This window comes from Pseudomonas sp. 06C 126 (assembly GCF_001855215.1).
GTDB classification, from domain to species: Bacteria; Pseudomonadota; Gammaproteobacteria; order Pseudomonadales; family Pseudomonadaceae; genus Aquipseudomonas; species Aquipseudomonas proteolytica.
Genome location: NZ_MIFU01000085.1, coordinates 1 through 55,737 on the forward strand (window position 1 = coordinate 1; position 55,737 = coordinate 55,737).

55 protein-coding genes and 1 pseudogene (1 of these 56 only partly in view) are annotated in these 55,737 nt (G+C 60.6%); 26 read left to right on the forward strand and 30 right to left on the reverse strand.

All coding sequences use genetic code 11. The features are described from left to right. Nucleotides 1–290: 290 nt before the first annotated feature. From BHC62_RS13830 to arcD (BHC62_RS13850), 5 genes are all read right to left on the reverse strand, one after another. Entirely contained in the window at nucleotides 291–653 is a 363-nt protein-coding gene (locus BHC62_RS13830) for a DUF5064 family protein (protein WP_070995313.1), read from the reverse strand. A 61-nt stretch (nucleotides 654–714) separates the two neighbouring features. Beyond that, on the reverse strand, nucleotides 715–1,644 hold the full coding sequence (arcC, locus tag BHC62_RS13835) for a carbamate kinase (protein ID WP_029296314.1): 930 nt from the start codon (nucleotides 1,642–1,644) through the stop codon (nucleotides 715–717). A 200-nt stretch (nucleotides 1,645–1,844) separates the two neighbouring features. Then, nucleotides 1,845–2,855, reverse strand: a complete 1,011-nt coding sequence (locus tag BHC62_RS13840; RefSeq protein WP_029296316.1) for an ornithine carbamoyltransferase — start codon at nucleotides 2,853–2,855, stop codon at nucleotides 1,845–1,847. Nucleotides 2,856–2,924: 69 nt separating this feature from the next. After that, complete coding sequence (gene arcA / locus BHC62_RS13845) at nucleotides 2,925–4,181, reverse strand: arginine deiminase (protein WP_070995314.1); 1,257 nt, start codon at nucleotides 4,179–4,181, stop codon at nucleotides 2,925–2,927. A 33-nt stretch (nucleotides 4,182–4,214) separates the two neighbouring features. Continuing rightward, entirely contained in the window at nucleotides 4,215–5,642 is a 1,428-nt protein-coding gene (gene arcD / locus BHC62_RS13850) for an arginine-ornithine antiporter (RefSeq protein ID WP_029296320.1), read from the reverse strand. Between the two features lie 448 nt (nucleotides 5,643–6,090). Between arcD (BHC62_RS13850) and arcD (BHC62_RS13855) the strand changes: the two genes are divergently transcribed. Next, the gene (gene arcD, locus BHC62_RS13855) at nucleotides 6,091–7,518 is read left to right on the forward strand and encodes an arginine-ornithine antiporter (RefSeq protein WP_029296323.1); all 1,428 of its coding nucleotides are present in this window, start codon (nucleotides 6,091–6,093) and stop codon (nucleotides 7,516–7,518) included. A gap of 96 nt (nucleotides 7,519–7,614) precedes the next feature. On the opposite strand, the gene BHC62_RS13860 is transcribed toward arcD (BHC62_RS13855), so the two are convergent. The 7 genes from BHC62_RS13860 to BHC62_RS13890 form a co-directional block, all read right to left on the reverse strand. Further along, a complete protein-coding gene (locus tag BHC62_RS13860) occupies nucleotides 7,615–8,961 on the reverse strand; it encodes a CoA transferase (protein ID WP_070995315.1) in 1,347 nt (448 codons plus the stop codon). A 40-nt stretch (nucleotides 8,962–9,001) separates the two neighbouring features. Next, nucleotides 9,002–10,345 (reverse strand): HAMP domain-containing sensor histidine kinase, encoded by a 1,344-nt coding sequence (locus BHC62_RS13865; protein WP_070995316.1) that lies wholly within the window; start codon nucleotides 10,343–10,345, stop codon nucleotides 9,002–9,004. Nucleotides 10,346–10,409: 64 nt separating this feature from the next. Beyond that, nucleotides 10,410–10,871: an LTXXQ domain protein gene (locus tag BHC62_RS13870; RefSeq protein ID WP_070995317.1), complete on the reverse strand. Its 462-nt coding sequence runs from the start codon at nucleotides 10,869–10,871 to the stop codon at nucleotides 10,410–10,412. A 160-nt stretch (nucleotides 10,872–11,031) separates the two neighbouring features. Further along, on the reverse strand, nucleotides 11,032–11,709 hold the full coding sequence (locus BHC62_RS13875) for a response regulator transcription factor (RefSeq protein WP_029296332.1): 678 nt from the start codon (nucleotides 11,707–11,709) through the stop codon (nucleotides 11,032–11,034). 7 nt (nucleotides 11,710–11,716) lie between these two features. Further along, complete coding sequence (locus tag BHC62_RS13880) at nucleotides 11,717–12,124, reverse strand: translation initiation factor 2 (RefSeq protein ID WP_070995318.1); 408 nt, start codon at nucleotides 12,122–12,124, stop codon at nucleotides 11,717–11,719. A 106-nt stretch (nucleotides 12,125–12,230) separates the two neighbouring features. Continuing rightward, nucleotides 12,231–12,530 (reverse strand): YciI family protein, encoded by a 300-nt coding sequence (locus tag BHC62_RS13885; RefSeq protein WP_070995319.1) that lies wholly within the window; start codon nucleotides 12,528–12,530, stop codon nucleotides 12,231–12,233. Nucleotide 12,531: 1 nt separating this feature from the next. Then, nucleotides 12,532–13,128, reverse strand: coding sequence for a septation protein A (locus BHC62_RS13890; protein WP_029296338.1), 597 nt, complete (start codon nucleotides 13,126–13,128; stop codon nucleotides 12,532–12,534). Between the two features lie 87 nt (nucleotides 13,129–13,215). On the opposite strand from BHC62_RS13890, the gene BHC62_RS13895 reads away from it, so the two are divergent. The 8 genes from BHC62_RS13895 to arfB all read left to right on the forward strand — a co-directional run bounded on the left by BHC62_RS13895 (nucleotide 13,216) and on the right by arfB (nucleotide 20,594). Beyond that, entirely contained in the window at nucleotides 13,216–14,079 is an 864-nt protein-coding gene (locus BHC62_RS13895) for a PHP domain-containing protein (protein WP_070995320.1), read from the forward strand. A gap of 13 nt (nucleotides 14,080–14,092) precedes the next feature. Further along, on the forward strand, nucleotides 14,093–14,722 hold the full coding sequence (locus BHC62_RS13900) for an L-threonylcarbamoyladenylate synthase (protein WP_070995321.1): 630 nt from the start codon (nucleotides 14,093–14,095) through the stop codon (nucleotides 14,720–14,722). A gap of 120 nt (nucleotides 14,723–14,842) precedes the next feature. Beyond that, on the forward strand, nucleotides 14,843–15,541 hold the full coding sequence (locus BHC62_RS13905) for a ScpA family protein (protein WP_169851199.1): 699 nt from the start codon (nucleotides 14,843–14,845) through the stop codon (nucleotides 15,539–15,541). Between the two features lie 12 nt (nucleotides 15,542–15,553). Beyond that, on the forward strand, nucleotides 15,554–16,480 hold the full coding sequence (gene scpB, locus BHC62_RS13910) for an SMC-Scp complex subunit ScpB (protein ID WP_029296346.1): 927 nt from the start codon (nucleotides 15,554–15,556) through the stop codon (nucleotides 16,478–16,480). Nucleotides 16,481–16,517: 37 nt separating this feature from the next. Then, the gene (locus BHC62_RS13915; RefSeq protein ID WP_029296349.1) at nucleotides 16,518–16,709 is read left to right on the forward strand and encodes a DUF1289 domain-containing protein; all 192 of its coding nucleotides are present in this window, start codon (nucleotides 16,518–16,520) and stop codon (nucleotides 16,707–16,709) included. Between the two features lie 143 nt (nucleotides 16,710–16,852). After that, entirely contained in the window at nucleotides 16,853–18,091 is a 1,239-nt protein-coding gene (rluB, locus tag BHC62_RS13920; RefSeq protein WP_029296351.1) for a 23S rRNA pseudouridine(2605) synthase RluB, read from the forward strand. A 610-nt stretch (nucleotides 18,092–18,701) separates the two neighbouring features. Continuing rightward, nucleotides 18,702–20,123 carry an amino acid permease gene (locus BHC62_RS13925; RefSeq protein WP_029296353.1) on the forward strand — a complete coding sequence of 474 codons (1,422 nt, stop codon included), beginning with the start codon at nucleotides 18,702–18,704 and terminating at the stop codon, nucleotides 20,121–20,123. A 57-nt stretch (nucleotides 20,124–20,180) separates the two neighbouring features. Next, on the forward strand, nucleotides 20,181–20,594 hold the full coding sequence (gene arfB / locus BHC62_RS13930) for an alternative ribosome rescue aminoacyl-tRNA hydrolase ArfB (protein WP_029296355.1): 414 nt from the start codon (nucleotides 20,181–20,183) through the stop codon (nucleotides 20,592–20,594). Here arfB and BHC62_RS13935 read toward each other — a convergent pair. The 5 genes from BHC62_RS13935 to BHC62_RS13950 all read right to left on the reverse strand — a co-directional run bounded on the left by BHC62_RS13935 (nucleotide 20,591) and on the right by BHC62_RS13950 (nucleotide 23,377). Further along, nucleotides 20,591–21,790: an MFS transporter gene (locus BHC62_RS13935; protein ID WP_029296357.1), complete on the reverse strand. Its 1,200-nt coding sequence runs from the start codon at nucleotides 21,788–21,790 to the stop codon at nucleotides 20,591–20,593. The genes arfB and BHC62_RS13935 overlap by 4 nt on opposite strands. A 119-nt stretch (nucleotides 21,791–21,909) precedes the next feature. Next, nucleotides 21,910–22,092 carry a hypothetical protein gene (locus BHC62_RS13940; RefSeq protein WP_070995323.1) on the reverse strand — a complete coding sequence of 61 codons (183 nt, stop codon included), beginning with the start codon at nucleotides 22,090–22,092 and terminating at the stop codon, nucleotides 21,910–21,912. 74 nt (nucleotides 22,093–22,166) lie between these two features. After that, on the reverse strand, nucleotides 22,167–22,295 hold the full coding sequence (locus BHC62_RS28965; protein ID WP_256324357.1) for a hypothetical protein: 129 nt from the start codon (nucleotides 22,293–22,295) through the stop codon (nucleotides 22,167–22,169). Between the two features lie 151 nt (nucleotides 22,296–22,446). Continuing rightward, complete coding sequence (locus tag BHC62_RS13945; protein WP_029296361.1) at nucleotides 22,447–23,037, reverse strand: HD domain-containing protein; 591 nt, start codon at nucleotides 23,035–23,037, stop codon at nucleotides 22,447–22,449. Between the two features lie 28 nt (nucleotides 23,038–23,065). Further along, nucleotides 23,066–23,377, reverse strand: a complete 312-nt coding sequence (locus BHC62_RS13950; RefSeq protein ID WP_029296363.1) for a DUF962 domain-containing protein — start codon at nucleotides 23,375–23,377, stop codon at nucleotides 23,066–23,068. A gap of 172 nt (nucleotides 23,378–23,549) precedes the next feature. Between BHC62_RS13950 and BHC62_RS13955 the strand changes: the two genes are divergently transcribed. Next, on the forward strand, nucleotides 23,550–24,611 hold the full coding sequence (locus tag BHC62_RS13955) for an AraC family transcriptional regulator (protein WP_029296365.1): 1,062 nt from the start codon (nucleotides 23,550–23,552) through the stop codon (nucleotides 24,609–24,611). On the opposite strand, the gene BHC62_RS13960 is transcribed toward BHC62_RS13955, so the two are convergent. The 6 genes from BHC62_RS13960 to BHC62_RS13985 all read right to left on the reverse strand — a co-directional run bounded on the left by BHC62_RS13960 (nucleotide 24,568) and on the right by BHC62_RS13985 (nucleotide 31,766). After that, a complete protein-coding gene (locus BHC62_RS13960) occupies nucleotides 24,568–26,022 on the reverse strand; it encodes a TrkH family potassium uptake protein (protein ID WP_029296368.1) in 1,455 nt (484 codons plus the stop codon). The genes BHC62_RS13955 and BHC62_RS13960 overlap by 44 nt on opposite strands. A gap of 229 nt (nucleotides 26,023–26,251) precedes the next feature. Beyond that, on the reverse strand, nucleotides 26,252–27,595 hold the full coding sequence (locus BHC62_RS13965) for an imelysin family protein (protein WP_029296370.1): 1,344 nt from the start codon (nucleotides 27,593–27,595) through the stop codon (nucleotides 26,252–26,254). Nucleotides 27,596–27,756: 161 nt separating this feature from the next. Next, on the reverse strand, nucleotides 27,757–29,808 hold the full coding sequence (locus tag BHC62_RS13970) for a bifunctional diguanylate cyclase/phosphodiesterase (RefSeq protein ID WP_029296372.1): 2,052 nt from the start codon (nucleotides 29,806–29,808) through the stop codon (nucleotides 27,757–27,759). A gap of 234 nt (nucleotides 29,809–30,042) precedes the next feature. Next, nucleotides 30,043–30,261 carry a hypothetical protein gene (locus BHC62_RS13975; RefSeq protein WP_029296374.1) on the reverse strand — a complete coding sequence of 73 codons (219 nt, stop codon included), beginning with the start codon at nucleotides 30,259–30,261 and terminating at the stop codon, nucleotides 30,043–30,045. A gap of 130 nt (nucleotides 30,262–30,391) precedes the next feature. Continuing rightward, nucleotides 30,392–30,988, reverse strand: coding sequence for a superoxide dismutase (locus tag BHC62_RS13980; RefSeq protein WP_003212997.1), 597 nt, complete (start codon nucleotides 30,986–30,988; stop codon nucleotides 30,392–30,394). 178 nt (nucleotides 30,989–31,166) lie between these two features. Beyond that, the gene (locus BHC62_RS13985; protein WP_029296379.1) at nucleotides 31,167–31,766 is read right to left on the reverse strand and encodes a LysE/ArgO family amino acid transporter; all 600 of its coding nucleotides are present in this window, start codon (nucleotides 31,764–31,766) and stop codon (nucleotides 31,167–31,169) included. 95 nt (nucleotides 31,767–31,861) lie between these two features. On the opposite strand from BHC62_RS13985, the gene BHC62_RS13990 reads away from it, so the two are divergent. From BHC62_RS13990 to BHC62_RS14030, 9 genes are all read left to right on the forward strand, one after another. Further along, nucleotides 31,862–32,755, forward strand: coding sequence for a LysR family transcriptional regulator ArgP (locus BHC62_RS13990; protein ID WP_029296381.1), 894 nt, complete (start codon nucleotides 31,862–31,864; stop codon nucleotides 32,753–32,755). A gap of 52 nt (nucleotides 32,756–32,807) precedes the next feature. Further along, on the forward strand, nucleotides 32,808–33,806 hold the full coding sequence (locus BHC62_RS13995; protein WP_029296383.1) for an NAD(P)-dependent oxidoreductase: 999 nt from the start codon (nucleotides 32,808–32,810) through the stop codon (nucleotides 33,804–33,806). A 112-nt stretch (nucleotides 33,807–33,918) separates the two neighbouring features. Then, nucleotides 33,919–34,761 (forward strand): ATPase, encoded by an 843-nt coding sequence (locus BHC62_RS14000; RefSeq protein WP_070995324.1) that lies wholly within the window; start codon nucleotides 33,919–33,921, stop codon nucleotides 34,759–34,761. 401 nt (nucleotides 34,762–35,162) lie between these two features. Next, nucleotides 35,163–36,422, forward strand: a complete 1,260-nt coding sequence (locus BHC62_RS14005) for an AGE family epimerase/isomerase (protein ID WP_070995325.1) — start codon at nucleotides 35,163–35,165, stop codon at nucleotides 36,420–36,422. Between the two features lie 106 nt (nucleotides 36,423–36,528). Continuing rightward, nucleotides 36,529–37,815, forward strand: coding sequence for an ABC transporter substrate-binding protein (locus tag BHC62_RS14010; protein ID WP_070995326.1), 1,287 nt, complete (start codon nucleotides 36,529–36,531; stop codon nucleotides 37,813–37,815). Nucleotides 37,816–37,983: 168 nt separating this feature from the next. Continuing rightward, nucleotides 37,984–38,892 (forward strand): carbohydrate ABC transporter permease, encoded by a 909-nt coding sequence (locus BHC62_RS14015; protein ID WP_029296391.1) that lies wholly within the window; start codon nucleotides 37,984–37,986, stop codon nucleotides 38,890–38,892. Continuing rightward, nucleotides 38,885–39,727, forward strand: a complete 843-nt coding sequence (locus BHC62_RS14020; protein WP_029296393.1) for a carbohydrate ABC transporter permease — start codon at nucleotides 38,885–38,887, stop codon at nucleotides 39,725–39,727. Before BHC62_RS14015 ends, BHC62_RS14020 begins: the two co-directional genes overlap by 8 nt. Nucleotides 39,728–39,729: 2 nt before the next feature. Continuing rightward, on the forward strand, nucleotides 39,730–40,890 hold the full coding sequence (locus tag BHC62_RS14025) for an ABC transporter ATP-binding protein (protein ID WP_070995327.1): 1,161 nt from the start codon (nucleotides 39,730–39,732) through the stop codon (nucleotides 40,888–40,890). A gap of 180 nt (nucleotides 40,891–41,070) precedes the next feature. Further along, complete coding sequence (locus tag BHC62_RS14030) at nucleotides 41,071–42,417, forward strand: carbohydrate porin (protein ID WP_029296397.1); 1,347 nt, start codon at nucleotides 41,071–41,073, stop codon at nucleotides 42,415–42,417. A gap of 88 nt (nucleotides 42,418–42,505) precedes the next feature. Here BHC62_RS14030 and BHC62_RS28975 read toward each other — a convergent pair. Continuing rightward, nucleotides 42,506–42,607 (reverse strand): annotated as a pseudogene (locus BHC62_RS28975) (outer membrane lipoprotein carrier protein LolA); the annotation flags it as partial. 39 nt (nucleotides 42,608–42,646) lie between these two features. Here BHC62_RS28975 and BHC62_RS14035 point away from each other — a divergent pair. Then, complete coding sequence (locus BHC62_RS14035) at nucleotides 42,647–43,492, forward strand: D-hexose-6-phosphate mutarotase (RefSeq protein WP_029296399.1); 846 nt, start codon at nucleotides 42,647–42,649, stop codon at nucleotides 43,490–43,492. 123 nt (nucleotides 43,493–43,615) lie between these two features. Here BHC62_RS14035 and BHC62_RS14040 read toward each other — a convergent pair whose 3' ends face one another. Then, nucleotides 43,616–44,476 carry a MurR/RpiR family transcriptional regulator gene (locus BHC62_RS14040; RefSeq protein ID WP_169851198.1) on the reverse strand — a complete coding sequence of 287 codons (861 nt, stop codon included), beginning with the start codon at nucleotides 44,474–44,476 and terminating at the stop codon, nucleotides 43,616–43,618. A 219-nt stretch (nucleotides 44,477–44,695) separates the two neighbouring features. Between BHC62_RS14040 and zwf the strand changes: the two genes are divergently transcribed. Genes zwf through BHC62_RS14055 form a run of 3 tightly spaced genes read left to right on the forward strand, consistent with a single transcriptional unit; the run spans nucleotide 44,696 to nucleotide 47,545 of the window. Then, a complete protein-coding gene (zwf, locus tag BHC62_RS14045) occupies nucleotides 44,696–46,162 on the forward strand; it encodes a glucose-6-phosphate dehydrogenase (RefSeq protein WP_029296404.1) in 1,467 nt (488 codons plus the stop codon). Then, nucleotides 46,149–46,862 carry a 6-phosphogluconolactonase gene (pgl, locus tag BHC62_RS14050; RefSeq protein WP_070995328.1) on the forward strand — a complete coding sequence of 238 codons (714 nt, stop codon included), beginning with the start codon at nucleotides 46,149–46,151 and terminating at the stop codon, nucleotides 46,860–46,862. Before zwf ends, pgl begins: the two co-directional genes overlap by 14 nt. A 17-nt stretch (nucleotides 46,863–46,879) precedes the next feature. Further along, on the forward strand, nucleotides 46,880–47,545 hold the full coding sequence (locus BHC62_RS14055; protein ID WP_029296409.1) for a bifunctional 4-hydroxy-2-oxoglutarate aldolase/2-dehydro-3-deoxy-phosphogluconate aldolase: 666 nt from the start codon (nucleotides 46,880–46,882) through the stop codon (nucleotides 47,543–47,545). A 203-nt stretch (nucleotides 47,546–47,748) separates the two neighbouring features. On the opposite strand, the gene BHC62_RS14060 is transcribed toward BHC62_RS14055, so the two are convergent. Further along, nucleotides 47,749–48,921 (reverse strand): aminotransferase class V-fold PLP-dependent enzyme, encoded by a 1,173-nt coding sequence (locus BHC62_RS14060; protein WP_070995329.1) that lies wholly within the window; start codon nucleotides 48,919–48,921, stop codon nucleotides 47,749–47,751. A 12-nt stretch (nucleotides 48,922–48,933) separates the two neighbouring features. After that, nucleotides 48,934–49,170, reverse strand: a complete 237-nt coding sequence (locus BHC62_RS14065; RefSeq protein WP_008056784.1) for a DUF3820 family protein — start codon at nucleotides 49,168–49,170, stop codon at nucleotides 48,934–48,936. A 206-nt stretch (nucleotides 49,171–49,376) separates the two neighbouring features. Between BHC62_RS14065 and BHC62_RS14070 the strand changes: the two genes are divergently transcribed. Next, nucleotides 49,377–49,844 (forward strand): PA2169 family four-helix-bundle protein, encoded by a 468-nt coding sequence (locus BHC62_RS14070; protein WP_070995330.1) that lies wholly within the window; start codon nucleotides 49,377–49,379, stop codon nucleotides 49,842–49,844. A gap of 273 nt (nucleotides 49,845–50,117) precedes the next feature. Here BHC62_RS14070 and BHC62_RS14075 read toward each other — a convergent pair whose 3' ends face one another. Both BHC62_RS14075 and BHC62_RS14080 read right to left on the reverse strand, forming a co-directional pair. Continuing rightward, nucleotides 50,118–50,588: a MaoC family dehydratase gene (locus BHC62_RS14075; RefSeq protein ID WP_029296435.1), complete on the reverse strand. Its 471-nt coding sequence runs from the start codon at nucleotides 50,586–50,588 to the stop codon at nucleotides 50,118–50,120. A gap of 68 nt (nucleotides 50,589–50,656) precedes the next feature. Beyond that, nucleotides 50,657–51,601 (reverse strand): alpha/beta hydrolase, encoded by a 945-nt coding sequence (locus tag BHC62_RS14080; protein WP_070995331.1) that lies wholly within the window; start codon nucleotides 51,599–51,601, stop codon nucleotides 50,657–50,659. A gap of 210 nt (nucleotides 51,602–51,811) precedes the next feature. Between BHC62_RS14080 and fadD2 the strand changes: the two genes are divergently transcribed. Both fadD2 and fadD1 read left to right on the forward strand, forming a co-directional pair. Further along, nucleotides 51,812–53,500, forward strand: a complete 1,689-nt coding sequence (gene fadD2, locus BHC62_RS14085) for a long-chain-fatty-acid--CoA ligase FadD2 (protein WP_029296437.1) — start codon at nucleotides 51,812–51,814, stop codon at nucleotides 53,498–53,500. A 318-nt stretch (nucleotides 53,501–53,818) separates the two neighbouring features. After that, entirely contained in the window at nucleotides 53,819–55,510 is a 1,692-nt protein-coding gene (fadD1, locus tag BHC62_RS14090; protein ID WP_070995332.1) for a long-chain-fatty-acid--CoA ligase FadD1, read from the forward strand. 102 nt (nucleotides 55,511–55,612) lie between these two features. On the opposite strand, the gene BHC62_RS14095 is transcribed toward fadD1, so the two are convergent. After that, nucleotides 55,613–55,737, reverse strand: the end of a protein-coding gene (locus BHC62_RS14095) for a hypothetical protein (protein ID WP_029296441.1). The gene runs 253 nt beyond the window's last position; the window shows 125 of its 378 coding nt (coding positions 254–378); its start codon lies beyond the right edge, outside the window; the stop codon is at nucleotides 55,613–55,615.

Here is a 55,737-nt window from a genome sequence, read left to right on the forward strand (position 1 = left end):
TAGCCGCGACACGGCCATGGATGGCCGATCGCGGCGGGCCCACGGAGCAATGCCTGACTGCGGGCATGCCGAGCCTAGGCGAGGCACCGAGTGGTGGGGGCAAGAGCGCTTTGGTTACTTTCGCGCTTTTCGAAAGTGACCCGCCGTCAGGGCGGAACCCATAGCCGCCGTGACCGCAGCAACGGATATGTACACATCCCCAAGAACCATCAAAGAGTTGCGTAGATACTCATGCCTATCGCAGGCAAGCCAGCTCCCACATTTGACTGGTTATGGCAGTGGAACCGAGGTTATTCCAGATGCTCTGGCCTGATCGGGTCGCCCGGTTTTACATCCAGTTGGTGGCGCACATCCTCGAACATCAGGTCGTACTGTTTATGCATGCCACCGTTGAGCACCGCAGTTTTCGGCATGCCGTACTTCTGCGCGATGTTCATGGCGTGGCGGGCAAAGTCGAAGGCCTGGTCCTTGGGCAGGAAGAATTCTTCCTTGAGGTCTTTGCCCTGCACCGAACCGTGCATCTTGAAGAGCATTCCCTTGCCTTCCTTTGGGTCCTGGCTGACTTCGTAGTCGATGCACAGGTCGTAGCTGTGATCCTGGGCATTCAATGCATGGCGTTCAACATGCAAGTGACCGGGTTCAAAAATGGCCATAGGCGTCTCTCCCTAACAAGGCATTGGAGAAGGGCGGCTGCAACAACCGCCCGGGGTGTATTTATAAGTAGGTGATGCCAGGTTTTGCCGTGCTGATACGGGTGCCGGCGGTGCCCTGGACAATGGCTTCGATGTCCGAGAGTGAACCGATCACTGCGGTTTTGCCAGTGTTGCGGGCGAACTCGCAGGCGGCCTGGACCTTGGGCCCCATGGAGCCGGCGGCGAAGCCGAGTTTTTCCATGTCGTCAGGGTGCGCCTGGCCGATGGCTTTTTGCGTCGGTTTACCGAAGTCGATAAAGGCCGCATTGACGTCGGTGGCGATCACCAGCAGGTCGGCTTCCAGTTGCTGGGCCAGCAGCGAGGAACACAGGTCTTTATCGATCACAGCTTCGATGCCCTTGAGCTTGCCGTTCTCGTCGTACATGGTCGGGATACCGCCGCCGCCGGCGCAGATCACGATGCTGCTCTTTTCCAGGAGCCACTTGATCGGGCGGATTTCAAAGATGCGTTTGGGCCGTGGGCTGGCCACTACCCGACGGTATTTATCGCCGTCGGGGGCAATTGCCCAGCCTTTTTCGGCGGCCAGTTTTTCGGCTTCGGCCTTGGAGTAGACAGGGCCGATCGGCTTGGTCGGGTTCTGGAAGGCCGGGTCCTTGGCGTCCACTTCGACCTGGGTCAACAGGGTGGCGAAAGGCACTTCAAAGTCCAGCAGGTTGCCCAGTTCCTGTTCGATGATGTAGCCGATCATGCCTTCGGTTTCGGCGCCCAGCACGTCCAGCGGGTAGGGGGAAACCTGGGTGTAGGCGGCCGCTTGCAGCGACAGCAGGCCGACTTGCGGCCCATTGCCGTGGGCGATCACCAGCTCATTGCCGGGATGAATCTTGGCAATCTGTTCGGTGGCGACCCGGATATTGGCGCGTTGGTTGTCCGCAGTCATGGGTTCACCACGGCGGAGCAGGGCGTTACCGCCCAGTGCAACGACGATACGCATAATGCAATCCTTCTAGAATTCTGCCTTGTGAACACTGGGCCAAGTGTGGGAACAGGCTTTATGTAGGAGCCGGGCTTGCCCGCGATGCAGTCACCTCGGTCTGCCAGACATATTGAGGTGATGCCATCGCAGGCAAGCCAGCTCCCACATAAAGCTCGCTCCCACATTGACCGTGTTGCATCAGTGGAAGCGGTGCCGGGTTACAGGTCCGCTAGGGTCGAAACCAGGATCGCCTTGATGGTATGCATGCGGTTTTCCGCTTGCTCGAAGGCGATGCAGGCCGGGGACTCGAACACGTCGTCGGTCACTTCGATGCCGTTGGCCAGGTGCGGATACTGCTCGGCAATCTGCTTGCCGATCTTGGTATCGCTGTTATGGAACGCCGGCAGGCAGTGCATGAACTTGGTGCGTGGGTTGCCGGTGGCTTTCATCAGTTGGGCATTGACCTGGTACGGCAGCAGTTGCTCGATACGTTCGGCCCAAGCCTCTACTGGCTCGCCCATGGACACCCAGACGTCGGTGTGGATGAAGTCCACACCCTTGACCGCCGCTTTCGGGTCTTCGGTGAGGGTGATGCGTGCACCGCTTTCTTCTGCGTATTTTTTGCAGCGACCGACCAGATCGTCATGGGGCCACAGGGCTTTTGGCGCGCAGATGCGCACGTCCATGCCCAGCTTGGCGCCGACCAGCAGCAGCGAGTTGCCCATGTTGTTGCGGGCGTCGCCCAGGTAGGCGTAGCTGATGTCGTGGATCGGCTTGTCGGCGTGTTCACGCATGGTCAGCACGTCGGCGATCATCTGGGTTGGGTGGTACTCGTCGGTCAGGCCGTTGAATACCGGCACGCCGGCGAATTTCGCCAGTTCTTCGACGATTTCCTGCTTGAAGCCACGGTATTCGATGGCGTCGTACATGCGCCCAAGTACGCGGGCGGTGTCTTTCATGCTTTCTTTGTGGCCGATCTGCGACGAGTTCGGGTCGATGTAGGTGACGTTGGCGCCCTGGTCATAGGCCGCCACTTCGAAGGCACATCGGGTGCGGGTCGAGGTTTTCTCGAAGATCAGCGCGATGTTGTTGCCTTTGAGGTGCTGCTGCTCGGTGCCGGTGTACTTGGCGCGCTTGAGGTCGCGGGACAGGTCCAGCAGGTAGCGCAGTTCGCGCGGGGTGTGGTGTTCCAGGCTCAGCAGGTTACGGTTGTGGATGTTGAACGCCATGATGATTCTCCTTGGATTCGGTAATCGGCCCGTGCGGCATCGGGTGGACGCCGCCGGGGAGATGGTCGTTTAGTAGTCGATAGGGTCGCGGATGATCGGGCAGGTCATGCAGTGGCCGCCGCCACGGCCGCGCCCCAGTTCGCCGGCGCTGATGGTGATGACTTCCACACCGGCTTTGCGCAGCAGAGTGTTGGTGTAGGTGTTGCGGTCGTAGCCGATCACCACGCCAGGCTCCACGGCCACCACGTTGTTGCCGTCGTCCCACTGTTCGCGTTCGGCGGCGAAGCTGTTGCCGCCGGTCTCCACTACGCGCAGGGCCTTGAGGCCGAGGGCGGCGGCCACGGTATCGAGGAAGTTGGTTTTCTCCCGTTGGATATCAATGCCGTGGGGCTTGCTTTCATCTGGACGCAGGGTGAAGGGCACGATCTGGTTCACCACTTCCGGGAAGATGGTCACCAGGTCGCGGTCGCAGAAGCTGAACACGGTGTCCAGGTGCATCGCCGCGCGGGATTTCGGCAGGCCGGCAACGATGACCTTTTCCACGGCCTTGTTCTTGAACAGGTTGCGCGCCAGTTGGCCGATAGCCTGGTGGGACGAACGCTCGCCCATGCCGATCAACACCACGCCGTTGCCAATCGGCATCACGTCGCCGCCTTCCAGGGTGGCAGCGCCATGCTCCTGGTCAGGGTCGCCGTACCAGATCTGGAAGTCGGCGTTGGTGAACTCGGGGTGGAACTTGTAGATGGCGGTGGTCAGCAGGGTTTCCTGACGTCGCGCCGGCCAGTACATGGGGTTGAGTGTCACGCCACCGTAGATCCAGCACGTGGTGTCACGGGTGAACTGAGTGTTGGGCAGCGGCGGCAGGATGAAGCTGGCGTGGCCGAGGAAGTCGCGGAACATCTCGATGGTCTTGCCACCGAAGCTGCTGGGCAGGTCATCGGCCGACACGCCACCGATCAGGAACTCGGCGATCTTGCGTGGCTCCAGGCTGCGCAGCCACGAGCCGACTTCATCGACCAGGCCCAGGCCCACGGTGTTGGCGGTGATCTTGCGCTCCAGGATCCAGTCCAGCGCTTCGGGGATGGCGACAATCTCGGTCAGCAGGTTGTGCATTTCCAGCACATCGATATCGCGCTCGCGCATCTTGGTGACGAAGTCGAAATGGTCGCGCTTGGCCTGGGCCACCCAGAGCACGTCATCGAAGAGCAGTTCGTCGCAATTGTTGGGGGTCAGCCGCTGATGGGCCAGACCTGGGGAACACACCATGACTTTGCGCAGTTTGCCGGCTTCGGAATGTACGCCGTACTTAACTTTTTCCGTGGTCATTACAGATCCTCCAGTGAACAAAAGATTCAGGTGTTACAGGGTCAGGAAGCCGTCGTAGAGCCCATAGGCCGCCACCAGGGCGCCAATGACCACTGCGGCGAAAATCAGCTTCTCGACGTTGGTGAAAATCGGTTTGCCCAGCTCACGCTTGGCCTTGGCGAACAGGATCGCGCCAGGGGCATAGAGCAGGGCGGACAACAGCAGGTATTTGGTGCCGCCGGCATACAACAGCCAGACCGCGTAGATCAGGGCGATGGCGCCGATGAACAGGTCTTTCTTGCGCTCGGCCAGGGCCGCCTCGTAGGTCTCGCCGCGTACCGCCAGCAACAGTGCGTAGGCCGCCGACCACAGGTAAGGCACCAGGATCATCGAGGTGGCGAGGTAGATCAGCGACAGGTAGGTACTGGCGGAGAACAGGGTGATTACCAGGAATATCTGCACCATGGCGTTGGTCAGCCACAGGGCGTTGACCGGCACATGGTTGGCGTTTTCCTTACGCAGGAACTCCGGCATGGTGTGGTCTTTGGCAGCGGCGAACATGATCTCTGCGCACAGCAGCACCCACGACAGCAACGCGCCGAGCAGGGAGATGATCAAGCCGACGCTGATCAGCACCGCGCCCCAGTGGCCGACCACATGCTCGAGCACGGCCGCCATCGACGGGTTCTGCAGCTTGGCCAGTTCCGGTTGAGTCATGATCCCCAGGGACAGCACGTTCACCAGCATCAGGAACAGCAGCACGGTGATAAAGCCGATGACGGTGGCCTTGCCCACATCCGAGCGCTTTTCGGCACGGGACGAGAAGATGCTCGCGCCTTCGATACCGATAAATACCCAGACGGTAACCAGCATCATGTTGCGCACCTGGTTCATCACACTGCCCAGGTCGGGGTTTTTCACGCCCCAGATATCCGCGGTGAAGATGTCCAGCTTGAACGCGAACAGTGCGATCAATACGAACAGCACCAGCGGCACGACCTTGGCGACCGTAGTGACCAGGTTGATGAACGCTGCTTCCTTGATGCCGCGCAGCACCAGGAAATGCACGGCCCACAACAACACCGAGGCGCCAATCACTGCCGCCGGGGTATTGCCTTCGCCGAAAATGGGGAAGAAGTAACCGAGGGTGCTGAACAGCAGCACGAAGTAACCGACGTTGCCCAGCCAGGCACTGATCCAGTAGCCCCAGGCCGACGAGAAACCCATGTAGTCGCCAAAACCGGCCTTGGCGTAGGCGTATACACCGCCGTCCAGGTCGGGTTTGCGGTTGGCCAGGGTCTGGAACACAAAGGCCAGGGTCAACATACCTACGGCGGTGATAACCCAACCAATCAATACCGCACCAACATCGGCGCTGGCGGCCATGTTTTGCGGCAACGAGAAGATCCCACCGCCAATCATTGAGCCCACAACTAGAGCAACAAGGGCGCCTAATCGAAGTTTTCCGGGAGATTCAGACATTGCGTGACTCCAATGCAGGAGAAGAGAGACCACAGAATAAAACTGTGCGCTATTCAAACAGCTGACTCAGATCACTTCATTGGCACATTCCATTGTGAATTAAAGACTTATGAATAAATGCTGCGGGCGTATAATTACTCGGATAAGCGCGTCCCAGAGCTTTTATCCGTTTGGATTAATGCGATATGCGTAAGGCGTGGATGTTTGAAGCTAGCCCGTTTTCGCAGATGTGCAAACTTTTTCAAAAGGCTTTGCCAAATACCTCTCAAGGATAAAAGACAAGGGGTATTTAAATTCTAAATTTGCCTAAACTCGACTAACTGAAATGTCATTAAGTTATGAGGCGAGCAGTGTTATTCGCTATAGATAATAAACGTTGCATGTTTTCGATAAATTAGCCGAGTGCACAGTTGTTAGCTCAATGACGGTTTTATCTGCAGGAGTTTCTATGTCGCAACCGGCACAAAAGCTGCGCCTCAGCGCCCTGGTGGCGTTGGTGGTGGGCTCGATGATTGGCGGCGGGATCTTCTCGTTGCCGCAGAACATGGCGGCGCGGGCAGAGGTGGGGGCGATCCTGATCGGCTGGGGCATCACCGCCATTGGCATGTTGACCCTGGCCTTTGTGTTCCAGACCCTGGCCAACCGCAAGCCCAACCTGGACTCGGGTGTGTATGCCTACGCGAAGGCCGGTTTTGGTGACTACATGGGCTTCTCGTCGGCCTGGGGCTACTGGATCAGCGCCTGGATGGGCAATGTCGGCTACTTCGTGTTGCTGTTCAGCACCCTGGGCTATTTTTTCCCGGTGTTCGGCCAGGGCAACACGCCCGTGGCGATCGGTTGCGCGTCGTTGCTGCTGTGGGCCGTGCATTTTCTGGTGATGCGCGGCATCAAGGAGGCGGCGTTTATCAATCAGGTCACGACTGTGGCCAAGATCGTGCCGTTGCTGATGTTCATCGTGATCGCCGCCGTGGCCTTCAAGGCAGACATTTTTACCCGGGATATCTGGGGCCTGGGCAACCCGCAATTCGGTGGGGTGATGGACCAGGTGCGCAACATGATGCTGGTCACCGTGTTTGTGTTTATCGGCATCGAAGGCGCCAGTGTGTACTCGGCGCGCGCCGAAAAACGCTCCGACGTGGGGCGCGCCACGGTGATCGGGTTTGTCGGGGTGCTGGCCCTGCTGGTACTGGTGAACGTGCTGTCCCTGGGGATCATGAGCCAGCCCGAGTTAGCCAACTTGCAGAACCCGTCACTGGCGGGCGTGCTGGAACATATCGTGGGCCCCTGGGGCGCGATGTTGATCAGCATCGGCCTGGCGGTGTCTTTGCTGGGGGCGTTGCTGTCATGGGCCTTGCTGTGCGCCGAGATTCTCTACGCCACCGCCCATGACAAGACCATGCCGGCCTTCCTGAAAAAGGAAAATGCCAACCGTGTGCCGGTCAATGCGTTGTGGCTGACCAATGTGATGATCCAGCTGTTCCTGGTGATCACGCTGTTTTCCGCCAGCACTTACACCACGCTGATCTACCTGGCCTCGTCGATGATTCTGGTGCCGTATTTATGGTCGGCGGCCTATGCCGTGCTGCTGTGCGGGCGCGGGGAAACCTATGAGGGCGCCCAGGGCGAGCGGCTCAAGGACCTGCTGGTGGGCGTGATTGCCCTGGGCTATGCGGTCTGGCTGCTGTATGCCGGTGGCTTGAAATACCTGCTGCTGTCAGCGCTGCTGTATGCGCCGGGCGTCATCCTGTTTGCCCAGGCCAAGCGCGAGCAGGGCCAGCCGCTGTTTACCTTGTTGGAAAAAGGCATTTTCAGCTGTGTGATCGCTGGGGCGAGCCTGGCGGCGTATGGGTTGTACAGTGGTGTGTTGAGCCTATGAGCGATTGTGCGGGCTTCATCGCGGGCAAGCCCACATTGACTGAGTTGTACACAATCAACTGTGGGAGTGGGCTTGCCCGCGATGACAATCCCAAGGTCACCACTGTGCCCGATGCGCGCCCAATTCCCCGGCCGGCAAGACCCATTGCAGCGGTGTCCCGGTAATAGTGACCGGGGCCAGCAAACGATGTGCCGGCCCCCAGGCCGTCTGTTCCACCAGCAGCCCCTGATCAGCGGGTTGTTCTTCACGCAATGCGGGCTGCTTGCCGTGTGCCGCTTCGACCAACAATTTTGCCGTACGCGCCAGCGACAGCCGTGCCGAACCTGCGTGCCCGCTGTTCAAGCGCTGGGCCAAGGCCTGTATCGCACTGGCGGCCATCAGGTAGCCGGTAGCATGGTCCAGAGCCTGCACTGGCAGCGGCACGGGTTGATCCAACTGTTTGCTCTGCATACCGGCGTGGGCGATGCCGCTGCTCATCTGCACCAGGCTGTCGAAGCCCCGGCGATTGCGCCACGGGCCGCTCCAGCCGTAGGCGTTAAGGCTGACGTCGATCAGGCCCGGGGCAATCTGCTGCAGTGCGGTTGCGTTGTAACCCAGGTGTTCCAGCGCATCTGCCCGATAACCGTGAAGCAGAATGTCGGCATCCCTGAGCAGGTTTTCGAATAGTTGCCGGTCGTTGGCGTGTTTAAGATCAAGGCGCGCGCAGCGCTTACCCAGGGTCATTTCCGGGACAACCCCGGGTTCGTTCCAGTCGGGTGCGTCGATGCGCAATACGTCGGCACCCAGGCCTGCAAGAAAACGACTGGCCACGGGGCCGGCCAGGACGCGGGTCAGGTCCAGGACCTTGACCCCCGCCAGCGGGCGCGCAACGCTGCCGAGCCAGCGGCTTTTGCCGCGCGCGTCGAAGCGCTCCCATGCGATCAGGGGTTCCTGATTGACCGCCAACCCTTGTGGATGGGCCTGCCACTCCTGCCAGGTGCGCATCTGCGCCGCACAGCCGGCTTCGTCGACTATCGCTTGTTCAAGCTCGCCAGCGTTCCACCGGGCGACCTTGAGGGCCATTGCCGTCCGCTGCGCCGCCTGTCCGAGTACTCGCTCGGCGGCGGCACGATGGTGTGGGGCGTTGGTGTGCAGGCGAATCCAGCCATCGGCGCAGGCATAGTCGCCGGCAATCGGGTCCCATAATGGCGGAACGCTCCAGCCCAGCGGGCGCAGGGAGCTGGAGAACCAGAACGAGGCCAGGCGCCGGTCGACGCTGACGGCGGGCAAGCGCGCGGTCTGTTGTTCAAGCAGGCGGGCCACTGCCTGACCCGCCGCACCCATGCTGGCGCAGGCCAACTCGGTGACGGCGAAGGCCGACGGCAGGGCACCGGCCTCTGTGGTCGCCAGCGGTGCGGCCGGCAGATCGAGTGCAAGTTGGATCGATGTGAGCAGATCAGTCATCAGGGGCCCTCCTTAACAGAAGGGCCATCATAGAAGATCTTCAGGGGTGTCCTGCAATCCCCGGTTGCAAGGGCAAATCCAGGGTGGCGATAAAACCGCCCTCGGGGTGGTTGGCCAGGCTCAGGCTGCCGCCGTGACGCTCGGCGGCGCGCCGGGCGATGGCCAGGCCCAGGCCATGACCTTGGGCGGTTTGCCCGGGGGCACGGTAAAACGGCTCGCCCAGTTTTTGCAGGCACTCGGCATCTACGCCCGGGCCGTGATCGCGCACGCTGATCACAATGCGTTCGCCCTCACGCTGGGCGCGCATTTCAATCGGCTGGGTGGGCGGGTTGAAGCGCTGGGCATTGCGCAACAGGTTGTCCAGCGCCCGTTCGATCATATGGGGCCAGCCCTTGAGGTTTAACGCCGGGTCGGCCTGAAGCCGGACTTCCTGGTCCGGGGCGCCGAGCTGGGCGTCCTTTTGCAGGGTCTCGAGCAGCCTATTGAGGTCGATGTCTTCGGCGCTGGCGTTGTCGGCGTCGACTCGCGCCAGTACCAGGATCTCGCTGATCAGGGCTTCGAGGCGGTCACATTCCAGGGTCAGGCGCGGCCAGAGCTTTTCCCGTGCCTCGGGGGTGGCCCGTTCCGCCAGGGCCAGTGCGATCCGCAGGCGGGCCAGGGGCGAGCGCAGCTCATGGGAGACGTCGCGCAGCAGTTGCCGCTGGCTGCCGATCAGGCTTTGCAGGCGCGCGCCCATGCGGTTGAAGTCGGTGGCCAGCACGCCAAACTCATCGCGCCGGTCGGCCAGGCGAGCCAGGCTGTTTTGCTGGTACGTGGTCTGCCCCAGATCATGCACCGCGCCGCGCAAGCGGCTCAAAGGCCGCGTGATCGACAGGGTCACCAGCAGGCTGAACAGGGTCAGCACCACCAGCGCAATCGCCAGGGCGCTCAATGGCCAGAGCAGGCTGCTGCGGTGCCAGGCATCCAGCTCCGGCAGGGCGATGCGGTAGATCAGCAGGTAGGTATCGCCGGTCTTCTCGCTGGTGTATTCGGCCGTCAGGCGACGCCAGGGCAGCCGGCCCTCGTGGCTCTCATGCTGTCGCGCTTCGAAGGCGGCGGCACGGCGCGGGAAGGTGCCACGTACCACCGGGTCGCCGCTTTCGTTGAGCACTTGCACATCGACGTGGTATTGGCGCTTGCGCTGTTGCAACAAGTCCTGGGCCGCATCCTCGCCTTGGGTTTCGTAGCGCTGGGTCCATTCCTCGGCCAGGTTACTGAGGCCAGGGTGGCGGCTGAGAATCCAGGCATCCTGGTTGAGCATATGCCCAAGCAGGATCGACAGCCCGGCAACCAGGGCGATGGCCAGCCAAAAACTGGCAAGGATGCGCCAGAAGAGTGAACGCACAGGAAACCCTCAAACAGGAAAAGCCCAGTGGCGCGGGCCACTGGGCTGGGAGATTGCTAACGCATTATTGCGCTTTTTGCGGTTGTTGCGCTTTCCAGGCCTGGAACTGCTGCCACTCGGCCTGACGCTCGGCGCGTTTCTTCGCCATTTCGTCGAACTTCTTCTGCTGGTCAGGCTTGAGCAGGGCGCGGATATCGGCTTGGGTTTTCTGCTTGGCGGCGGCCATCTCGTCGTTCATGGCTTTCTGCTCAGCGGCCGGGAGTTTGTCCAGGTACTTTTTGACCAGTTGCTGACGACCTTCGCGTTGCTCGCCCATCAACTTGCCGATCTGCTGGCGCTGTTCGCGGGTCAGGTCCAGTTGGCTGAAAGGGCCGCCTTTGCCGCGCATGCCGTGTTCACCGCCGTGGCCCGGGCCGCCCATCATATGGCCTTCTGGACCGCCCACCGGGCCTGGGCCTTCTGGCATGGCCATGGCAACGGTAGGCAGGGCAGCAGCGAACATCAGAGCGATAAGGGTCTTGCGCATGGTGTTTCTCCTTGTCTCGGTTCCGGTGAGTCCGGATGTGAGTAGATTACGAGGATCAAGGTCAGCGGCGGTCAGGGGAGGGTAAAGCTTGGGTAAAGACGGGTTGGGTGGGGGCTTACAAAACAGGTAAGAGCCGGCAAGCCGGCTCCTACAGGGGATTTCAGGGGGTGTAGTAGTAGCCACGGCTGCGCAGGGCGACGATCCGCGGACGGCCGTCGGCATGCGGGCCGATTTTCTTGCGCAGGTTGCTGACGTGCATGTCCAGGCTGCGGTCATACAGGGTCAGCTTGCGGCCCAGGGCAATCTGCGCCAGTTCCTGCTTGTCCAGCGGCTCGCCCGGCTGGCGCAGCAAGGCTTCCAGCAGGCGGCTTTCGGACAGGGTGAGGGTCAGTTCCTGATGGTCGATGATCACCACGCCGCGCACCGGGCTGAAGCACAGGTCGCCCAGTTCCAGTTGGGTCGACACAGCCGTCGGATGGCTGCGGCGCAACACCGCCCGTAGGCGGGCGGTCAGTTCGCGGGGGTCGCAGGGCTTGGCCAGGTAGTCATCGGCGCCCAGCTCCAGGCCGAGGATCCGGTCCAGGGGCTCGCCCCGTGCCGAGAGCATCAGCACCGGCAGTTCCGGGTGGTCGGCGCGCAATTGCTTGAGCAGCTCCAGGCCGCTGCCGTCGGGCAGCATCACGTCCAGCACCACGGCCGCCGGCGCGGCGTCGGCCAAGGCCTTGCGGGCGCTCACGCCGTCATGGCAAGCGCGCACCTGGAAACCTTCCTGGCTCAACCAACTGGTCAGCAGCTCACAGAGCTCCTGGTCATCATCTATCAGTAACAGCTCGCTCATGACTCACTCAATTTAGCCATTGTCGACGGCGCCGATGCCCGCCACTGGCGAAGATACCGCACAGCAGGGCAACCAGCGCAACTCCTGCGCCAATCACGAACCATTGCTGCTGGTCGGTGAGCCAGCGGGGCAGGGTGCTGCCTTGTGCGTCCTTGAGTTGCTGGGCCAGGCGCTGGTTCTCCTGGCGCAAGCGGCTCAATTGCGCACTCTCGCGGGCGGCATCGGCAGTTTGCAATTGTTTGCTCAGTTCTTCGCGCAGGCGTTCGCTTTCTTTCAAGCGTTGCTGCAACTCGGTGATCTGGCTGCCGGCACTCAAGGACAGGGGCGTAGAACTGCCGGTGTTCGAGGTTTCTTCAGCCTGGGCCGTGGCCCCGATCGTTAACACTGCCAACAGACACAACTGACTTAAGCGCATCGGAACTCCTGATTCCACACGAATATTCAGAACGTTGTCGGCAGGTTACCGAGAATAATGAGCGATCAGGCGTTTGCCGAACCCAATAGGTTCAGCGCCACCCGGATCAAGGCAGGACTTGCTTGAAGGGTTTGATCACGACATCGGCATACACACCGGCCGCTACGTACGGGTCGGCCTTGGCCCAGGCTTGGGCATCGGCCAGGGACGCGAACTCGGCAACGATCAGGCTGCCGGTGAAGCCGGCTTCACCCGGGTCATTGCTGTCGACTGCCGGGTGTGGGCCGGCGAGCACGATGCGTCCTTCGGCTTGCAGCGCCTTGAGGCGTTCCACGTGGGCCGGGCGCACAGCCAGGCGCTTTTCCAGGGAGTTGGCGACGTCGGTGGCAATGATTGCGTAGAGCATGTCAGTCCTCGGTTTTTGGCGTGGTGGAGTCGGTATCGTGCAAGTGGCGCGACAGGTAGATGCCCTGGGCAACCAGGAATACTACGGTCATGCCCAGGCTGCCGAACACCTTGAAGTCGACCCAGTAGCTCTGGAAGGTAAAGGCCACGAACAGGTTGGCCGCGCCGCAGAACAGGAAAAACAGGATCCAGGCGATGTTCAGGCGGGTCCAGATCGGCTCCGGCAGGCTCAGGGCATGGCCCATGATCCGCTTGATCAACAGGCGATCGCCGATGAAGTGGCTGCCGATAAAGGCCAGGGCGAACAGCCAGTTGACCACCGGGGCTTTCCATTTAAGGAAGGTTTCGCTGTGGAAGGCCAGGGTCAGGCCGCCAAAGACCAGGCAGGCGATCAGGGTCAGCCATTGGCTTTTTTCCAGCTTGCGCTGGGAGATGAAGATCGCGCCGTAGACCACCAGGGAACTGATGATCAGCACCGCGGTGGCGCTGTAGATGCCGCCGAACGACAGCTCATGGCCGCCGATATCCAAGACCCGTGGGTCGGTTTTGAAGACGATGAAAAACAGCAACAGCGGGATGAAGTCGATGAATTGTTTCACAGTAAGAGCCAGAAGCTGGATGTGGCGGCATAATAACAAACATCCTTGGTTGCGATAGCGCCAGCTGACTTGAGGTTACACACTCCCGTGAATGTTGATTTGCACTGCCACAGCACGGCCTCCGACGGCGCCCTGGCGCCCGCGGTACTGGTTGCGCGTGCGTTTGAAAAAGGCGTGCGAGTCCTGTCGCTGACCGATCACGACACCCTCGAAGGCCTGGACGAGGCGCGCAGCGCCGCCACGGCACTGGGGATGTATCTGGTCAATGGCGTCGAACTGTCCTGCACCTGGGGCGGGGCGACCATTCATGTACTGGGCTACGGTTTCGACGTCAACGCCCCGCCATTGGTGGCGGCCATTGCCAGTTTGCACGATGGCCGCTGGCTGCGGTCCGAAGAAATAAGCCGCAAACTGGCGCTCAAAGGCATGCCCAACGCCCTGGAGGGCGCCCGTGCCATCCAGCAGGAGCTGGGCGACAGTGGCAACGCGCCGGCCCGTCCGCATTTTGCCGACTGGATGGTGCGCGCAGGTTACGTCAAGGATCGCGCCGAAGCGTTCCGCAAATGGCTGGGCGCCGGCAAGCTGGGGGACGTGAAGTTGCACTGGCCGACCCTCGAAGACACCGTGGCCACCCTGCGCGCTTCGGGGGCCTGGGTCAGCCTGGCGCATCCCTGGCACTATGATTTCACCCGCAGTAAACGCCGCAAGCTGATAGGCGACTATATTCAAGCAGGTGGCCACGCCATCGAAGTGGTCAATGGGCATCAACCCGCCGAACAGGTTGGCAGCCTGGCGATTCTTGCCCGTGAATTTGGGCTGCTGGTCAGCGCCGGCAGTGATTTCCATGGCCCAGGCGGCTGGTCGGAGATCGGCGAATACCGCCCGGTCCCGGAAGACTTGCCGCTCCTGTGGGGGCGATTCAAGCATGACCCCATTACCGCCACCGTCTGAACAGGTAGAAAACGTGAGTCAATTTTTCCAGATTCATCCGGAAAACCCGCAAGCGCGGCTGATCAAGCAGGCCGTGGAGATCATCCGTGCCGGTGGCGTGGTGATCTACCCCACGGACTCCTCCTACGCCATTGGTTGTCAGATCGGCGACAAGAATGCGGTGGAGCGCGTAAGACGCCTGCGCGACCTGGATAAGAACCACAACTTCGCGTTGATCTGTAGCGACTTGTCGCAACTGGGTCTGTTCGCCAAGGTTGATACGGGCACTTTCCGCCTGCTCAAGGCCCATACGCCAGGGCCCTACACGTTCATCCTCAATGCCACCCGCGAGGTGCCGCGCCTGTTGCTGCACCCGAAGAAGCGCACCATCGGCCTGCGGGTGCCGGAGCATCCCATCGCCCTGGCGTTACTGGCCGAGCTGGGTGAGCCACTGATGAGCGTGTCGCTGATCATGCCCGGAGAGTCCGAGCCGCTGTACGACCCTTACGAAATGCGCCAACTCCTGGAAAAACACGTAGACCTGATCATCGACGGCGGCTACGGCGGCAACAAGGCGTCTACTGTGATCAACCTGGCCGACGGCGAGCCTGAAGTGGTGCGCGTCGGTTGCGGCGATCCCACGCCGTTCATGGTCGAGGCCTGAATGTCGGCCGTGGAACCCGTCGACAGCCAGGCCGGCGCCCAGCAGGAGCTGCCATTTGCCATGGTCTACGGCCAGGCGGTCATGGAAATGCCCCTGGACTTGTACATCCCGCCGGATGCCCTGGAAGTCTTCCTTGAGGCCTTCGAGGGGCCGCTGGACTTGCTGCTGTACCTGATCCGCAAACAGAACATCAATATCCTTGATATCCCGGTGGCAGAAATCACCCGCCAGTACATGGGCTATGTCGAGTTGATGCAGTCGGTGCGCCTGGAACTGGCCGCCGAATACCTGGTGATGGCCGCGATGCTGGCCGAGATCAAGTCGCGCATGCTGCTGCCGCGCTCGGAGACGATCGAGGCCGAAGAGGACGACCCGCGCGCCGAACTGATCCGCCGCCTGCAGGAGTACGAGCGCTTCAAGGCAGCCGCCGAGGGCATTGACGGCTTGAGCCGCGTGGGCCGTGACGTGGTGGTGCCCAAGCTGGATGCGCCGGAAGCCCGGGCGCGCAAATTGTTGCCAGATGTGAGCCTGGAAGAATTGCTGATGTCCATGGCCGAGGTGCTGCGCCGTGGCGATATGTTTGAAAGCCACCAGGTCAGCCGTGAAGCCTTGTCCACTCGCGAACGCATGAGTGATGTGCTGGAGCGCCTCAAGGGCGGTGGTTTTGTGCCGTTTGTCGAGCTGTTCACCGCTGAAGAAGGGCGCCTGGGGGTGGTGGTGACTTTTATGGCGATCCTCGAATTGGTCAAGGAGTCCTTGGTCGAGCTGGTACAGAATGAGCCTTTTGCGGCTATCCACGTGCGGGCGCGAGCCGAATAACGAGCTGAATCGATGAATCTGACTGAACCCCGCGAACTGGCCCCGCTGTTGGAAGCCTTCCTCTTGGCCTCGGGCAAGCCGCAATCACTGGAGCGCCTGTTCGAACTGTTTGAAGAGGCTGAGCGCCCGGAGCCGCCGGTATTCAAGAAGGCCTTGGAGATCCTGCGCAAATCCTGTGAAGGCCGGGCCTTTGAGCTGCGGGAAGTGGCCTCGGGCTACCGCCTGCAAATTCGCGAAAAGTTTTCGCCGTGGGTCGGGCGCCTGTGGGAAGAGCGCCCGCAGCGTTACTCCCGGGCGATGCTGGAAACCATGGCGCTGATCGCCTATCGCCAGCCCATCACCCGTGGCGAGATCGAAGACGTACGCGGCGTGGCGGTCAACAGTCATATCGTCAAGACGCTGCTGGAGCGCGAGTGGATCCGTATCGTCGGTTACCGCGACGTGCCGGGCAAACCGGCGATGTTTGCCACCACCAAGGTGTTTCTCGATCACTTCAACCTGAAGAACCTCGACGACCTGCCGCCATTGGCCGAATTGCGGGAGATCGAGGCCGAACCGGTGCTCGATTTCGACGATGCGCCAGTGCCGGCTGGCTTGCAGGAGCTGGCTGATGCCAGCGCCGAGCCGGAAGAGCCCAAGGACGAGACCAGTTTCCATACGCTGCTGTTGGAGCTGGACGATATGGAGCAGGGGATCAAGACCGATTTTGATGACTTGCTGCGCGATGGGGCGGCCGAGCCCGAAACGCCGGTGAACGTCGAAACGACGCCAGCGGTCGAACCTGAACCTCTGGAAGACATCTTGGGTGTGGCAGCCGCTCGCGAAAAATTGCTGGCCGCCGTCGCCGCCCTTGAACAGCCCGAGTTGAGCGAAGAAGAAGCCGAAGCCCGAGCACTGGCCGAAGCCATCGAAAACGAACGCCGCGAATTCGAAGACTGACAGCTCCCACAGATAAGCCCTGTGCAGTGAGGTAGTGATGAGCTCCACCAAAGACCCCTGCATCAGCATCTGCAAATTCAGCGACGATATCTGCCTCGGCTGCGGGCGCAGCAAGCGTGAGATCCGGGCCTGGAAGAAACTCGACAAGGTCGACAAGCGCGCGGTGCTGGCCGAAGCCGAGTTACGGCTGCTCGCCCTGGGTGCCACCGGTCGGCGGAAAAGTAAATGAGCCGGCCCATATCGACTAGTCTCTGATGCGCAATGCGCGCCATGAGCGTATGATTCGCGACCCTTCGGCGATGCGTTCGCCCAAGAACCCAGTTTCAATACCTTCAGGCCACGCCTGAATCGACACACCGGGAGGTGCTTAAGATGAAAGACCAAGACCAGAACGACAGCCAGGAAATCGGCCCAGCAGGCGAGAAACTGCAAAAAGTTCTCGCCCGTATCGGCGTCGGCTCGCGTCGCGACGTGGAAGCCTGGATCACCCAGAAGCGCATCAAGGTCAACGGCGTCGAGGCCACCCTTGGCCAGCGCGTCGACCTGCATGACGCGATCACCATTGATGGCAAGGTCATCAAGCGTGAAGAGGCCGCCGAATCGGTGCGCCGCGTGATCATGTACAACAAGCCCGACGGCGAGATCTGCACCCGCGACGACCCGGAAGGCCGTCCCACCGTGTTCGACAAGATGCCCAAGCCCAAAGAAGGCCGTTGGATCAACATCGGTCGCCTGGACATCAACACCACCGGCTTGCTGATGTTCACCACCGACGGTGAACTGGCCAACCGCCTGATGCACCCGTCCTACGAGATGGACCGTGAATATGCGGTGCGTGTACGTGGTGAAGTCGATGACGAGATGATCGAGCGCCTCAAGGCTGGCGTCGTGCTGGAAGACGGCCCGGCCAAGTTCACCGACATCAAGCAGGCTCCAGGTGGCGAAGGTTTCAACCACTGGTACCACTGCGTGGTGATGGAAGGGCGTAACCGTGAAGTACGTCGCCTGTGGGAATCCCAGGGCCTGGTGGTCAGCCGCCTGAAGCGCGTGCGTTTTGGCCCGGTGTTCCTCAACTCTGACCTGCCGATGGGTCGCTGGCGCGAAATGAGCCAGTACGAAGTCGACATCCTCAGTGCTGAAGTGGGCCTGACCCCGGTGGCCATGCCGCAGATGAACGCCAAGAGCAAAGACAAGCTGGAGCGTATGCAGCGTAAATCGTCGCGCCCAGTGGCTCGTACCGAGCGCGTTGCCCGCACTTTGCGCCCGGCCCTGGATGCACCGGCCACTGGCGGTCGTATTTCCCGTCAGCCGCAGATCGAGGGTGATCGTCGCCCATCGGCTCCAGCCCGTCAGGATGGCGAGCGTGCGCCGCGTACTCCACGTCCGGCCGGTCGTGGCGAAGCGCCAACAGGTGGCCGCAGCAACCGAGGCGATGCAGGCCGCGGTGCGCCGCAGACCGATCGTCCAGCCGAAGGCGCCAAGCGCCCAGCCAAGCCAGCGCCGAAAAAGCGCCCTGGGCTCAAACTGGTGGCTGACGAGCCATCGGGCAAGCGCCGTGGTGCACCGGCAGGTTCCGGGCAGCGTCCGGGCTTTGGTCGCAAGAAGCCTTAAGGGCTGCGGCAAGTTTTAAGCTGCGAGCGGTAAGAGAAAACGCCAACCCTGAGGGTTGGCGTTTTTTTTGCGTCGGATTTTGTGCAGGAGCGAGCTTGCTCGCGAAAAAACCAGAGCTGTCACGCTTATCCAGGATGAACGCGGTGCTCGGGCGTTTGCCGCGAGTAGGCTCGTTCCTACAGATGATGGCAAGCCCGGTCGTCATGAATGTCTTCCGCGCTGTAACAATTATTTTACGCATGGCCTGAGCCTACGCCTGTCTTGGTCTCGTGTTTTTTTATCTGTAAAGAAAACTTGCCGATCGGTCAACAATCTCCCCGGCAAGGCTCCCTAACCAATCGAGCGGTGTACAATGCGCCGCGTTTTACTGTGACCCCCCTTGCATACCCATGCAAAAGGCCTTCAAGGCTGGCTGCCTTGTTAACTCCGCCTGGCCATAAGCCGGACGGGTTCGATTTCGTCACAGATAAAAACAAACAGGTGACGCATGACCGTAAGAAAGACGCTGAACTCCTGGTGCCTGCGCTGGGGTTTGATCGGCGCTGCTTGAGTCGGTTTCAAAGCAGCATCGTGTAATCAACATCATCAAACCTTGCGTGAGACCCTTTTCATGAGTGCAAACAACTCGCCTTCAGGTGAACTGAAGCGCGGCCTGAAAAATCGTCATATCCAATTGATCGCCCTCGGTGGCGCGATCGGTACCGGCCTGTTCCTGGGCTCGGCGGGGGTGCTGAAGTCAGCCGGCCCGTCGATGATCCTCGGCTATGCCATCTGCGGCTTTATCGCCTTCATGATCATGCGCCAACTGGGCGAAATGATTGTCGAAGAGCCAGTAGCCGGCTCCTTCAGCCATTTTGCCCACAAGTACTGGGGCGGTTTCGCGGGCTTTTTGTCGGGCTGGAACTGCTGGATCCTTTATATCCTGGTGGGCATGTCGGAGCTGACAGCCGTCGGCAAGTACGTGCACTACTGGTGGCCGGAGATTCCGACCTGGGTCTCGGCGGCGGCATTTTTCGTGCTGATCAACGTGATCAACCTGGCCAACGTCAAAGTGTTTGGCGAGGCCGAGTTCTGGTTTGCGATTATCAAGGTGGTGGCGATTGTCGGCATGATCGCCCTGGGCAGCTATCTGCTGGTCAGCGGCACCGGCGGGCCACAGGCTTCGGTGAGCAACCTGTGGGAACACGGCGGGTTCTTCCCCCATGGCGTCGGTGGGTTGGTGATGGCCATGGCGATCATCATGTTCTCGTTTGGCGGCCTGGAAATGCTCGGCTTTACCGCCGCTGAAGCGGACCAGCCACGGACCGTGATCCCCAAGGCGATCAATCAGGTGATCTACCGCATCCTGATTTTCTACATCGGCGCCCTGGTGGTGCTGTTGTCGCTGACGCCATGGGACAGCCTGCTGGTGACCTTGAACGCGTCCGGCGATGCCTATAGCGGCAGCCCGTTCGTGCAGGTGTTCTCGATGCTGGGCAGCAACACTGCCGCGCATATCCTCAACTTTGTGGTGTTGACGGCGGCGCTGTCGGTGTACAACAGCGGCACCTACTGCAACAGCCGCATGCTGCTGGGCATGGCCGAACAAGGCGACGCCCCGGCGGCGTTGGCGAAGATCGACAAGCGCGGCGTGCCCGTGCGTTCGATCCTGGCCTCGGCGGCAGTCACTCTGGTGGCGGTGTTGATGAACTACTGGATCCCGCAGCACGCCCTGGAACTGCTGATGTCCCTGGTGGTGGCCACGCTGGTGATCAACTGGGCGATGATCAGCTTCTCGCACTTCAAGTTCCGCCAGCACATGAACCGCACCGGCCAGGTGCCGCTGTTCAAGGCGCTGTGGTACCCCTATGGCAACTTTGTGTGCCTGGCGTTCGTGGTGTTTATCCTGGCGATCATGCTGATGACACCGGGCATTCAGAAGTCGGTGTATGCGATTCCGATCTGGCTGGCGTTCATGTGGGTCTGCTATTTCTTCAAGAGCAAGCGCGAGGCTCGGGAAAACCTGAGTGCGGTATCCTCGCTGAACAACTAGCCTACCCTGCAGGAGCCGGTAAACCGGCTCCTGCAGGTGTCAACGGACCCGCTTTCCATGTTGGTAATCTCCAGTAACGTGCACCTGCCCGATGCTGAAATCGAGTTGACGGCCATCCGCGCCCAGGGCGCAGGGGGGCAGAACGTCAATAAGGTTTCCAGCGCGGTGCACTTGCGCTTCGATATCGGCGCTTCATCGTTGCCGCCGTTCTACAAGGAGCGCCTGCTGGCACTGCGTGACAGCCGCATCACCAGCGAAGGCGTATTGATCCTCAAGGCCCAGCAATACCGGACCCAGGAACAGAACCGCGCCGATGCCCTGGAGCGCCTGGTGGAGTTGATCCTCAGCGCGACCAAGGTCGAGAAAAAACGCCGTCCGACCAAACCCACCCTGGGCTCGAAAAAGCGTCGCCTGGAATCCAAGACCAAGCGCGGCAGCATCAAGGCCGGGCGCGGCAAGGTGGATTTCTAGCCGGCGTTGCGTTCGTCGCGGTATTTGGGGGCCTGGCGATACAGGTACAGGCTCAACAGCAGCCCGGCGAAGGCCGCCAGTGCGGCAAACAGAAAGATCGAAGCAAAGCCGAAACCCGCCGCAATAGCGCCGGCCAATGGCCCGGTGATGCCCAAAGACAAGTCGATAAACAGCGAATAGGCCCCCACCGCCGCGCCACGGCTGGAGGCAGGCACCAGGTTGACCGCCTCGACGCCCAGCGCCGGAAACACCAGGGAAAAGCCAAAGCCACTCAGGGCCGCGCCCGCCAACGCCAGTTCGGCATTCGGCGCCAGCCACAACAGCAGCAGGCCAAGGGTTTCCACCGACAGGCAGGCGATCGCCACGCGAAACCCGCCGATCCGGTTGATCAGGTTACCGAACAGCAACCGCGCGCCGATAAAGCTGGCCCCGAACAGGCTCAGGCACAGCACCGCGTTATCCCAGTTCTGGGTCGCGTAATACAGGGTGATAAACGTGGCGATGGTGCCAAAGCCGATGGAGCCCAGGGCCAGCCCGCAGCCGTGGGGCAGTACGCGGCCCAGCACATGCATGAAGGGCAGGCGTTCGCCGACTACGATGGGCGCCGCGACTTTCGGCCAGGCCAGCAGCAGGCCCAGCACCGCCAGCACCATGATGCTGGCGCCCATGCTCCACAGCCCGAACCGGCTGACCAGCAGCACCCCCAGCGGTGCGCCAATCGCCAGGGCACCGTAGCTGGCAATACCGTTCCAGGAGATGACCTTGGCGGTATTCAGCGCACCGACCCGGCCAATCCCCCAGCCAATGGAGCCCGATCCCACCAGGCTTTCGGCACTGCCCAGGACCAGCCGGCCAATCAGCAGGCTGGTCAGGCTCAAGGCCGGCAGATGGGTCAATGCCGCGGACACCAGCATGAACACCCCACTCAAGCCACAACCGGCCAGGCCGTACATCACCGCGCGCTTGCTGCCGCGGTTATCGATGATGCGCCCGGCATAGGGCCGGCTCAGCAGGGTGGCCAGGTACTGCACGCTGATCACCAGGCCCGCGATCACCGCGCCAAAACCCAGGTCGCTGTGGACATAGCCCGGCAATACGGCCAGGGGTATGCCTATATTCAGATAGCCGATAAAGGTGAACAGCACGATGGAAACGACTTGCAGCGTGACCGCCATGGGGCGCTGGGTATCTGGCATGGGAGGGGTCCACTGTCGCGGCAGTAAAAGATAGGCTGCTTATGATACCGGTGCTTTGCGCCGCACAGGGCATAAAACCTTTGGCGGCTGAACGCCCGCCATCGCTGGCGAGCCGGCGCCTACAGTGGCGCGGGGCTGAGCATGCGCGTGGTCACGAGCGCGGCCAGGGCGTTTTCCTGGGTGCCAAAGCGCTTGAGCAGCAGCGCTTGTTTTTCCGGGCTGAGGCGGCTCCACACATCGACCATTTGCAGGGCGGCGCCGAGTATCGCGTCATCGGGGGAATGCTTGGGAGTGTCAGGCATGTTGCGTGTCTCTTGATTCAGGCGGTGTGGAAAGCGCGCAATGTCACGCTTTCCACACGGTCTGGGTACTGCGGTCAGTCGTCGCTATCGCTGTCGACCGGTGCTGCTTGTGCTGGCGCTTGTTTATCGCTGCCGGCCTGTTGTGGGGTTGGCTGCTCGGTCTCGTGCAGGCTTGGGAAGGGGAGATTGGGAATCTCGTGCATCGTCGTCGCTCCTCGCAAGGTCTGTTGTGGGATTGCAGATGTGCCACGCTTTTTACAAAGCCTGGGCAGGATACAGCACTGCAAATGACAAAAAGACTTTTATCTCGCCAAATGCACGAACCTTTCGCCCCAAGACGCAAGTGACAAGAGGTCACACGCTGGCCTGGCGCTCCATGGCGGCCTTGTAGATGGAGTTTTTTGGCTGGGCGAAGACCCGTGCCAGCATGGGTTCGAAAAAGCTCAGGGGCAGGGTGGCATAGGCCGGATCGAAGGCGGCCGCGTCGTACAGCGCGCAGAATTCAATGGTTTGCTCATACTGCGGGTGTTCACCAAATTGCTCGCGCAGGTGGCGATCCATGCCCAGGTGATGAAAGAAATAGTAGCCCTGGAAAATCCCGTGCTTTTCCACCATCCACAGGTTTTGCGGGCTGACGAACGGTTTGAGGATGGCGGCGGCAATGTCCGGGTGGTTGTAGGAACCCAGGGTGTCGCCGATGTCATGGAGCAGCGCACAGACCACATATTCTTCGTCGCGGCCATCGTGCCAGGCGCGGCTGGCGGTCTGCAGGGAGTGGGTCAGGCGGTCCACCGGGAAGCCACCGAAGTCACCCTCCAGCAGCCGCAGGTGCGCGAGGATTCGCCCGGGCAACTGGCGGGCATAGGCACTGAAGTCGGCGGCGATGATGGACCAGTCTTCCTGGGTGCCGTCTTGCATATGGGTGAAGCGGGCCTGCTGGCTCATCGGCGTGTCTCTTATTGTTTTGGATGGTTTAGAACGGCACCTTGCCCAGGATCATGTCGCGGTACATCACGAAATCTCCCAGCAGGCTGTAGAACGGATGCTGGAATGTCGCCGGGCGGTTCTTTTCAAAGAAAAAGTGCCCGACCCAGGCAAAGCTGTAGCCGGCCACTGGCAGTACCCACAGTAGCCACCAGGCACCCTTGCCGATGGCGAACGCGAGAATAAAAATCACCAGGCTGGTACCGATAAAGTGCAGGCGCCGACAGGTGCTGTTGCCGTGTTCACTCAGGTAATACGGATAGAACTCGGCGAAGCTATTGAATTGTCTGACATTTTCCACGTTGGCCGGCCCTCTGGTTATTGTTGTGCCCGACGGATGTTCGGCGGGGAGCTTATTTGAGTCTAGAGTCATCACTGGCAAGGGCCAGTGACAATAGACGCCACTTTAGTATCCTTGGGTTCCTGGCTGCGATTTCAGCCGTCCCGTCATAGAACGCGTGCAAGATAACGCCATGAACGAACGAACGACTTCTGCAAGCTGGGCGATGGGGATAGTCAAGGCGCTGGAGCTCGAGGGCCTGGATTGCCGCGCGCTGTTCAAACAGCTGGGCCTGGATTACAGCGCCCTGGATGACCCCGACGCGCGCTTTCCCCAGGACTCCATGACCCGGCTCTGGCAGCGTGCGGTGGAGGTTTCGGGCAACCCGGCCATTGGCCTGAATATGGGCAAGGTAGTGCGCCCGGCGTCATTCCATGTGGCCGGCTATGCCTTGATGTCCAGCAGTACCCTGGCCGAGGGCTTTACCCGGCTGGTGCGCTACCAGCGGATCATCGCCGAAAGCGCTGACTTGAGCTTCCGCCTGTTGCCCGAAGGCTATGCGTTGATCCTTACGGTACACGGCGATCATCTGCCGCCCACCCGGCAAAGCGCCGAGGCATCGCTTGCCTGCGCGTTGGCGTTGTGTGGCTGGCTGACCGGGCGCACGTTGCAACCGCGCAAAGTGTTGGTGCAAGGCGCCCAGCCAGCCGACCTGGAACCCTATAGGCAGGCCTTTCATGCGCCGCTGGTGTTCAACGCGCCGTATGACGCGCTGATCTTCGAGCGGGCGGATATGGAAGCACCGTTGCCTACCGCCAATGAAGCGATGGCGCTGCTGCACGACCGGTTTGCCGGGGAATACCTGGCGCGGTTTTCCGAGAGCCGCGTGACCCACAAGGCCCGCCAGGTGCTCTGCCGGTTGCTGCCCCAGGGCGAGCCCAAGCGTGAGATGGTCGCGCAGACGTTGCACCTGTCCCAGCGTACGCTGCAGCGGCGCTTGCAGGAGGAGGGCACCAGCTTCCAGACCTTGCTCGACGACACCCGCCGCGAATTGGCCGAGCAGTACCTGGCGCAGCCGAGCATGACCTTGCTGGAAATCGCCTACCTGCTGGGGTTTGCCGACCCGAGCAACTTCTTCCGCGCGTTTCGCCGCTGGTTCGATGCCACGCCCGGCGAATACCGGGCGCGGTTATTGGAGACTTCGGCGAGTGTCAGTGTCGCCAGAACGCCGGCATACACAGTACAAACACCGTAATGATCTCCAGCCGGCCGAGCAGCATGCCCAGGGACAGGATCCACTTGGCGGCATCTGGCAGGGTGGCGAAGTTGCCGGCCGGGCCGATGGTTTCGCCCAGCCCCGGGCCCACGCCGGAAACGGTGCTGGCGGCGCCGGTCAGGGCGGTCATCCAGTCCACGCCCAGCAACGACAGGGCCAGGGCGATCATGCAGATGGTGATGGCGAAGAAGAACGAGAACGTCAGGATCGACCGGACGATTTCTTCGTCGAGGCGATGGCCGTTGTATTTCTGCTTGATCACCGCCCTGGGGTGAATCAGCTGGTTCAAGTTGGCCTTGAGCAGGATATAGGCAACCTGGAAGCGGAAAATCTTGATTCCGCCAGCGGTGGAGCCCGAGCAACCGCCAACAAAACCCAGGTAAAAGAACAGCATCAGCGAGAAATTGCCCCACAGGCTGTAGTCACCCAGGGCAAAACCGGTGGTGGTCACTACGGACGTGACGTTCAGCGCCACATGGCGCAGCGCATCCAGCCAGTGCAGGTTGGTGGTCCACCAGTACCAGGTGCCGAGCACGATCCAGGTCACCAACAGCATGCCCAGCAAGCCCTGTACCTGCTGGTCCTTGATCAGCGCCTTGCGGTTGCCACGCAAGGTGGCGACATACAAGGCAAACGGTAGGCTGCCCATGATCATCACGACTATCGCGACCCAATGCACGGCGGGCTGTTTCCAGTGCGCCAATGACTCGTCGGAGGTGGAGAAACCGCCGGTGGAAATGGCCGACATCGCGTGGTTGATCGCGTCGAACAGGCCCATGCCGGCCCACCAGAAGCCCAGGCTGCCGAGGATGGTAATGCCGACATAGGCCGCCACGATCAGGCGCGCCACCATATGCGAGCGGGGCATGACCTTCTCGGAGCGGTCCGAGGATTCGGTCTGGAACAGGCGCATGCCACCGATGCGCAGCAGCGGCAGGATCGCCACCGCCATGCCGATAAAACCGATGCCGCCGAGCCAGTGCAGCATCGAGCGCCACATCAGGATGCCCGGTGACATGGTGTCCAGCCCACTGAGCACGGTGGCGCCGGTGGCGGTGATGCCGGACATGCTTTCAAAGAACGAGTCGGTATAGCTGATGTGCTGGGTCAGCAAGAACGGCAGCGCGGCAAAGATACACACCACCACCCAACTGCTCACGGTCAGCAGGTACATGTCCCTGGGGCGCAGTTGGACTTGTTCCGGGCGACCGGGAATCACCAGGGCCAGGCCTGCGATAAAGGTGATCATGCTTGCCCAGAGAAAGGACGGCAGGTCGCTGGTGCGGTCGAAAAACATCAGGGTGGCCATGGGCACTACCATGGCGACCGCGAGGGTAATCAGGAAGATGCCGATGATGAAACCAATGATTCGCAGGGTCGGCATTGCCATGAATTGCGCTCGGGTGACAGTTTGAGGCGCCATTCTACCTAGGGTGCAGGGCTTGTAAACCGGGGGGTACGGATCTGATGTGGGAGCTGGCTTGCCTGCGATGGCGGTGCGTCAGGTTCGACTGCTTGACTGACCCGCCGCTATCGCAGGCAAGCCAGCTCCCACATGGGTTTTGTGGGGGTAATACAAAAAAGGCGACCCGAAGGCCGCCTCATTCAAACCGCGCGGATCAGAACTCGTGATCAGCGGTATCCGGGTTCAGGTCACCGATGCCCAGCTTGCCAGCCGCTTGCTCGATGGAGCCGGTCTGCTTGACCAGGGATGCGATAGCATCGCGCACGATCTGGTTGCCTGCGGTGTTGCCGGCAGCGATCAGTTGGTCGTAGTGCTCACCCTTGTTGGCGTGGTCGACAATGACCTGGATCTTGGCTTCGGTGGCAGCGAGGTCAGCCTTGAGGGCTTCATCGGCAGCCGGATCAACCTTGGCCACCAGGGACGACAGGCTGGCGCCGGTCAGTTTGGTGCCGTCGGTGCGGGTGTACTCGCCCAGGTAGACGTTGCGGATGCCCTTGGCGTCGTAGAAGTGCGAGTAGTGTGTGTTGTCGCTGAAGCAGTCGTGCTCGTCTTCCGGCGAGTTGGCTTCCAGGGACACTTTCATCCGCTCGCCCGCCAGTTCACCCAGGGACAGGCTGCCCATGCCGAACAGCATCTTGCGCAGGCCGTCGGTGCCAGGTTCGGCTTCCAGGGTGGCGCGGTAGTTGTCTTCGACGTTGGGTTTCCAGTTGCCGACCATTTCTTCGAGGTCGCTGACCAGCAGTTGGGTTACGGCGCGCAGGTAAGTGCGGCGACGCTCGTTATGACCGCCGGTGGCGCCTTCGCCTTGCAGGTAGTCCGACGCTGGACGGTTGCCGGCGCCAGGGCCGGTGCCGTTCAGGTCCTGGCCCCACAGCAGGAATTCGATGGCGTGGTAGCCGGTGGCGACGTTGGCTTCGGAGCCGCCCAGCTCGTTGAGGCTGGCGAGTTTCTCCGGGGTGATTTCCTTGACGTCGATCTTGTCTTCGCCGACCTGGATCTCGGTGTTGGCGATGATATTGGCGGTGGCGCCCGGGTTGCCGAGGGCGTGTTCGTAGGACTTGTCGACATAGTCGATCAGGCCTTCGTCCAGCGGCCAGGCGTTCACCTGACCTTCCCAGTCATCAATGATGGTGTTGCCAAAGCGGAACACTTCGCTCTGCAGATACGGTACGCGTGCAGCGATCCAGGCGGTGCGAGCGGCCTTCAGGGTCTCGTCGTTGGGGTTGGCGAGGAAGGTATCGATGGCGGTCTGCAGGGTTTTTGCAGTGGCCTCGGAGTCGCTGTACACCGCGAACACGATGTCTGCGTAATGCGCGACGACCGCCTTGGCGGCAGCCTCGTCAACCTGGCCGGCGGTAGCGGCAGCCGCTGGAGCGGTAGTGCTGGCAGCTGGCGTTGGCGCCTGAGGAGCGGCGGCCTTGTCTTTACCCTCGCCGCAGCCGGCGAGAGAAATAGCGATGGCCAGCAGACTGGCGGTGGCCAGGGGCATACGAATCATGGCGAACATCCTGCTTCGGTAGTTGATCGGGGCGCAATGCAGCGCGCAAAACTGCGACATAATGCGAAAGATTTGCATTTTCTGTAAAGAGTTAACGCAGTAAAAGTTTCACATTCGCGCCCTGGCCGCCCAAGGCTTTGCCCTGGGTGGCCAGCATTGCGCTATAAGATCGCCGCGTTGTTGCGCTCGGCCTGTTTGAGATAGGCCGCCAGTTCACGGGCCGGCAGGGGTTTGCTGTAGTGATAGCCCTGACCCTCGTGGCAGCCTTCGCTGATGATGTAGGCCTCTTGCTCGGGCGTCTCCACGCCTTCTGCAATGACCTGCATGCCCAGGCTTTTGCCCAGTTGGATGATCGCCCGCACGATGGTGGCATCGTCATCGTCGTCCAGCAGGTCCTGGACAAAGCTCTTGTCGATCTTGATTTTGTCCAGGGGCAGGCTTTTGAGGTAGCTCAGCGACGAGTACCCGGTACCGAAGTCGTCGATGGCAATCAGCGCGCCGGAGCGGCGCAGGCTCAGCAAGTGCTGGGCGGCGGTGCTGATGTCTTCCATCAGGCCGGTCTCGGTCACTTCCAGCTCCAGGCTGCGCGGCGGCAGGCGATAGATCTGCAACAGGTTGTTGACCACCCGTGGCAGTTCGGCGTGGTGCAGTTGCACCGTGGACAGGTTGACCGCCATGCGCAGCTCGGTAAAACCCTGGTCGTGCCATTCGCGCAATTGCCGGCAGGCCTGGTCCAGTACCCACTCGCCAATGGGGATGATGGTGCCGTTCTGTTCCGCCAACGGGATAAACAGGTCGGGAGGTACCAGGCCGTGTTCCGGATGTTGCCAGCGAATCAGCGCCTCGACGCCGACCACGCGATGATCCACATAGCTGATCTGCGGTTGGTACACCAAATGAAACTGGTCGCGGCCCAGGGCTTCGCGCAGGTCTTTCTCCAGCTCGCGGCGCCGGCGCATTTCGCTGTCGACGCTGGCGATATAGAACTGGTAGCGATTGCGCGAGCGGGTCTTGGCCAGGGTCATGGTCTGCTCGGCTTTTTGCAGCAGCTTCTCGGTGCTATCGCCGTCTTCGGGAAACAAGGTGATACCGATGGTGGCGCGCAGGCGGATCTGTTCGTGGTCGAGGGCGAACTCGGCTTCCAGGTCATCGAGGATGCTTTGCGCCAGCTCGGCGGCTTCGTAGGGCTGCTCGATATCGGCCTGGACCAGGGCGAATTGGTCGCCACCCAGGCGGGCGAGGGCGCCGAGCCGGCCACTGTGGGCGCGCAGGCGGTCGGCCAGGGCTAGCAGCAGTTGGTCGCCGGCCTGGTAGGTGTACTGCTCGTTGATGCTCTTGAAGTCATCCAGCCCCACGCACAACACCGCGACCCGGCGTTGACGGCGGCCGGCATCGATGAGGATCTTGTCCAGTTGCTCTTGCAGCTTCTGGCGGTTGGGCAGCCCGGTGAGGAAGTCGTACTGGGCCATGCGCAGCAGGCTGTTTTCGGCTTCATGACGCAGGTGAGTGTTGCGTTCGATAGAGGCCAGCAATTGATTGGCGGTGTTGATCCACAGCCCCAGTTCATTTTTCTCGTGGCCTTTGAGCTGGGGGATCTTGTGCTCGCTGGGCCGGTCGGGGTTGATCGAACTGAGGTGGCTGATGATCCGCGACAGGGGCTTGGTCAGCAGCCAGTGATAGACCAGGTACAACACCAGGCCCATGGCCAGGGCGCGCAGCACCCCGGAGATAAAAATGATCACCGAATTGACGATAAAGCCCTGGCCATAGGTGGCCGTGTCGAGGGTGATGCTCAGGTCGCCGTAATATTCGCTGTAGGGCCCGCGCCCCACCAGGGGCGTCGTGAAGGTGCGTTCCTGGCCGAGAATCACGTCCGTCAGCCAGCGGCTTGGGGAGTGCTGCAGTTCCCGGCTCTTTTCGGCAAGCATGGGCTCGTTGGGGTGGCCAATGGAGGCCATGCGCACTGCATCATCCTGGAACAGGCCCTCGATGACTTGCATGCCCATCTCACGGTCCAGGCTGTAGACGGCCTGGGTGGAAGGGTCGCGAAACATGTCGAGGATGCGCTGGGCATCGCCTGCCACGGCCTGGCGCGTCTTATAGGCATCGAAGACGATCTGCGCCACGCTCAGTGCCACGCCCACAATCAGTGCCGACAACAGCACCACCCGGAGCAACTTCACCGACAAGCTGTTTTTGAGTTCCAGCTTCAAAGGGTCATTCCTTGTTCCATTCGGGTAGCCTCAATATGCCATGAGTATTGGCAATCCCGGGGTGGCAGTCAAAGGGACATTGAAGCAGTTGCAGCTTTGAAGCGGCGCGGGGTCGTTTCCTGGTGAGGCGGGCATCGATGGCGCAAGGCGGATTTGCATCCGCCTTGCGGTAGCGGGGTGGGCGCTGTTCAACGAAGAGGCGGGTTTGGACGGTCAGATGGGCAGGTTGATCTCTCAACTGAACGTGATTGTTGCGCTCTGTTCTTTTTTCGCTACGTCGAAATCTATGGACGTGTTTTGCCCATCGCTGGTGTTTTTCAGAGTGTCGCCCAAGGTATTTGCGGCGACGTCGGCGAAGGGTTGGATCAGGGGAGCGATCGATTTGGTGATATCGGCAGCTGCTGTGGCCAGTTCACCAACCACTGGAAGCGCTGCGAGTGCTGACATAGACATTGTGAAATCTCCGACAGGGATGAGAGGGATATTCCTCATCCACTAGGTGGCAGAAGCGACACATCGGGTTCCAGATCGAGCGCATGAAAAAGCCCGGCAATTGCCGGGCTCTTTGTACTGCAAGGGTCACTTACGCAGTGAAGGTCTTGCCTTCGAACTGCTCGGCAACGAACTTCCAGTTGACCAGGTTCCAGAACGCTTCCACATACTTTGGACGCACGTTGCGGTAGTCGATGTAGTAGGCGTGTTCCCAGACGTCGCAGGTCAGCAGCGGGGTGTCGCCGCTGGTCAGCGGGTTGCCGGCGCCGATGGTGCTGGCCAGGGCCAGGGAACCGTCAGCCTTTTTCACCAGCCAGCCCCAACCGGAACCGAAGGTGCCGACGGAAGTCTTGGTGAACTCTTCCTTGAACTTGTCGAACGAACCGAACGCAGCGTTGATGGCTTCAGCCAATGCGCCAGTTGGTTGACCGCCAGCGTTTGGTGCCAGGCAGTTCCAGTAGAAAGTGTGGTTCCAGACCTGCGCGGCGTTGTTGAAGATGCCACCCGAAGAGGATTTGACGATCTCTTCCAGGGTCTTGCCTTCGAACTCGGTGCCTGGCACCAGGTTGTTCAGGTTCACGACGTAGGTGTTGTGGTGCTTGTCGTGGTGGTACTCCAGGGTTTCCTTGGAGATGTGCGGCTGCAGGGCATCGTGTGCGTACGGCAGCGGCGGCAATTCGAAAGCCATGATAATTCTCCTAATCAGGTCAGTTGCGGTGAGCGCAAGGCCGATCACGGGCGGCCAAACAAGCGCCGGGGAGTTTGTACTCTTTGCGGCGCAGGGGCTGGATCATAGCACCGGGGGTGCGGCAAAACCACGCAACAACTGTGTGGAATAGAGGTTCCAGAGCGTTTTGGAATATTCCTCAGTTGCTGATCAATTGATAGGCCACGCTGAACATCATCACCGCCACCAGCAGGTCCAGCAGGCGCCAGGTCGCCGGGCGTGCCAGCCACGGGGCCAGCCACGCCGCGCCGAGGGCCAGGGCGGAAAACCACAACAAGGACGCACTGGCAGCACCTGCGACATAAGCGCCGGGTTCGGTCTGCTGGGCGCCGAGGGAGCCGATCAGCAACACCGTGTCCAGATAGACGTGGGGGTTGAGCAGGGTCACGGCCAATGCACTGAGCATTACCGCGCGCAGCGAGCGCACTTTTTGCCCTTCACCCTGCTCCAGGCTTTGACGTGAACAGGCGCGGCGCAAGGCCAGGGCGCCATACCATAGCAGGAACGCCGCGCCGCCCCAGCGCGCAATCGCCAGCAACAGCGGGTTATGCGCCAGCACTGTCGCCAGGCCGAATACGCCGGCAGCCACCAGCAACGCATCGCACACCACGCACAAGGCCGCCACGGGCAAGTGATGTTCGCGACGCAGGCTCTGGGCCAGAACAAACGCGTTTTGCGTGCCGATGGCCATGATCAGCCCCAAGGCGACCAGCAGGCCGTTCACATAACTCTGCCACATAATATTTACTCTGCTTGCTAATCAATGCTGGCGATTGTCGGCGTTGAGGTTGTATAAGAAAAACAAATATTGCTGATCGCTCATTAGGAAAACTGATGTTCGACTATAAATTGCTCTCCGCCCTGGCGGCAGTGGTGGAACAGGCCGGTTTCGAGCGCGGGGCCCAGGTGCTTGGTGTGTCGCAATCGGCCATTTCCCAGCGCATCAAATTGCTCGAAGCCCGCATCGGCCAGCCGGTGCTGGTACGCGCGACCCCGCCGACCCCCACGGAAATCGGCCGCCGCCTGCTCAACCATGTGCAGCAGGTGCGCTTGCTGGAGCGCGACCTGCAAAGCCAGGTGCCGGCGTTGGACGAAGAGGGCATGCCCGAGCGGCTGCGCATCGCCATCAACGCCGACAGCCTGGCGACGTGGTGGGCGCAGGCCGTCGGGGATTTTTGCGCCGAGCAGCACTTGCTGCTCGACCTGGTGGTGGAAGACCAGACCGTCGGCCTCAAGCGTATGCGCGCCGGCGAGGTGGCGGCTTGCGTCTGCGCCAGCGAACGCCCGGTGGCCGGTGCCCGCAGCCTGTTGCTGGGGGCCATGCGTTATCGGGCATTGGCGAGCCCGGCGTTTATTGCCCGGCACTTCCCCGGCGGAGTACGGGCCGATCAACTGGCGCGTACGCCAGCGCTGGTATTTGGTCCGGATGACTTCCTGCAACATCGCTACCTGGCGTCGCTGGGCGTGGACGGTGGTTTTGAACACCATTTATGCCCGTCCTCCGAAGGTTTTATCCGCCTGACCGAGGCCGGCCTGGGCTGGGGCTTGGTGCCGGAGTTGCAGGTGCGTGATCAGCTGCAACGGGGCGTGCTGGTGGAATTACTGCCAGATAAACCCATCGATGTGCCGCTGTACTGGCATCATTGGCGCAGTGGCGGGCAATTGCTCGGTTTGTTGACCGAGCATCTGGCACGGGCTACCGGCCAATTGCTGGTGCCGTTGGAGTGACCGTCGGCGTCAACGCAACTGCGATGAAAAATGAAAGAACACGGGGTAACACATGAAAATTCTGGTCACCGGCGCAAGCGGCTTCATTGGCGGGCGCTTTGCGCGTTTCGCCCTGGAGCAGGGCCTGGACGTGCGGGTCAACGGGCGGCGCGCCGAGGGTGTCGAGCACCTGGTGCGGCGCGGCGCCGAGTTTATCCAGGGTGATCTGAATGATCCGGATTTGGCGCGCAACCTGTGCCGCGACGTTGAGGCCGTGGTTCATTGCGCCGGCGCCGTAGGGCTGTGGGGACGTTACCAGGACTTCTATCAGGGCAATGTGCAGGTCACCGAAAACGTGGTCGAAGCCTGCCTTAAACAACGGGTCGGCCGCCTGGTGCACCTGTCGTCGCCATCGATCTATTTCGATGGCCGCGATCACCTGGGACTGACCGAAGAGCAAGTGCCCAAGCGCTTCAAGCATCCCTATGCGGCGACCAAGTACCTGGCCGAGCAAAAAGTCTTTGGTGCCCAGGAATTCGGCCTGGAAGTGCTGGCCCTGCGCCCGCGTTTTGTCACCGGGGCTGGCGACATGAGCATCTTCCCGCGCCTGTTGAAAATGCAGCGCAAGAACCGTCTCGCCATCGTTGGCGATGGCCTGAACAAGGTCGACTTCACCAGTGTGCACAACCTCAACGAGGCCCTGCTCAGCAGCCTGCTGGCCACCGGCTCGGCGCTGGGCAAGGCCTATAACATCAGTAATGGCGCGCCGGTGCCGGTGTGGGACGTGGTCAACTATGTGATGCGCCAGATGGACATGCCCCAGGTCACTCGTTACCGCTCCTACGGCTTGTCTTATAGCATCGCGGCGCTCAACGAGGCCTTTTGCGCGATGTGGCCGGGGCGTCCGGAACCTTCCCTGTCACGCCTGGGGATGCAAGTGATGAACAAGGATTTCAGCCTCGATATCAGCCGTGCGCAGCACTATCTCGACTACCAGCCCAAGGTCAGCCTGTGGACGGCCCTTGATGAGTTCTGTCATTGGTGGAAAGTCCAGGAACCGGGCTCCAACTAGCGTTGGCAACACCGGGAACCGATTTTTCGGTTGCCGGTCGACCAAGGCGACGGGCCAGGGGTTTATACTCCCGCCGCTCAGTTTTTTTATGCGGCTATTTCAAGGTTGATTCATGCGTAACGATATTAAAGACGACTTCGACCATGTGCCGAGCCTGCGGGCCGACGTTGGCGATGACGATGATTTTGTGCCGACCGCCGCCACGTCCATGCGCTCGCGTCCGGCGCCGGTGGTCAAGGTCAAGAGCGCCAGCACCGGGCCGTTGTGGGCCTTGGTCGGGGCGCTGCTGTTCGCCTTTGTGGGCCTGGCGTGGTGGAGCTTCCAGCAGATTTCCCTGATGGGGCAGCAACTGGTGGCGACCCAGGAAAGTTTTGCGCGCATCAGCGAAGAAGCTGCCGGCCGTTTGCAGGACATTTCCGGCAAGGTGGTGGCCAGTGAGGCCAGCGTCAATACCGGCAGTGAAGCGCTCAAGCTGCAGATCAAACAGTTGGAAAGCCAGTTGCTGGAGCAGGGCAAGCAGCAGTTGGGTGTGGCAGGCCAGGCCACCGAGCTGGACCAGCGCTTGGCGCAGATGAGTGCCAGCACCACGGAACTGACCACTGCCAATACCCAGATGCAGGCCCAGGTGCAAACCCTGGCGACAGAACTGACGGCCCTCAAGGCTGCGCAGGCCGAAGCCGCCAAGTTGAATGCCGAAGTCAAGGAACTGAGCACGGATGTGGCAGCGTTGAAGAAGCAGGGCAACCCGGCCACGGCCATTGCACGCCTGGAACAGGACCTGTTGGTAATCAAGAGCGAACTGGACAACCGCGCCGCCACGGAAGGGCCGTCGAATAAAGAGTTCGACGTGTTCCGCATCCAGACCACCCGCAACATCACGACCTTGCAGACCCAGATGCAGAACCTGCAGAGGGAAGTCAGCGCACCGGCCAGGGCTACGCCCCTGGGCCAATGAGCCAATTGCTGTAGGAGCCGGCTTGCCGGCGATGGGCATAGGTATCTACACAACTTTCAGAAACTGACGAACTCTCCTGTGGCGAGCGGGCTTGCCCCGCGCTGGGCTGCGAAGCAGCCCAAAAAGCCCTCCACGTTTCTTCAGATAAACCGCGATGGCAGGGTTTAGGGCTGCTTCGCAGCCCAGCGCGGGGCAAGCCCGCTCGCCACGGGGGGCGTCAGTTTCTGAAAGTTGTGTATATACCTATGCGGCGATGGTGCCAGTAGCCTTGCGCTGATTCCAGGGCCGCCATCCCCGGCAAGTGTCACCGTTCAGTGACATTTGTCTTCCCTTTCGTTACATGTCCCTTCTCGGCCCTTGTTTAGACTGCGGTCATCCCACAAAAACAAAAAGGGCCACCCATGACCATCCAACCACTGCCTGCCAGCAGTTGGCTGAACGCACCTGCCCATCACGCCTGGCTTGCCGCCGAGGGGCAGCGCCTGCTGGCGTTTGCCAAGGCTTCCAGGCTGCCTGAAGGCTTCGGCAACCTCGACGTCCAGGGCCGCCTGCCCGCCGATGCCTGCGCCGAAACCATGAACACCGCCCGCATGACCCACAGCTTTGCCATGGCTCACGCCCAAGGGCTGCCAGGCTATGCACAGTTGGTAGAGCACGGGGTGGCCAGCCTCAGTGGCCCGTTGCGCGATGCCGAACATAGCGGCTGGTTCGCCGTCGCCGGCGCGCGTGATGGCAATACAGGCAAGGCCGCCTACCTGCACGCTTTTGTCGCCCTGGCCGCCAGCTCCGCGGTAGTGGCGGGTGCCCCTGGGGCGCAAGCCTTGCTGGCGGACGCCGTCCAATGCATCGACGAGCATTTCTGGTGCGAGGAGGAGGGCGCGATGCTTGAATCCTTCGCCCAGGATTGGAGCGGCGAGGAAGCCTATCGCGGGGCCAACAGCAATATGCACGCCACCGAAGCGTTCCTTGCCCTGGCTGATGTCACCGGCGACAGCCGATGGCTGGGGCGGGCGTTGCGCATTGTCGAGCGGGTGATCCATCAGCACGCCAGCGCCAATGAATTTATGGTGATCGAACATTTCGACCGCTATTGGCAGCCCCTGCATCGTTACAACGAAGACAACCCGGCCGACGGCTTTCGTCCCTACGGCATTACCCCTGGCCATGGCTTCGAATGGTCGCGCCTGGTGCTGCACCTCGAAGCCGCACGCCAGCAGGCAGGGCTCGTCACGCCGCAGTGGTTGCTGGAGGACGCCAAGGGTTTGTTCGCCAGTGCCTGCGAGTATGGCTGGTCGGTGGACGGTGCCCCGGGCCTGGTCTACACCTTGGACTGGCACTTTCGCCCGGTGGTGCGTGAGCGCCTGCATTGGACCCACGCCGAAGCCAGTGCAGCCGCCCAGGCCCTGCTCAAGCGCACGGGTGAGTGGCATTACGAAACCTGGTACCGGCGTTTCTGGGAGTTTTGTGAAACTCACCTGATCGACCGGGTCCAGGGCAGTTGGCATCATGAACTCGACCCGCTCAACCAGCCCGCCAGCAAGATCTGGGGCGGCAAGCCGGATCTGTACCATGCCTGGCAAGCGGTATTGCTGCCGGGTCTGCCTTTATCCCCAAGCATGGCCAGTGCGTTGGGGGTGGGTGCTTATGTCACCAAGTGGTGACATTTGGCCGTCCCTTTGTTACGTGCCTGGGAAAAATCCCTGTTTAGAATCCTATGCAGCGCAAGCTCCAGACTTGCATGCATAACAACAAGAAAAAGGTACTCAGATGAACGCGATTAATCGCCTCGCCGTTGCTATTTCCATTGCCTCGTTGTTTCCCCTCAGTGCATTTGCCGCCGACTCGAAAGGGACGGTTGAAGTTGTGCATTGGTGGACCTCGGGTGGTGAGAAGGCGGCGGTGGATGTCCTGAAGGCCCAAGTTGAGAAAGACGGCTTTACCTGGAAAGACGGGGCTGTTGCAGGTGGTGGCGGCGCCACTGCCATGACCGTGCTGAAAAGCCGCGCGGTCGCCGGCAACCCGCCAGGCGTTGCCCAGATCAAGGGCCCGGACATCCAGGAGTGGGCCTCCACCGGGCTGCTCGATACCGACGTCCTCAAGGACGTGGCCAAGGCCGAGAAGTGGGATGGCCTGCTCGACAAAAAAGTCTCCGATACCGTGAAGTACGAAGGCGATTACGTGGCCGTGCCGGTGAATATCCACCGCGTCAACTGGCTGTGGATCAACCCGGAAGTCTTCAAGAAAGCCGGCATCACCAAAAACCCTACTACCCTCGAAGAATTCTACGCCGCCGGCGACAAGCTCAAGGCCGCAGGCTTCATCCCGCTCGCCCACGGTGGTCAGCCTTGGCAGGACAGCACGGTGTTCGAAGCCGTGGTGTTGTCGGTCATGGGGGCTGATGGCTACAAAAAAGCCCTGGTCGACCTCGACAACGCAGCCCTGACCGGCCCGGATATGGTCAAGTCGCTGACGGAGCTGAAGAAAGTCGCGACCTATATGGACGCCGACGGCAAGGGCCAGGACTGGAACCTGGAAGCCGCCAAGGTCATCAACGGCAAGGCCGGCATGCAGATCATGGGTGACTGGGCCAAGAGCGAGTGGACTGCCGCCAAGAAAGTCGCCGGCAAGGACTACGAGTGCGTAGCCTTCCCGGGCACCGACAAGGCCTTCACCTACAACATCGACTCCCTGGCAGTGTTCAAGCAGAAAGATGCCGGCACCTCGGCCGGGCAGCAGGACATCGCCAAGGTGGTGCTGGGCGAGAACTTCCAGAAGGTCTTCAGCATCAACAAGGGCTCGATCCCGGTGCGCAACGACATGCTCGGCGATATGGCCAAGTACGGCTTTGACAGCTGCGCCCAGACTGCGGCCAAGGACTTCCTGGTCGATGCCAAGTCTGGCGGCCTGCAACCAAGCATGGCGCACAACATGGCGACCACCCTGGCGGTACAGGGCGCGTTCTTTGATGTGGTGACCAACTTCATCAACGACCCGAAAGCCGACCCGGCCGACACCGCCAAGAAGCTGGGTGCGGCGATCAAGTCTGCCAAGTAACCCTTGGAAGGCTGGGCTTGAGTGTGGGAGCGGGCTTGCCCGCGATGCAGGCACCTGGGTGTATCTATGACACCCAGGTGATGCCATCGCAGGCCAGCCAGCTCCCACCTGAAGCCGGCCCCCACACGGTTATCCACTAGTCCCTTACTCCCTGCCCTGGATTTCCCCATGAGTTCTGTTGCTGTGTTCAGCAAGGCCTCGCCGTTCGATGCATTGCAGCGCTGGCTACCTAAACTGGTGCTGGCCCCGAGCATGTTCATCGTCCTGGTGGGCTTCTATGGCTACATCCTGTGGACGTTCGTACTGTCGTTCACCAACTCCACCTTCCTGCCGACCTACAAGTGGGTAGGCCTGGCGCAATACGCGCGGTTGTTCGACAACGATCGCTGGTGGGTGGCGAGCAAAAACCTGGCGCTGTTTGGCGGCATGTTTATCGGCATCACCCTGGTGATCGGTGTGCTGCTGGCGGTATTCCTTGACCAGCGTATCCGCCGCGAAGGCTTCATTCGCACTATTTACCTGTACCCGATGGCGCTCTCGATGATCGTCACCGGTACCGCCTGGAAATGGCTGCTCAACCCCGGCATGGGCCTGGACAAACTGCTGCGCGACTGGGGCTGGGAAGGCTTTCGCCTGGACTGGCTGATCGACCCGGACCGCGTGGTGTATTGCCTGGTGATCGCGGCGGTATGGCAAGCCTCGGGCTTTATCATGGCGATGTTCCTCGCCGGCCTGCGTGGCGTTGACCAATCGATCATCCGTGCCGCACAGATCGACGGTGCGAGCCTGCCGCGCATCTACTGGAGCGTGGTGCTGCCCAGCCTGCGCCCGGTGTTTTTCAGTGCGGTGATGATCCTCGCGCACATCGCGATCAAGAGCTTCGACCTGGTGGCCGCGATGACGGCCGGTGGCCCAGGCTACTCATCCGACCTGCCGGCGATGTTCATGTACTCCTTCACCTTCAGCCGTGGCCAGATGGGCATGGGCTCGGCCAGTGCGATCCTGATGCTTGGGGCGATCCTTGCGATCATCGTGCCTTACCTGTACTCCGAGCTGAGGACCAAGCGCCATGACTAGTCTCGCCAAACCTTCCATCAGCTTCAGCCGTGTCGCGATCCATGCGGTGCTGATCCTGGCCGTGGTGCTGTACCTGGTGCCGCTGGTGGTCATGCTGCTCACCAGCTTCAAGACCCCGGAAGATATCAGCACCGGCAACCTGCTGAGCTGGCCGACGGTGATCACCGGGATCGGCTGGGTCAAGGCCTGGGCCACGGTGAACGGTTACTTCTGGAACTCGTTCCTGATCACCGTCCCGGCGGTGCTGATCTCCACCACCATCGGTGCATTGAACGGCTATGTGCTGGCGATGTGGCGCTTTCGCGGCTCGCAGTTGTTCTTCGGGTTGTTGCTGTTCGGCTGCTTCCTGCCGTTCCAGACGGTCTTGCTGCCAGCCTCGTTCACCCTCGGCAAGATGGGCCTGGCCAGTACCACCACCGGCCTGGTGTTTGTGCATGTGGTCTACGGCCTGGCGTTTACCACGCTGTTCTTCCGTAACTACTACGTGAGCATCCCGGATGCGCTGGTCAAGGCAGCACGCCTGGATGGTGCAGGGTTCTTCACCATTTTCCGTCGGATCATTCTGCCGATGTCCACACCGATCATCATGGTCTGCCTGATCTGGCAGTTCACCCAGATCTGGAACGACTTCCTCTTTGGCGTGGTGTTCTCCAGCGGTGATTCGCAGCCCATCACAGTGGCGCTGAACAACCTGGTCAACACCAGCACCGGGGCCAAGGAATATAACGTTGATATGGCGGCGGCGATGATCGCCGGGCTGCCGACCCTGCTGGTCTATGTGGTCGCAGGCAAGTATTTCGTGCGCGGTCTCACGGCCGGCGCGGTCAAGGGGTAATCATGGCTACGCTCGAACTTCGCAATGTAAACAAGACCTATGGTGCTGGCCTGCCGGACACCCTGAAAAATATCGAACTGTCGATCAAGGACGGCGAATTCCTGATCCTCGTCGGGCCCTCGGGCTGCGGCAAATCCACCTTGATGAACTGCATCGCCGGCCTGGAAAACATCAGCGGCGGCGCGATCATGATCGGTGACCAGGACGTCAGCGGCATGAGCCCCAAGGATCGGGACATCGCCATGGTGTTCCAGTCCTACGCGCTGTACCCGACCATGAGCGTGCGCGAGAACATCGAGTTCGGCCTGAAAATCCGCAAGATGAGCCAGCCGGCCATCGATGAGGAAGTGGCGCGGGTGGCCAAGCTGCTGCAGATCGAACACTTGCTCAATCGCAAGCCGGGCCAGCTCTCTGGCGGCCAGCAGCAGCGGGTGGCCATGGGCCGGGCGCTGGCGCGGCGGCCGAAGATCTACCTGTTCGACGAACCGCTGTCCAACCTCGACGCCAAGCTGCGGGTCGAGATGCGCACCGAAATGAAGCTGATGCACCAGCGCCTGAAAACCACCACGGTCTACGTGACCCACGACCAGATCGAAGCCATGACCCTGGGCGACAAAGTGGCGGTGATGAAGGACGGCATCATCCAACAGTTCGGCACGCCCAAAGAGATCTACAACGATCCGGCCAACCTGTTTGTTGCCAGCTTCATTGGCTCGCCGCCGATGAACTTCATCCCCCTGCGTTTACAGCGCAAGGAAGGCCGTCTGCTGGCCCTGCTCGACAGTGGCCAGGCGCGTTGCGAGCTGCCGCTGGGCATGAGCGACGCCGGTCTTGAAGAGCGTGATGTGATTCTTGGCCTGCGTCCGGAACAGATTGTGCTGGCTGCCGGTGATGGCAATGGTTTGCCGAGCATTCGTGCCGAGGTCCAGGTCACTGAGCCCACCGGCCCGGACACCCTGGTGTTTGTCCAGCTCAATGACACCAAGGTCTGCTGCCGCCTGGCGCCGGACGTGGCACCGCAAGTGGGCGAGAGCCTGACCTTGCAGTTCGATCCGGCCAAGGTGCTGCTGTTCGACGCCAAGACCGGTGAACGCCTGGGCACCGCTGCTGCGCAGCCGGCACAGTCGCATGCCGACAACGTCACCCAATTCAAGGGCCGCTGAAGACCAATAACTGTAGGAGCGAGCTCGCTCGCGAAAAACGTGAGAGCGCCGCGTTCATCCAGGATGCCCGCGTCAGCGTTAACGATCTTCGCGAGCAAGCTCGCTCCTACTTCAGATAAAAATAGATGTAAACCGCGTTAGATAAAAACAGTTAATAACAATAAAGACGAGGATGTAGGGATGAAAAAGCAACACAACAACACCCGGCTGATCTGCCAACTGTCAGCGGCAGCAGCCCTGGTTTTGTCCGCCAATGCGATGGCAGACGAAGCCTTCAGCGCCGACTCCAAATGGATGACCGGCGATTGGGGCGGCGAGCGAACCAAGCTGATCGAGCAGGGTATCGACATCAAGGCCGACTACGTTGGGGAAGCGGGCTACAACGCGCGCGGCGGCTACAACGATGACAAGACCGGTCGTTACGCTGACCAGTTCGGCCTCGGCGTAGCGCTGGACCTGCAAAAGCTGTGGGGCTGGGACAACACCCAGGCCAAGATCCAGATGACCAGCCGTAATGGTCGTAACATTTCCAATGACCGTATTGGCGACCCGCGTGCAGGCACCTTGAGTTCATCTCAAGAAGTGTACGGCCGTGGCCATATGGTGCGCCTGACCCAGTTCTGGATTCAGCACCAGATGTTCGACAACAAGCTGGATGTAAAACTCGGTTACTTCGGTGAAGGCGAAGACTTCAACACCTTCCCATGCGACTTCCAGAACCTGTCGTTCTGCGGCTCCCAAGTGGGTAACTACGTCAACACCTGGTACAACTGGCCGGTCAGCCAGGCCGCGATCCGCGTGAAGTACCACATCACCCCTGAGCTGTATGCGCAGATCGGTGCGTACAACCAGAACCCGTCGCAACTGGAGCACGGCAACGGCTTCAAACTCAGCGGCAGTGGCACCAAGGGCACCGTGATTCCGGTGGAGTTGGTCTGGTCGCCGAAGGTCAATAACCTGCCGGGCGAATACCGCGTGGGTTACTACAAGAGCGCCGCCGATGCTCCTGATGTGCGTGAGGACGTCAACGGTAACGATGCCGCCACCACTGGCGCTGACTACCGCACCCGCAGCAGCAAGAAAGGCTATTGGTTCGTTGCGCAACAGCAACTCACCACCCACAACGGCGACGCCTCTCGTGGTCTGAATATCGCTGCCAACGCCACGTTCCACGACAAAGAAACCAACACCGTCGATAACTACCAGTCGATCATGCTGGTGTACAAAGGCCCATTCGACGCGCGTCCAAAAGATGACGTAGGGATTGGCGCCGCACGTCTGCACGTCAACGACGACGTGAAGAAAAACGCCGAGCTGCGCAACATTTCCAACGGTGTGAGTGACTACGACAATGCGCGGTTCTCGCCGCTGCGCGAAACCGAGTACAACTTCGAAATCAACTACGGCTTCCACGTCACCAACTGGCTGACCGTGCGTCCCAACCTGCAATACGTTGTCCAACCGGGCGGCGTGGATAAAGTCGACAACGCGCTGGTGGCCGGCCTGAAAATTCAGTCGGTGTTCTAACGCTGTTGCGATAAGCTCCTTCTCTCTGTGCGCATTTGCGGGTAGCCATGGCTATCCGCTTTTTTTTGCGAAGGGCGAACAGCCCTGCAGGAGCGAGCTTGCTCGCGAAAAACTTGAGAGCGCCGCGTTCATCCAAAATGCCCGCGTCAGCGTTAACGATCTTCGCGAGCAAGCTCGCTCCTACAGGTATGGGCGCATTTGCGCGACATGATTATCAGGACCGTGGCACATGCATGAGCAACCGCTGCAACGCTTTTTCAAATCCCTGCGCGAGCAACCGGTGTTTGCCTGGGAGCGCTTCCAGATGCGTGACGTGCTGGTGATCGATCACCCGCTCTGCCAGGCGGTGTTCAGCCGCCAGGGCGCGCAATTGCTGCACTTCCAGCCTACGGGCCAGAAGCCATGGCTGTGGTGCGCGGCAAAGTGGCCGCAAGTTGGGGCGATTCGTGGCGGCGTGCCCGTGTGCTGGCCGTGGTATGGCCGTCATCCCAGCGAAAACGCCTGGCCTTCCCATGGCTGGGCGCGCCTGATCGACTGGAAGCTGTTGGACAGCAGCACCGGCGAGGACGGCGTGCGCCTGCACTGGCAATTGCAGTTGTGCGATTGGCAGGTGGACCTGCATGCGCACTTGGGTGAAAGCCTGCAATTGCGCTTGAGCACCGAGCACCAGGACGAACTGCCGTGCCAATTGAGCCACGCTTTGCACGCTTATTGGCGTATTGGTCACGTTGGTGAGATAGCGCTGTCTGGGCTAGAGGGTGCGCAAGGTTACGACCAGTTGAGCCGCCAGGCCTGCCAGCAGGAAGGTGAGCTGCGCGTCGATGGCGGCTGCCAGCGCGTGTTCCAGCATGAAGGCGAATTGCAGCTCAAGGACCATGCGTGGCAGCGCGAGTTGTGCATTGATACGGGTGACAGTGCAGACACGGTGGTCTGGCATCCGGGCAGCCGGCCATTGCTGGGGGTGAGCTTTAATGAAGCGTCGGGCTTTGTGTGTGTCGAGTCGGCCATGGCCGGGGCCTGCCTGGCGCCGGGGGAGAGGGCGCATTTGAGTCTGCAGGCCCGGGCTGGGGTTTAGCGGTGTTGCTGAAGGCGTCTTTGCGGGCAACCCCGCTCCCACATTCGAATGTGTTCACCAATCAAAAATGTGGGAGCGGGCTTGCCCGCGATAGGGCCGGCCCTGCTTGAGGAGGTTCCAGCTTTAGTTGAACTCATCCCCAACCGGATACCGGCTGTCGTTCAAACTCTCTTTGATCTTGCGCAAATGCGGCTGGAAATCCACCCCGCGACGCAAGGTCATGCCCGTAGCCAGTACATCCAACACCGTCAACTGAATGATCCGCGAGGTCATTGGCATATAGATGTCGGTGTCTTCCGGCAACGGGATGTTCAGGCTCACCGTACTGGCCTTGGCCAGTGGCGAGTTCTCGGCAGTTACGCCCAGCACCGAAGCACCGTTTTCCCGCGCAATACGCGCCACTTCCACCAACTCACGGGTACGGCCGGTGTAGGAAATAATCACAAATAGCTCGCCGGTATGCGCCACTGAGGCAATCATCCGCTGCATCAGCACGTCCGCATGGGCGGTCACCGACAGGTTGAAACGGAAGAATTTGTGCAGGGCATCCATGGCCACCGGCGCCGAAGCCCCCAGGCCAAAGAAGTGGATCTGCCGCGCCTGGATCAGCAGGTCCACGGCCTTGCTGATCAGGTTGGGGTCCAGGGCCTGGCAGGCGCTGTCCAGTGAGGCAATGGCGCTGCCAAAAATCTTCTGCGTGTAGGCCTCGGGGTTATCATCGGCCTCCACCGCGCGGCTGACATAGGCCGCGCCACTGGCCAGGCTTTGCGCCAGCTGCAATTTCAGTTCAGGGTAACCACTGACGCCGAACGAGCGGCAGAAACGGTTGACCGTCGGTTCACTGACCGAGGCGGCTTGGGCGAGGGCCGCGATAGAGAAGCGGGTCGCCTGCTGTGGGTTGAGCAGGATGACCTCGGCGACTTTTTTCTCGGCCTTGTTCAATTCTTCGAGGCGGTTCCGGATCTGTTCCAGAAGATTTCGCACGCGGTCCATTCAGTCTTTCCTTCGGGCGACGATGCAAGTAGGGGCCAGTAAAAGGTCGACGAGCGGCCCTTGGCGGTGGCCTATCCTACTGAGGGTAGTTGAACACCACCACTCGCAATGCGTTTTTTGGGAAAATGTTGTGGTTATTACTACATTTTTCCTTGAGTGATGCCTTGAAAAAAGGTATTTGTAGCTTAACTTGATAAAAGAACAAACATCATGCCTTCGATAACCGTGGAACCCTGCACCTTTGCCCTGTTTGGCGCCTTGGGTGATCTGGCGCTGCGCAAGTTATTTCCTGCCCTCTATCAACTCGATGGCGCCGGGCTCTTGCACGCCGACACTCGCATCCTGGCCCTGGCCCGCGAGGCCGGTTCCGAGCAGCAGCACCTGGACCACATCGAGCACGAACTGCGCAAGTACGTCGGCCAAGAGCTGGATGAAGCGGTGGCCGCGCGCTTCCTGGCGCGTCTGGCCTACGTGCACGTCGACTTCATGAACGCCGATGACTACGTGGCCCTGGCCGCCAAGGCCGGCACCGAACAACGCCTGATCGCCTACTTCGCCACCCCGGCCGCGGTGTATGGCGCGATTTGCGAGAACCTGTCCAAGGTTGGCCTGGCGGAAAATACCCGCGTTGTCCTGGAAAAGCCCATCGGTTCGGACCTGGAATCCTCGCGCAAGGTCAACGACGCCGTGGCGCAGTTTTTCCCGGAAAACCGTACCTACCGCATAGACCACTACCTGGGCAAAGAGACGGTCCAGAACCTGATCGCCCTGCGTTTTGCCAATAGCCTGTTTGAAACCCAGTGGAACCAGCACTACATCTCCCACGTGGAAATCACCGTGGCCGAGCAGGTGGGTATCGAAGGCCGCTGGGGCTACTTCGACAAGGCCGGGCAACTGCGGGACATGATCCAGAACCACCTGCTGCAATTGCTCTGCCTGATTGCCATGGACCCGCCGGCCGACCTGTCGGCCGATAGCATCCGCGATGAGAAGGTCAAGGTGCTCAAGGCCCTGGCGCCGATCAGCCCCGAAGGCCTGACCACCCAGGTAGTGCGCGGCCAGTACATCGCCGGCTACAGCGCCGGCAAACCGGTACCGGGCTACCTGGAAGAAGAGAATTCCAACACCCAGAGCGACACCGAAACCTTCGTTGCCCTGCGTGCCGATATCCGCAACTGGCGTTGGGCCGGGGTGCCGTTCTACCTGCGCACCGGTAAGCGCATGCCGCAAAAACTGTCGCAGATCGTCATCCATTTCAAGGAACCGTCCCACTATATCTTCGCCCCCGAGCAGCGCCTGCAGATCAGCAACAAGCTGATCATCCGCCTGCAACCGGACGAAGGTATTTCCTTGCGTGTGATGACCAAGGAGCAGGGCCTGGATAAAGGCATGCAACTGCGCAGCGGGCCACTGCAACTGAATTTTTCCGACACCTACCGTAGTACGCGGATCCCCGATGCCTACGAACGGTTGTTGCTGGAAGTGATGCGCGGCAATCAGAACCTGTTTGTCCGTAAAGATGAAATCGAAGCCGCGTGGAAGTGGTGTGACCAGTTGATCGCCGGGTGGAAGAAGTCCGGTGATGCACCCAAGCCGTACGCGGCGGGTTCCTGGGGGCCGATGAGCTCCATTGCACTGATCACGCGGGATGGGAGGTCGTGGTATGGCGATATCTGATTTGAAACTGCCGCAAGGCGTAACACCCCACGAGTACCGCACGCCGGTACTGCTGGCCGAAGGCTTGGCCAATGACGTGGCCGAACAACTGCGCGCGGCCATCAGTGCCCGGGGCGAGGCGACGCTGGTGGTGTCCGGTGGCCGCAGCCCGGTGGCGTTTTTCCAGAACCTGGCCAAGCAGGGCCTGGACTGGTCCAAGGTGACGATCACCCTGGCCGACGAGCGCTGGGTGCCGGTCGAGCATGCCGACAGCAACGCCGGCCTGTTGAAAAAACATCTGCTGCAAGGCCCGGCGGCCAAGGCCCGGTTCTTGAGCCTCTACAGTGCTGCGGTGAACCTGGACGGTGCTGCCGAACAGGCCGATCGCCTGCTGGCTGAACTGCCGGCAATTGATGTGCTGGTGCTGGGCATGGGCGATGACGGGCATACCGCCTCCCTGTTCCCCAACAGCCCGAACCTGGCCGAAGCCTTGAAGCCGGATGGCACTCGTCGTTGCTGGCCGATGCTGGCGCCGAGCGTGCCCCATCAGCGCCTGACCATGAGCCGTGCGTTGCTGGCCAGTGCCCGTTACACCGTGTTGTCGATTGCCGGCGATTCGAAACTCCACACCCTGAGCGAAGCGCTGGCTGGCGACGATGTTGCCGGCATGCCGATTCGCGCGTTTTTGCAACCTACTCTAGAGATTTACTGGTGCCCATGAGCCAAGGATCAGCCGCTATGAAAAGCCCTCACCCGACCGTGTCCATGGCGGATAAAGTTGCCCTGATCGACAGCCTCTGCGCCAAGGCGCGGATCCTGCCGGTGATCACCATTGCCCGCGAGCAGGACATTCTGCCCCTGGCTGATGCCCTGGCGGCGGGTGGCTTGACCGCGCTGGAAGTGACCCTGCGTTCGCAGTTCGGCCTCAAGGCTATCCAGGTCCTGCGTGAGCAGCGTCCGGAGCTGGTCACCGGTGCGGGCACGGTGCTCGATCGCACCATGCTGGCGGCAGCCGAGGCGGCGGGTTCGCAGTTCATCGTCACCCCCGGCATTACCCGCGACCTGCTCGAAGCCAGTGTCGACAGCCCGATCCCGCTGCTGCCTGGCATCAGCAATGCCTCCGGCATCATGGAAGGCTATGGCCTGGGTTATCGCCGCTTCAAGCTGTTCCCCGCGGAAGTCAGCGGCGGCGTGGCAGCAATCAAGGCCTTGGGTGGGCCGTTTGGCGAAGTGAAATTCTGCCCGACTGGCGGCGTTGGCCCGGCCAACATCAAAAACTACATGGCGTTGAAAAACGTGATGTGCGTGGGCGGTAGCTGGATGCTTGATCCACAGTGGATCAAGGACGGCGACTGGGGGCGTATCCAGGAAGTCACCGCCGAGGCGCTGGCGCTGCTCGATTGATCTGATTTACCGAATCGTTGTTGCTGTGCTTCACGGCATGTTTGCGGTGCACTTGGTCGGTGTGCCGCTTTTTTTTGCCTACAGAAAACCTTGAAATCACGGCAATCGAACTGTGGGAGCGGGCTTGCTCGCGAATGCGGTGGGTCATTCAACACATTCAGTGACTGTCACCGCGCATTCGCGAGCAAGCCCGCTCCCACATTTTAATCGGTGTTCAATTCGGTAATCGCGTTGACCAGCACGCCGATGTCCGCCGCCGAGGTCACCAACCCCGGCGTCACCCGGATACAACTGCCAAATGCCGCCCCGCTGCGCAGGGTGGTAAACAGGTTGTACTCATCGAGCAATCGATCCGCCATCACCTGCTGGTCGCGCCCGATGAACTTGAACGCCGTAATCGCGCAATACAGCCGTGGATCATCCGAGGTCAGCACCTCGATCCCCGGCAATGGCCGCACCTGGCTCACCCACAGGTCACGCAGGTACTTCACCCGCGCACCCTTGGCATGCGCGCCGCCCAAGGCTCGATGTTCTTCAAGCACGAGCGGTAAGGTCATCAGCGCCGGAAAATTCGGTGTGCTGTAGGGCGTACGGGCACGCACATCGGTGATCGGGTAATGGAACTCGGCCATGTCCGGATCAATCTGGGCCAGGCGCTCAGGGGCTATGTACAAAAAGCCCAGGGTCAGCGGCGCACCGATCCACTTGTGCAGGTTAAAACCCGCGAACGAGATGCCCAGTTGGGCCAGGTCGAAGTCGATCTGGCCCAACGCATGGGCGCCATCGAGGATGATTTCGACGCCAGATTCCCGTGCAGCCCGGGCGATGGCCTCTACCGGCATAACCAGGCCCGTACGGTGGGTGACATAGGTCAGCGCCATCAGCTTCAGGCGCGGGTAGCGGCTGAAGGTATCGCGATAGGTCTGCACCAGGCTGTCGAAACTGGCCGGGTGGGCGTGGGACACTTCTATCACCTCCACACCCCGGTAGCCGGCGAGCCAACGCATGGCGCCCTTGACCGTGTCGTATTCCAGGTCACTGATCAGCACCTGGTCGCCCGGTTGCAGGCGGTTGTAGTTGCGGATCAACGATTGCAGGGCTTCGGTGGCATTGCGGGTGAAGGCGATGGCTTCTGGATCGACATTGATTAATTCGGCCAGTTGCCGGCGAATCTCGACATTGTCTCCTTGCTCGAAACGTTGGCGCACATGCACCGAGTTGCTGCGATTGATAAAGGCCACATGCTCCTGATATTGCGCCAGCACCGCCCGGCTCATACGGCCGAAGTAGCCGTTTTCCAGGTTGATGGGGCCGGGTTCCAGCTCATAGCGCTGGGCAATGGCCTGCCAGTAGGCCTCGTCGCGGGTGTAGGGCATGGTCGGGCTCGATTAGTGGCGAGGGGCAGGTTTACCGTGTTTGGCGCGCAGCGGTTCGAGCAGTTCGGACAGGCCGTTGTGATCGATTTCCTGCATCAACGCCAGCAGGCCGCCTAACTCGCCGTGGGGGAAACCCTCGCGGGCAAACCAGTTCAGGTAAGGACCGGGCAGGTCGGCAATGATCCGGCCCTTGTACTTGCCGAACGGCATTTGGCGGGTGATCAGCAGTTCGAGTTTTTCGGGGTTCATAGGTGCTTCAGGCAATCAGGAGGATGCCCTGGAAAATACAGGCATTCTGCATGAAGGCCAAATGACAGATCATGCAAATAAAGCGGATACAGATTTGGAGTTTATTTATAACTCGTTGAAAATTAAGGTTTAATTTTTAATTCAAGACCTGGCACGGGCGCTGCAACTACCCCAGTACGTTTCTAAACCTGTGAAGGAATTGAAAAATGACTGACATCAACAAAGAATCGATCTCCGTACTCAACGACCTGATCGAAACCAGTAAAGACGGCCAGGAAGGCTTCAAGACCTGCGCAGAAGACATCAAGCACCCAGAGCTCAAGGCGCTGTTCACCAAGCGTTCAACTGACTGCGCCACGGCGGCTGCCGAACTGCAGACAGCCGTGCGTGCCTTGGGTGGTGACCCGGAAGATTCCGGCAGCGTTGCTGGCGCCCTGCATCGTGGCTGGGTTGACGTGAAGTCGCTGGTGACTGGCAAGGATGAAGAAGCAGTCCTCAACGAAGCCGAGCGTGGTGAAGACCATGCGTTGAAGGCTTACAAAGAAGCCATCGAGAAAATCAACAAGCACAACCTGGTCGGTATTCGTGACCTGGTTGAGCGTCAGTACCACGGCGCACAGCGCAACCATGACCAGGTCAAAGCCCTGCGTAACCAGGCCCGCGCCCAGTCCTGAGTAGCCTCGCAGTAACAACTGTGGGAGCTGGCTTGCCTGCGATGGCGGTGGATCGGTCAATTTAGATGTCGACTACCACATCGCCATCGCGGGCAAGCCCGCTCCCACAAGGGGTTTGTGCCGGGCAGGATGTTTGAGTACGCCCCAAAACAACTGTGGGAGCTGGCTTGCCTGCGATGGCGGTGGATCAGTCAATTTAGATATCGACTGCTTCACCGCCATCGCGGGCAAGCCCGCTCCTACATTATTTTGCTTTCACAGGACCAGGGATTTTCAGCCGATGCTGATCGCTGGCAATTGGGTCAAGGTCACGACCTGTTGCTTGCGCGGTGCGAGGATCTCCGCTTCGCCATCCACTACCAACTCATCACGCTGGTTGAACACCTGGGTGGCAATCCGCACGCGGAACTTGGGTAGCTTCTCGAGAATTTCCAGACGTACGGTCAGGGTGTCGCCGATTTTCACCGGTTTCTGGAAGCTCATCTGCTGGCCGATATAGATGGTGCCCGGCCCAGGCAACTCACAGGCGACTGCCGCGCTGATCAATGCGCCGCTGAACATGCCGTGGGCGATACGCTCCTTGAACATGGTCGCCTTGGCAAACTCCGCATCCAGGTGCACCGGGTTATGGTCGCCGGACATCGCCGCGAACAGCTGGATATCGCGCTCTTCCACGGTTTTGCTGTAGGTGGCTTTCTGGCCGACTTCGAGGGCTTCGTAAGGCGTGTTGGTAACCTGGGTCATCTAATCGTGCATCCTGTGGCTAATCGATAGTCTTAATTCGTTGATTTTAAACGAAAATATTTTTCTGTTCATTCGCAGCGTGCCGGCCGGCGATGGTTCACGGCCTGGGCCATCCACGCCAGCACATCGGCGGTGACCGCATCGCGGTTGGTTTCATTGAACAGTTCGTGCCGGGCCTGCGGGTAAATATTCAATTGCAGGTTCTGGCAGCCCGCATCGCGCAGCGCGTTGGCCAGGCTGGTGAGACGCTTGCCTTCACTGACCGGATCACATTCGCCACCCATCACCAGGATCGGCAGGCCCGGATCAATCTGTTTGAGATTGGACGCTTTGCTGATTTGCTGCAAGCCACCGAGCAAGTCGATCCACAGCTGGTTGGTGCAGCGAAAGCCGCACAAGGGATCATTGATGTACTTGTCCACTTCGTCCGGATCGCGGCTCAACCAGTCGAATGCCGTTCGGTTGGGTTTGAAGGCCTTGTTGAACGAGCCGAACGACAGGAACTCGATCAGCGCGCTGCGCCCCCGCAGGCCCTGGCGCAAGCGTTCGGCGCGGGCGATCAGTTGGGCGGCGCGGTACAGGGCCACCGGCTGGAAATTCGAGCCACTGAGAATCGCCCCGTGCAGGCTGGCGCTGTGGTGCAGCAGATAGGCCTGGGCGATATAGCTGCCCATGCTGTGGCCCAACAGGATGATCGGTACACCGGGGGCCTGTTGGCCGATATGCTGGTTGAGGGCGGCCAGGTCACCCACCACCTTGTTCCAGCCATCCCGCTCGGCGTACAGGCCCAGGGTACCTTCATCGGCGGTGCGGCCGTGCCCGCGCAGGTCCGGGGCATACACACCGTAGCCGGCGCCACACAAGGCCTGGGCCAGGCGCGCATAACGGCCGCTATGCTCGGCCATGCCATGGGCCAGCATCACCAGCGCCGTGGGCGTTTCGTCCGGGAGCCACTGGTTGACGTGCAGGCGGCTGCGGTCATTCGCGGTCAGCCAGAAAGTGGTGTGGTTCATGGCGCTTCCTTTGCTCAGGGTCGTTGCAGTGTATAGCTCATCTGTGGGCGGGCGTCTGATCACCCTTGGCCTCAGGGGCAAGATTCATACAATCAATGACACGTTTTTGTGTATTTGCCTGTTTGGCCATAACTGCTAACGTCCCCGAAGCTCCGCTTCCCGTAAACAGCCGGAAGCGGTCGGGCACACTCGGGTAAGAGGACAAGAATAATGCAACCTGATTTCTGGAATGACAAACGCGCGGCCGGTGTGCCCAATGAGTTAGACCTGTCGGCGTACAAGTCAGTAATCGAAGTCTTCGAGCGTTCCTGCAAGGCCTTTGCCGACCGTCCGGCATTCAGCAACATGGGGATCACCCTGACCTACGCCGACCTGGAGCGCCAGAGCGCGGCGTTCGCCGGCTACCTGCAACACCACACAGACCTGAAACCGGGCGACCGTATTGCGGTGCAGATGCCCAACGTCCTGCATTATCCGATTGCCGTCTTCGGCGCCTTGCGCGCCGGGCTGGTGGTGGTCAATACCAACCCGCTGTACACGCCGCGGGAAATGCGTCATCAGTTCAAGGACGCAGGCATTCGTGCCCTGGTCTACCTCAACCTGTTCGGTTCCAGGGTGCAGGAAGTGGCGGCCGACACCGAGATCGAATACCTGATCGAAGCCAAAATGGGCGATTTCATGCCCACCGCCAAGGGTTGGCTGATCAACACTGTAGTCGACAAGGTGAAGAAGATGGTGCCGGCCTACAGCCTGCCCCGGGCGATGTCGTTCAAGCGCGCCTTGCACATGGGCGCAGGCCTGGCCGTGACCCGCCATCCGGTCACCCTGGATGACATCGCGGTGCTGCAATACACCGGTGGCACCACCGGCCTGGCCAAGGGCGCGATGCTGACCCACGGCAACCTGGTGGCGAACATGCAACAGGTGCGGGCGTGCATGTCACAGGTGCGCGAAGACGGGCATCCGCTGGTCAAGGAAGGGCAGGAGGTGATGGTCGCGCCGTTGCCGCTCTACCATATCTATGCCTTCACCGCGAACTGCATGTGCATGATGGTCACCGGCAACCACAACGTGCTGATCACCAATCCCCGGGACATCGGCGGCTTTATCAAGGAGTTGAAGAAGTGGCGGTTTACCGGGCTGCTGGGGCTCAACACCCTGTTTGTCGCGCTGATGGAACACCCGGACTTCAAGACCCTGGACTTCTCCCACCTGAAGATCACCAACTCCGGCGGCACGGCCCTGGTCAAGGCCACGGCCGAACGCTGGAAGCAGATCACCGGCTGTTCCATCGGCGAAGGCTACGGCCTGACCGAGACGTCGCCGGTGGCCAGCACCAACCCCTATGGTGATCAATCGCGTCTGGGCACCGTGGGTATTCCCGTGCCAGGCACGGCGATGAAAGTCATCGATGACGCCGGCGTGGAGTTGCCGCTGGGCGAGCGTGGCGAGTTGTGCATCAAGGGCCCGCAGGTCATGAAGGGCTACTGGCAGCAACCGGCGGCCACCGCCGAGAGCCTGGATGCCGAGGGCTGGCTCAAGACGGGCGATATTGCGGTGATCGACCCGGACGGGTTTGTGCGCATTGTCGATCGCAAGAAGGACCTGATCATCGTCTCGGGCTTCAATGTGTACCCCAACGAGATCGAAGACGTAGTGATGGCCCACCCGAACGTCGCCAACTGCGCGGTGATCGGCGTGCCCGACGAACGCACCGGCGAGGCCGTGAAGCTGTTTGTGGTGGCGCGGGCCCAGGGCGTCAGCCTTGAGGAATTGAAGACCTACTGCAAGGCCAACTTCACCGGTTACAAAGTGCCCAAGCACATTGTGTTGCGGGACTCGTTGCCGATGACGCCGGTAGGCAAGATCCTGCGCCGGGAGCTGCGCGACATCGCCTGACCTGGATTGAAATGCGATTCAAATGTGGGAGCTGGCAAGCCAGCTCCTGCATTTACGGTGTAAGTCCGCAAAATAGAGCTGTTTCAGGGGTTATAGAATCTTTGCTCTAAAAATGACTACTGCATATTCTTGAGTCATGTTTATGACTGTAGGGCCCTCTTTTGGCTCTAGGCGGCCCTTTGCAAAGCTGCTACTCTCGGCGCGCTTTGTGACCTCTCGGCCTGCTTGAAACAGCCAGAATCACCTAAAAAAACACACACAAATAATAATCGCATCAAATGCGGTGAATGAATTCGCGTCGCTGAGGAGTGGGCTTCCATGATCGAAGACTTTTGGAAGGATAAGTACCCCGCCGGGATTGCTGCAGACATCAATCCAGACGAGTATCAAAATATTCAGGCGGTACTGAAACAGTCCTGCCAGCGCTTCGCCGACAAACCGGCTTTCAGCAACCTGGGCAAGACCATCACCTACGGTGAGTTGTACGAACTGTCCGGTGCCTTTGCCGCGTACCTGCAACAGCATACCGACTTGCAGCCCGGTGATCGAATCGCCGTGCAATTGCCCAACCTCCTGCAATACCCGGTGGCCGTGTTTGGCGCCATCCGTGCCGGCCTGGTCGTGGTCAACACCAACCCGCTGTACACCGCGCGGGAAATGGAACACCAGTTCAACGATTCCGGGGCCAAGGCCCTTATCTGCCTGGCCAATATGGCGCACCTGGCGGAAAAAGTCGTACCCAAGACTGGCGTCAAGCATGTGATCGTCACTGAAGTGGCTGACCTGCTGCCACCGCTCAAGCGGCTGCTGATCAACAGCGTCATCAAGTACGTGAAGAAAATGGTCCCGGCGTATCACTTGCCCAAGGCGATCAAGTTCAACGACGTCCTGGCCAAGGGCCATGGCCAGCCGGTCAACGAAGTCAGTCCCGCCAGCGAAGACGTGGCCGTGCTGCAATACACCGGTGGCACCACCGGCGTAGCCAAGGGCGCGATGCTCACCCATCGCAACCTGGTGGCCAACATGCTGCAGTGCAAGGCGCTGATGGGCTCCAACCTCAATGAAGGTTGCGAGATCCTGATCACACCGCTGCCGCTTTACCACATCTATGCCTTCACCTTTCATTGCATGGCGATGATGCTGATCGGCAACCACAACATCCTGATCAGCAACCCGCGCGACCTGCCGGCGATGGTCAAGGAGTTGTCGAAGTGGAAGTTCAGCGGCTTTGTCGGCCTGAACACCCTGTTCGTTGCCTTGTGCAACAACGAAGGCTTTCGCAAGCTGGATTTCTCGGCGCTCAAGGTCACCCTGTCGGGCGGCATGGCCCTGCAACTGGCGGCGGCCGAGCGTTGGAAAGCCGTGACCGGCTGCAACATCTGTGAAGGCTACGGCATGACCGAAACCAGCCCGGTGGCCACGGTCAACCCGATCCAGAATATCCAGATCGGCACCATCGGCATTCCGGTGCCTTCGACGCTGTGCAAGGTCATCTCGGACGAGGGCGTCGAGTTGCCCCTGGGCGAAATCGGCGAACTGTGCGTCAAGGGCCCGCAGGTGATGAAAGGTTACTGGCAGCGTGAAGACGCCACCGCCGAAGTCCTCGACAGCCAAGGCTGGTTGAAGACCGGTGATATCGCGATCATCCAGCCAGACGGCTACATGCGTATCGTTGATCGCAAGAAGGACATGATTCTGGTCTCCGGTTTCAACGTCTATCCCAACGAGCTGGAAGACGTGCTGGCAAGCTTGCCAGGCGTGCTGCAGTGCGCTGCCATTGGTGTGCCGGACGAGAAGTCGGGCGAGCACATCAAGCTGTTCATCGTGGTCAAGCCGGGCGCGACGCTGACCAAGGAGCAGGTGATGGAGCATATGCGCGCCAACGTCACCGGCTACAAAGTGCCGAAGGCTGTTGAATTCCGCGAAGCGCTGCCGACTACCAACGTGGGCAAGATCCTGCGTCGTGAGTTGCGTGATGAAGAGCTGAAGAAGTTGGGCCTGAAGAAGTAAACAAAAAGCCCCGTGAATACGGGGCTTTTTATTGGGCGCTGATTGGACTGCAATCCAAATGTGGGAGCAGGCAAGCCAGCTCCCACATTTTTGAGCGCCTGCTTACAGGGCGAACTGCGCGAAGCTCACGCCAGCGCCTGCCGGGCGTACATCCTTGAGGAACGAGTCCTTGTCCGCGCTCAGCTCCAGGGTAATCTCCGGCTTGCGCTTGCCCGCATTGCGCACCA

Excerpts from the sequence above, each read along its gene's own strand:
- BHC62_RS13830 (WP_070995313.1), bottom strand. The coding sequence starts at position 653 with ATGGCCATTTTTGAACCCGGTCACTTGCATGTTGAACGCCATGCATTG.
- arcC (WP_029296314.1), bottom strand. The coding sequence starts at position 1,644 with ATGCGTATCGTCGTTGCACTGGGCGGTAACGCCCTGCTCCGCCGTGGT.
- BHC62_RS13840 (WP_029296316.1), bottom strand. The coding sequence starts at position 2,855 with ATGGCGTTCAACATCCACAACCGTAACCTGCTGAGCCTGGAACACCAC.
- arcA (WP_070995314.1), bottom strand. The coding sequence starts at position 4,181 with ATGACCACGGAAAAAGTTAAGTACGGCGTACATTCCGAAGCCGGCAAA.
- arcD (WP_029296320.1), bottom strand. The coding sequence starts at position 5,642 with ATGTCTGAATCTCCCGGAAAACTTCGATTAGGCGCCCTTGTTGCTCTA.
- arcD (WP_029296323.1), top strand. The coding sequence starts at position 6,091 with ATGTCGCAACCGGCACAAAAGCTGCGCCTCAGCGCCCTGGTGGCGTTG.
- BHC62_RS13860 (WP_070995315.1), bottom strand. The coding sequence starts at position 8,961 with ATGACTGATCTGCTCACATCGATCCAACTTGCACTCGATCTGCCGGCC.
- BHC62_RS13870 (WP_070995317.1), bottom strand. The coding sequence starts at position 10,871 with ATGCGCAAGACCCTTATCGCTCTGATGTTCGCTGCTGCCCTGCCTACC.
- BHC62_RS13875 (WP_029296332.1), bottom strand. The coding sequence starts at position 11,709 with ATGAGCGAGCTGTTACTGATAGATGATGACCAGGAGCTCTGTGAGCTG.
- BHC62_RS13880 (WP_070995318.1), bottom strand. The coding sequence starts at position 12,124 with ATGCGCTTAAGTCAGTTGTGTCTGTTGGCAGTGTTAACGATCGGGGCC.
- BHC62_RS13885 (WP_070995319.1), bottom strand. The coding sequence starts at position 12,530 with ATGCTCTACGCAATCATTGCCACCGACGTCGCCAACTCCCTGGAAAAG.
- scpB (WP_029296346.1), top strand. The coding sequence starts at position 15,554 with ATGAATCTGACTGAACCCCGCGAACTGGCCCCGCTGTTGGAAGCCTTC.
- BHC62_RS13915 (WP_029296349.1), top strand. The coding sequence starts at position 16,518 with ATGAGCTCCACCAAAGACCCCTGCATCAGCATCTGCAAATTCAGCGAC.
- rluB (WP_029296351.1), top strand. The coding sequence starts at position 16,853 with ATGAAAGACCAAGACCAGAACGACAGCCAGGAAATCGGCCCAGCAGGC.
- BHC62_RS13925 (WP_029296353.1), top strand. The coding sequence starts at position 18,702 with ATGAGTGCAAACAACTCGCCTTCAGGTGAACTGAAGCGCGGCCTGAAA.
- arfB (WP_029296355.1), top strand. The coding sequence starts at position 20,181 with ATGTTGGTAATCTCCAGTAACGTGCACCTGCCCGATGCTGAAATCGAG.
- BHC62_RS13935 (WP_029296357.1), bottom strand. The coding sequence starts at position 21,790 with ATGCCAGATACCCAGCGCCCCATGGCGGTCACGCTGCAAGTCGTTTCC.
- BHC62_RS13940 (WP_070995323.1), bottom strand. The coding sequence starts at position 22,092 with ATGCCTGACACTCCCAAGCATTCCCCCGATGACGCGATACTCGGCGCC.
- BHC62_RS28965 (WP_256324357.1), bottom strand. The coding sequence starts at position 22,295 with ATGCACGAGATTCCCAATCTCCCCTTCCCAAGCCTGCACGAGACCGAG.
- BHC62_RS13945 (WP_029296361.1), bottom strand. The coding sequence starts at position 23,037 with ATGAGCCAGCAGGCCCGCTTCACCCATATGCAAGACGGCACCCAGGAA.
- BHC62_RS13955 (WP_029296365.1), top strand. The coding sequence starts at position 23,550 with ATGAACGAACGAACGACTTCTGCAAGCTGGGCGATGGGGATAGTCAAG.
- BHC62_RS13960 (WP_029296368.1), bottom strand. The coding sequence starts at position 26,022 with ATGGCAATGCCGACCCTGCGAATCATTGGTTTCATCATCGGCATCTTC.
- BHC62_RS13965 (WP_029296370.1), bottom strand. The coding sequence starts at position 27,595 with ATGATTCGTATGCCCCTGGCCACCGCCAGTCTGCTGGCCATCGCTATT.
- BHC62_RS13975 (WP_029296374.1), bottom strand. The coding sequence starts at position 30,261 with ATGTCTATGTCAGCACTCGCAGCGCTTCCAGTGGTTGGTGAACTGGCC.
- BHC62_RS13980 (WP_003212997.1), bottom strand. The coding sequence starts at position 30,988 with ATGGCTTTCGAATTGCCGCCGCTGCCGTACGCACACGATGCCCTGCAG.
- BHC62_RS13985 (WP_029296379.1), bottom strand. The coding sequence starts at position 31,766 with ATGTGGCAGAGTTATGTGAACGGCCTGCTGGTCGCCTTGGGGCTGATC.
- BHC62_RS13990 (WP_029296381.1), top strand. The coding sequence starts at position 31,862 with ATGTTCGACTATAAATTGCTCTCCGCCCTGGCGGCAGTGGTGGAACAG.
- BHC62_RS13995 (WP_029296383.1), top strand. The coding sequence starts at position 32,808 with ATGAAAATTCTGGTCACCGGCGCAAGCGGCTTCATTGGCGGGCGCTTT.
- BHC62_RS14000 (WP_070995324.1), top strand. The coding sequence starts at position 33,919 with ATGCGTAACGATATTAAAGACGACTTCGACCATGTGCCGAGCCTGCGG.
- BHC62_RS14005 (WP_070995325.1), top strand. The coding sequence starts at position 35,163 with ATGACCATCCAACCACTGCCTGCCAGCAGTTGGCTGAACGCACCTGCC.
- BHC62_RS14010 (WP_070995326.1), top strand. The coding sequence starts at position 36,529 with ATGAACGCGATTAATCGCCTCGCCGTTGCTATTTCCATTGCCTCGTTG.
- BHC62_RS14015 (WP_029296391.1), top strand. The coding sequence starts at position 37,984 with ATGAGTTCTGTTGCTGTGTTCAGCAAGGCCTCGCCGTTCGATGCATTG.
- BHC62_RS14020 (WP_029296393.1), top strand. The coding sequence starts at position 38,885 with ATGACTAGTCTCGCCAAACCTTCCATCAGCTTCAGCCGTGTCGCGATC.
- BHC62_RS14025 (WP_070995327.1), top strand. The coding sequence starts at position 39,730 with ATGGCTACGCTCGAACTTCGCAATGTAAACAAGACCTATGGTGCTGGC.
- BHC62_RS14030 (WP_029296397.1), top strand. The coding sequence starts at position 41,071 with ATGAAAAAGCAACACAACAACACCCGGCTGATCTGCCAACTGTCAGCG.
- BHC62_RS14035 (WP_029296399.1), top strand. The coding sequence starts at position 42,647 with ATGCATGAGCAACCGCTGCAACGCTTTTTCAAATCCCTGCGCGAGCAA.
- zwf (WP_029296404.1), top strand. The coding sequence starts at position 44,696 with ATGCCTTCGATAACCGTGGAACCCTGCACCTTTGCCCTGTTTGGCGCC.
- pgl (WP_070995328.1), top strand. The coding sequence starts at position 46,149 with ATGGCGATATCTGATTTGAAACTGCCGCAAGGCGTAACACCCCACGAG.
- BHC62_RS14055 (WP_029296409.1), top strand. The coding sequence starts at position 46,880 with ATGAAAAGCCCTCACCCGACCGTGTCCATGGCGGATAAAGTTGCCCTG.
- BHC62_RS14060 (WP_070995329.1), bottom strand. The coding sequence starts at position 48,921 with ATGCCCTACACCCGCGACGAGGCCTACTGGCAGGCCATTGCCCAGCGC.
- BHC62_RS14065 (WP_008056784.1), bottom strand. The coding sequence starts at position 49,170 with ATGAACCCCGAAAAACTCGAACTGCTGATCACCCGCCAAATGCCGTTC.
- BHC62_RS14070 (WP_070995330.1), top strand. The coding sequence starts at position 49,377 with ATGACTGACATCAACAAAGAATCGATCTCCGTACTCAACGACCTGATC.
- BHC62_RS14075 (WP_029296435.1), bottom strand. The coding sequence starts at position 50,588 with ATGACCCAGGTTACCAACACGCCTTACGAAGCCCTCGAAGTCGGCCAG.
- BHC62_RS14080 (WP_070995331.1), bottom strand. The coding sequence starts at position 51,601 with ATGAACCACACCACTTTCTGGCTGACCGCGAATGACCGCAGCCGCCTG.
- fadD2 (WP_029296437.1), top strand. The coding sequence starts at position 51,812 with ATGCAACCTGATTTCTGGAATGACAAACGCGCGGCCGGTGTGCCCAAT.
- fadD1 (WP_070995332.1), top strand. The coding sequence starts at position 53,819 with ATGATCGAAGACTTTTGGAAGGATAAGTACCCCGCCGGGATTGCTGCA.